We start from the raw sequence: 57,671 nt of genomic DNA, 5'->3' as shown, positions 1-57,671 counted from the left end.
AAGGCGTGGCAAGCGCGCCGCGAAGCGGCCGTGGTTAACGGCGTCGGCACTCTGCTGCCGGTCTTTATCGACCGGGCGCAAAACGCCGAGCTGTGGGATTTGGAGGGCAACCGCTACATCGACTTTGCCTCCGGCATCGCCGTGCTCAACACCGGTCACAACCACCCCAAAGTGGTGGCGGCGGTGCGTGAACAGCTGGAAAAGTTCAGCCACACCTGCTTTCAGGTCACCCCCTACCCCAGCTATATCGAGCTTGCCGAGAAGCTCAATGCCCTGGTGCCTGGCCCGACGCCGAAGCGCACCCTGTTTCTCTCTACCGGCGCCGAGGCGGTCGAGAACGCCATCAAGATTGCCCGCGCCCACACCGGTCGCAGCGGCACCATCGCCTTCAAGGGGGGCTTTCATGGCCGCACCATGATGGGCATGGCGCTCACCGGCAAGGTAGTGCCCTACAAGACCGGCTTTGGCCCCTTCCCGGGCGAGGTCTACCACATCCCCTTCCCCGCCGATTATCTCGGGGTGAGTGAAGAGGATGCCCTGCACGCCCTCGAGCTCTGCTTCAGCGCCGATATCGAGCCGAATCGCGTCGCCGCCATCATCATCGAGCCGGTGCAGGGTGAAGGTGGCTTCTATCCCGCCTCCCCAAGCTTTATGCAGAAGCTGCGCAGCGTCTGCGACCAGCACGGCATTCTGCTGATCTGCGACGAGATCCAGAGCGGCTTCTGTCGCACCGGCAAGACCTTCGCCACCGAGTATGCCGGCATCGAGCCGGACATCATGACCCTGGCCAAGAGTCTGGCGGGGGGCTTCCCTCTCTCGGCGGTGGTGGGCAAGGCGGAGGTCATGAACTCGGCCAAGCCGGGGGGACTCGGTGGCACCTATGCGGGATCCCCCATTGCCTGCGCCGCAGCGCTGGCGGTCTTGCAGGTGATCGACGAGGAGAAACTCAACCAGAAAGCGCTGGATCAGGGGGAGCAGATCAAGGCGGGGCTGGAACGCATAGCCGAGCGTTTTGACTGCATAGGTCAAATTCGCGGCCCCGGTGCCATGGTGGCCATGGAGCTGGTGAAACGCCGTGATGCCAGCCAGCCCGATCCCGACCTCACCAAACGTCTGGTGGCCGAGGCGGGCAAACGGGGTCTGGTCCTGCTCTCATGCGGGGTGCGCGCAAATGTCATCCGTTTTCTCGCCCCCCTGACAGCCCCTGCGGCAGTGATTGACGAGGGGCTGCAACTCCTTGAAAAATCACTGGAGGCCATACTGGCCTGACCAGCAGGAAAGTGACCACTTACCTGTGCAAATAAATGCAATTTTGCCCCCTTTTTTTCTTGTCAAGGGGGCCCTGCAAATGCACAATGCGCCGCCACTGAAAGAACCGATGTAAAACAATGGCATCGGTTCTTTTTTAACCAGTGAACAAACCCATAAACGAGGCCGGATCACCCCCGGAAAAGATAGCGAGATTGGCAGCAGTCTCCCGACACCACATTCTGTGAGGAACAACATGGGGCATCTCAATGCTTTCCAACCGGCCATGGCCGGTGTGCGCCGCCCTGGCGCCCTTGATTCCCGGGCCTCTCTCCCGGTTTCGTTGATGGACCGTGCCACTCTGGCACTGCATGAGGAACATGCATAATGGCGGCCCAACAGGTTGGTCTGAAAAAGACCCTCAAGCTGTGGCAGGTCGTGGTTATGGGACTGGCGTACCTCACCCCCATGGCGGTGTTCGACACCTTCGGCATCGTCACCGAGATCACCGAAGGCCATGTGCCGACCGCCTACCTGTTTGCCCTGATCGGCATGCTGTTCACTGCCCTGAGCTACGGCCATCTGGTGCGCAAGTTCCCGTCAGCCGGCTCCGCCTATACCTATGCCCAGAAGGTGTTTCACCCCTATGTCGGCTTTATGGTGGGCTGGACCTCCCTGCTCGACTACATGTTCATGCCAATGATCAACATGCTGCTGGCCAAGATCTATCTGGGCGCCCTGTTCCCGGAGGTAGAGCCCTGGACCTATATCTTCGGTCTGGCGGTGGTGATGACCGCCCTCAACCTGCGCGGCATCAAGCTGGTGGCCAACTTCAACAGCCTGATCGTGGTGATGCAGTTCAGCATCATCGCCATCTTCATCGGCCTGATCGCCTGGGGCGTTCACAACGGTGAAGGGCTGGGTACCGTGGCCAGCAGCCGTCCCTTCTTCTCCGAGCAGATCCAGGTATCGCCGCTGTTGATGGGGGCCTCCATCCTCTGTCTGTCGTTCCTCGGCTTTGACGCCATCAGTACCCTGTCGGAAGAGACCCCGGACGCGGATCGGGTGATCCCCCGCGCCATCGTGCTGACGGCGCTGATCGGCGGTGTGCTGTTTGTCACCACCTCCTACTTCCTGCAGCTCTACTTCCCGGACATCTCCCGCTTCCAGCATCCGGATGCGGTACTGCCGGAGATCGCCCTCTATGTGGGCGGCAAGCTGTTCCAGGCGGTGGTGCTGGTCTGCACCACAGTAGCGGTGCTGGCCTCGGGGCTCGCCTCCCACGCCGGTGTATCGCGCCTGCTCTACGTGATGGGTCGTGATCGCGCCCTGCCTGCCCGCTTCTTCGGCTACATCCATCCGAAGTGGCAGACCCCGGCGTTCAACGTGCTGCTGGTCGGCCTGCTGGCCCTCTCTGCGGTGTCGCTGGATCTGGAGATGGCGCTGGCGCTGATCAACTTCGGCGCTCTGGTGGCCTTCACCTTCGTCAATCTGGCGGTGATTGCCCACTTCTATGTAAAGCTGGGCCGCAACAAGTGTCTCAAGGATCACCTGATGTACCTGCTGCTGCCGCTCTGTGGCGCCGCCTGCATCGGGGTACTGTGGCTCAACCTCGAACCCTCCTCCTTCGAGCTGGGGCTGATCTGGGCGGCGCTGGGGGCCATCTACCTGTTCCTGCGCCTTACCGTGTTCCGCATCCCGCTGCATACCGCAGACAAGGTGGAGATCGCCCAGTAACCGCGGCTCAACCATACCGTCATACAAAACAAGGAGCCTGCGGGCTCCTTGTTGTTTTTGCGGCGCTCTGGTTGCCAGCAGCACGGGTTGCCAGAAATGCGGTTTCTGCAGGAAGTGTGACTGATTTCAAATAACTACCCAGCCGGATTGCTCGCCGTGCCATGGCTCAAGCCGCATCGCCCCCTATCCCCAGTCATTAATATGAATGGATATGCAATAGATCTTTTTCCACTTCACCCCCTCCCATCCCCCGCCAGCCGATAAGCTCGCTGGACTCGAGCCCGGGGGAGCTCCGCCAAATATGATCAGGATCAATGTTGAGGCGCTATGCGCCCTGCAGCCCCGATTTGCCGATTTTTCATACGCCATGACAGGGTTCTCTTCCCCCCCGAAAAAGGGGGAGTGGCTCGGGGACGGCTGCAGGGGGCGAGTGACCACTTACCTGCCCTGTGCGTATGCAAAAAAATGCGTGAATTCGCCCTTTTTTGCTTGTCAAGGGGGCTGACCGAATGCACAATACGCCACCAATAAAGGACCGATGTTCACTGCGACATCGGTTTTTGTATTTTTGAAGTGCAGTACAAACCCACCACAAGAGGCCGGAACGTTTCCGGAAGTGATATTCGAGATTGCCAAACAATCTCCCGACGTTGAGAGGATAACAATGGGGCGTTTTAATGCTTTCCTGCCGGTACAGCCCGGTATGCGCCTCCCCGGCGCCCTTGATGTACAGGCTTGCGAATCCATCGTATCCCTGCGCTCGTTGCAAGCACGTGCTGCGGCACTGATTGAGGAGAAAGCGTAATGGCATCGCAAAACGCCAAGCTGCTCAAGACCCTTACCCTGACACAAGTGATTGTGATGGGTCTGGCCTATCTGACCCCCATGGCTGTCTTCGACACCTTCGCCATCGTCGGTGACATCACCGATGGCCGGGTCGCCACCGCCTATCTGCTGGCTCTGGGTGGCATCCTGCTCACCGCTTTCAGCTACGGACATCTGGTACGCAAGTTCCCCTCTGCGGGCTCTGCCTATACCTATGCCCAGAAGGTGTTCAACCCCTACGTCGGTTTCATGGTCGGCTGGTCATCCCTGCTCGACTACATGTTCATGCCGATGATCAATATCCTGCTGGCCAAGATCTACCTGACCGCCATGTTCCCGGGCGTCGAGCCCTGGGTGTTCATCTTCGGTCTGGTGACCGTGATGACCTTCCTGAACCTGCGCGGCATCAATCTGGTGGCCAACTTCAACGGTCTGATCGTGGTGATCCAGCTGGCCATCATCACCCTCTTTATCGGCCTGATGGCGTGGGGCATCTACCACGGCGAAGGGGCTGGCACCCTGATGAGCAGCCGTCCGTTCCACTTCGAGTCAGCACAGCTGGTACCGCTCTTTACCGGTGCCACCATCCTCTGCTTCTCGTTCCTGGGCTTTGACGGTCTGAGCTCCCTCTCCGAAGAGACCCCGAACGCCGGCAAGGTGATCCCCAAGGCGATCGTGCTGACTGCCCTTATCGGCGGCATCATCTTCGTGGTGGTCTCCTACTGCCTGCAGCTCTACTTCCCGAGCCTCTCCCGCTTCCAGCATCCGGACGCGGTACTGCCGGAGATCGCCCTCTACGTTGGCGGCACCTTCTTCCAGTCCGTGGTGCTGGTCTGCACCACGGTCGCGGTACTGGCCTCCGGCATGGCGGCACACGCCGGTGTGTCGCGCATCCTCTACGTGATGGGGCGTGACCGCATGATCCCGGAGCGGGTGTTTGGCTACATCCACCCGAAATACCGCACCCCGGCCATCAACGTGCTGATGGTGGGCGGTCTGGCCCTCTCCGCCGTGTCGTTTGATCTGGATACCGCGCTGGCGCTGGTCAACTTCGGCGCACTGGTGGCGTTCAGCTTCGTCAACCTGTCGGTGATCGGTCAGTTCTGGGTGCGCGAGAAGCGCAACAAGACCCTCAAGGATCACGTCATCTACCTGTTGATGCCGCTGCTCGGCGCCGCCACCATCGGTGCTCTGTGGATCAACCTGGAGCAGAGCTCGCTGGAGCTGGGCCTGATCTGGGCGGGCCTCGGCGCAACCTATCTGTTCCTGCGTCTGGCGGTGTTCCGCATCCCGTTCCGTCAGTACGAGGAAGCGGCTGACGCCTGATCCTTTGCGGATAACGGATAGACAGAAGGGGAGCCATGGCTCCCCTTTTTGCTTCCGGTCTCTTGCCGGTCACACGGGCTTGGGCCCGGTCTGCTTACTGCTTATCCAGCACCGCGGTCGCCGCAGCCTTTAGCGGATCGCGAGCGATGGTTTTGGCATCCTGCTCTGCCTTGTGCAGCTGCTGGTTTGCCTTGTCCATCTTCTGCTGCATACCGTTGCCGCTCTCCTTGAGATCGGCGCGCTTCTCACCCAGCAGGTCGGTACGGCCTTTTTGCACCTCGGCTTTCACCTTCTCTTTCTCCTGCTTCACCAGCTTGCTGGTATCACAGTTGCCCTTGACCCCCAGAGTGGCATTCACCGCTTCGTTTTTGAGGGCCTTGTCGAGGTTGCAATCGGTTTTCAACAGGCTGGCCTGTGCCCCTGCCGAGAGCAGCCCCAGCGACAGAGAGAGGATCCATGCACGCATCATCTTGTTTACTCCTGCTTGCCAATAAAGGGGCGCAGTGTAGCGATCACGTCCCGGCTGGCAAGGCGGCAGTGCCTTCGTTTCCCCTTTTGCCACCCCAGAGCCAACCGGCTCGGTCAGCGCTTGTCGCCGCAGTTCGTCGTCATAAAAACATCATCGAAATGTCACGTTGTCATATTTCTGTCATTAACCATTGATTAAATGCGCGGGTCATCAACAACCCAAGACGGAACGACCGTCTCAAGAGGCTTTATGCAACACCATCACTCCTTGTCACAGCCGCCCGCGACCCGCGCCCTGTTCAACTGGATGAGTGTCATCGTACTGGTCTACCTGATCCTGGTTGCCGTGGGCGCCATCTCCCACGGCTTCAAAGATTTCTCCGGCGGCGCCGAGGGCGCAGCCCAGATCTTCGCCTTTGCCAACAACCCCTTTGTCGCCCTGCTGCTGGGTATTCTCGCTACCGCGCTGGTGCAATCCTCCAGCACCGTCACCTCGGTGATCGTCGGTCTGGTGGCTGGCGGCCTGCCCATCAGCATGGCCATCCCCATGGTCATGGGTGCCAACCTCGGCACCACCATCACCAACACCATCGTCTCCATGGGCCATGTGCGGGATCGCGCCGAGTTCCGCCGCGCTTTCGCCGCCGCCACCGTGCACGACTTCTTCAACCTGCTGGCGGTGTTCATCTTCCTGCCGCTGGAGCTGATGTTCGGTCTGCTGCAACACAGCGCCGAGTGGCTGGCCAACCTGCTGGTAGGCTCCGCCAACATGTCGATGAAGGGCATGGATTTCATGAAACCGCTGACCGCCCCGGCCCAGCAGCTGATTGACAGCGCCGTGGCCTTCCTGCCGGGCAAGGGCGCCGCCATCGCCACTATCATCATCGGTATCCTGCTGATCCTCGCTTGCGTCACGTATCTCGGCAAAGTGCTGCAACAGGTACTGGTTGGCCGTGCCAAAGAGCTGCTGCACAAGGCGCTGGGCCGTGGCCCGCTGACCGGCATCACCTCCGGTGCGCTGGTGACCATCATGGTGCAGTCCTCCTCCACCACCACCAGCCTGATGATCCCGCTGGCCGGCGGCGGCGTGTTCAGCACCCGTCAGCTCTACCCCTTCACCTTGGGGGCCAATATCGGTACCACCATCACCGCCCTGCTGGCTGCCACCGCCATCAGCGGAGCCGGTGCCCAACTGGCCCTGACCATCGCGCTGGTCCACGTGCTGTTCAACCTCTTTGCCGTGGTCATCATCTATGGCATCCCCTTCCTGCGCGACCTGCCGGTGCGCGCCGCCGAGGGGCTGGCCCGGGTAGGCAGCGAGAACAAGCTGCTGGCTCTGGGTTATGTGACGGGTCTCTTCTTCGCCCTGCCCGCCCTGATGATGGTGGCCGCCAAGTAAGCGCAGCTGCCATGACAAGGGGCGAGTCACCGACTCGCCCCTTTTTGCGTCCAGTTCGACGGGCTTTGCCTGCCTGCTCACATCCTCCCGCCCTGTGGCTCGCCATCAGGGGCAGTGCGCGATAAGATGGCGTCCTCATTGCACTTTTTACATTTCATGGAACAGGAAAAACCGATGAAATTCATACTGATCGCGCTGCTCATCGCCGGTGTGGCCTACTACTTCTACTCCAGCAGCAACAACAAGAAGCTGGCGGCAGACAACGTGCGGATTGGCGCCGAGTTCCTCGCCAGCAACAAGGAGAAGCCGCTGGTGACCACCACCGCCTCCGGCCTGCAGTACGAAGTGCTGACCCCGGGCACCGGCACCGTTCACCCCACCGCCACCAGCAAGGTGAAGGTGCACTACGAGGGCAAACTGCTGGACGGCACCGTCTTTGACAGCTCGGTCGCCCGTGGCGAGCCCATCGAATTTGGCCTCAATCAGGTGATTGCCGGCTGGACCGAAGGGGTGCAGCTGATGGTGGAAGGTGAGAAGACCCGTTTCTACATCCCCGCCAACCTCGCCTACGGCGACCGCGCCGCTGGCAAAATCCCGCCGGGATCCGTCCTGATCTTTGACGTGGAGCTGTTGGGTATCCAGTAACCGCGCAGGATGTTCCAGTGGCAATATCCCGCTGAGCGCCCGTACTGATCTTTGATGTGAAGCTGCTGGGTATCCAGTAAGCGCACCATCAGCAACAAGGCCAGCATTATGCTGGCCTTGTTGCTATGGAAACCTCACTCCCCCTTGGCGATCCCTTCCCGGCGCGGATCCGCTGCGCCAAACCAGCCACCAGCGTTGCGCTCAACCCCTTGCAGGCCGGAGGTCTGCTCGTTCAGTACCACCTCGTGTCCCCTCGCCTTCAATTCCTCGACCACCGACATGGGGGTGCGTCCCGCTTCCAGCTCGGTGGGGCCGTTGCGGCTGCCAAAGTTGGGCAGGTTGATAGCCTGTTGCAGGTTCAGGCCCCAATCCTGAGTGCCGAGCAGGGTCTTGCCCACGTAGTTGATGATGGCGGAGCCCCCCGGCGAGCCCAGCGTCATGGTCAGCTCGCCGCTTGGCTTGTCAAACACCAGCAGGGGTGACATGGAGGAGCGGGGCCGCTTGCCCGGCTCCACCCGGTTTGCCACCGGCAGACCGGCGGCATCCACCGAGGTGAAGGAGAAATCGGTGAGCTGGTTGTTGAGCAGGTAGCCGTTGACCATCTGACGCGATCCGAAACCATCCTCGATAGAGCTGGTCATGGAGATGGCCATCCCCGCCTTGTCGACAATCGAGACATGGCTGGTAGAGGGGAGTTCCGGAGTCGCATCCTTGCCGCGTGCCAGCGCCAGTGGCGGCGTACCGGGCTTGGCAATCCCCATGGAGTGCTGACCGACAAGCTTGCCCCGCTCGGCCAGATAGCCCTTGTCCAGCAGCCCCTTCACCGGCACGCTGACAAAATCGCTGTCGGCGACGTACTGGTTGCGATCGGCGAAGGCCAGACGCGCCGCTTCGCTGTAGAGGTGGATAGCCTCGCTGGAAGCTGCCAGTCCCCCCTCCGTCGTGGTGATCGGCTTGAGGGCTGCCATATCGCGGCTCTCCAGCATGCCGAAGATCTGGCCGAGCGCCAGGGTGCCGGACGACGGAGTGGGAAAGCCGCAGATCTTGCTTTGTCGATAGTCAAAGCAGAGGCCATCACGCACTTTGGCCTGATAGCTGGCCAGATCGGTGGCCGCCAGTACCCCGGGATTGGTGGGATGCTGGCGTACCTTGGCCACCATGGCATCCGCCAGCGGCCCCTGATAGAAGGCATCCGCCCCCTCTGTGGCCAGAGTGCGCAACACCTTGGCCAGCGCCGGGTTGGTCAGTCGGGTACCCGCCGTTTTGGGGCTGCCATCCGCCTGATAGAAGTAGGCTCGCGCCTGCGGATCCCGTGCCAGATAGGGATCCTTGGCCAGCAATGTGGCCAGCCGTGGACTTATTACAAATCCTTGTTCTGCCAGCGTGATGGCGGGCTCGAAGAGCGCAGCCCAGGGCAGCTTGCCATAACGCTGATGGGCCAGAGCCAGGGCGCGCAAGGTACCGGGAACGCCGACCGAACGGCCCCCGACCACCCCGTCATAAAACGCCAGCGGCTTGCCATCTTGCATAAACAGCTGGTCGGTGGCGGCAGCCGGCGCCGTCTCGCGGCCATCCACCGCACTCACCTTGCGCCCATCCCACACCAGCAGCAGCGTCCCGCCGCCAATCCCGGAGGATTGCGGCTCCACCAGCGTCAGCACCAGCTGCACCGCAATGGCGGCATCAACGGCACTGCCACCGGCCTTGATGATCTGGTAGCCCGCATCCACCGCCAGCGGGTTGGCGGCCGCCACCATGAACTCATGGCCCTGCCAGCCCTGCTTGTCGGTCCAGCCACTGGCCGCCTCCGGCGCAATCAGGGTCTGGGCTGGCGGGGTGTAGTGAAAGCCATTGTCACTGGCACAACCGGCCAGCAGGGCAAGGGCGACAGCCAGCCCCAGAGGTTTGCGCAACATGACACTCTCCTTGTCTGTTTTATGACCATGAAGAAGGACTATGTCACGATTGGCGCTGATAGCTCAAGTTATTGAACAAGATCAATATCTTACTCATCTATCAATAATGGCTATCCGCAATAGGTATAAAAAAACCGCCCGAAGGCGGCTTTTACGATGGGATGGCAGAGGCCAAACAGGCGCATGTCCGGTTAGATGGACTGCTCTTCGCCACCCAGGGCGGCAAACAACGCCGGAATAAACTGGGACAGCTCGGAGGTGACCAGCGCGAAGTCCGCATCCAGACGGGCGGCCGGATCTTCGCTGGTGACGTCGTCATTCTGCTCACGCAGCTCTTCGCTGAACTTCAAGCGCTTGATGGAGAGATCATCCCCCAGCACGAAGCTGACGGTCTCGCCCCAGTTGAGGGCCAGCTTGGTCACCAGCTTGTCGTTGGCCAGATGGTTCTTGATTTCATCCGTCATCAGATCCTGCTGCTTGCAGCGGATGATACCGCCGTGCTCCATGGCACTGCGCAGCTCGGCTTCATCTTCCAGAGTGAAGGAGGCGGGCAGATTGCCCTCGTTCAGCCACTCGGTCATGGTGATCTCCGGCGGGTTCTTGAGGGCCACCGGCACCACCGGCAGGGAGCCGATGGATTTGCGCAACAGTGCCAGCAGATCGTCCGCCTTCTTGGCAGAACCTGCGTCCACCACCATCAAATTGTCGGCCGGATTGATCCAGGCGAAGGTCTGGCTGGTACGACTGAAGGCACGGGGCAGCAGGGTGTGGAGGATCTCCTCTTTCAGCGCTTCCTTCTCTTTCTTCTTGAGGGCGCGTCCCTGTTCAAACTCGATCGCCTCTACCTTCTCGGCCAGCATCTCCTTGACCACGGTACCGGGCAGCATCTTCTCCTCTTTGCGAGCGCAGATGAGGATGTGGCCGGAGGCAGAGTGGGTCAGGGTTGAGCCGAATTTGCCAAGGGGCTTGACCCACCCGAAACGGGAGATGTCCTGACTGCCGCAAGGGGTGAAGGCACAGGCTTCCAGCTGGGTTTCCAGCTGATCCACGGTCAGGTCAAAGGGGCGGGTAAAGCGATAAATCTGCAGGTTTTTAAACCACATGGCGTCCTCGGTCTCTAGATTGTCCGGCGGGCATTGTACTAGAGAGGCGCTTTGTGATCAGCCAATCATTCTCGCTAAATAAAGGGCGATCGACCTCACAGGGTCTCATTTATATCACCTGAGCGGTCACCAAGTTCCCCTAGACTGCGAGTTGTGCAAGTTGTTAACAAGGATGAAATTATGTTACGGCCCAGTCGCCCGGAAGACATGGAAGAGATCGTCGAAATCTGGTTGCTGGCCTCCCTGCAGGCCCACGATTTCGTCGATGCCTCCTGCTGGTGGCAGGCCCAGGAGGATCTGCGTACCCGCTATCTCGATCGCGCCGCCATCTGGGTGTTTGAGGAGCGCGGCGATCTGCTCGGTTTCATGGCACTGGTGGACAACTATCTCGCCGCCCTGTTCGTGCGCCCCGACCGTCAGGGTCGCGGCGTCGGCCACGCTCTGCTGCAGGAAGCCAAGCGTCAGGGGGCGTCGCTCCACGCCAGGGTCTTCGTCGAGAATGATCAGGCGGTGCGTTTCTATCGCCGCCACGGCTTCGTCATTGAGGCCGAGGAGTCCGATCCCCTCACCGGCCACCCCCAATACCGGATGTGCTGCGAACCTGCCTGAATCGATGCCAGCCCCCTGTTTTACTTGAAAAAAGCACGGGGCATCCTCATCTTGTCCTCATCGGGTGCCACATGCACCGTCCCTGCAACCGGGCTGCTTTCCAATGAAAATCCTTCATACCGCCGACTGGCACCTTGGCCATCAACTCCATGGTCATGACCGCCGTTTTGAACACGATGCCTTCCTAGACTGGCTGAGCGACACCCTCAAGGCGCGCGAGATCGACGCCCTGCTGGTAGCGGGCGATCTGTTTGATACCGCCAATCCCCCCGCCAGCGCCTGGCAGCAACTCTATCGTTTTCTGGCGCGGCTGCGCGCCGAGATGCCCCACCTCAACATGGTGCTGATCGGCGGCAACCACGACTCCCCCTCCAAGCTCGATGCCCCCCACGAGCTGCTGCGCGCCTTTGATCTGCATCTGGTGGGCAGCATCAGCCGCGACAGTGAGGGCAAGCTCGAGACCGACCGTCTGCTGGTACCGCTGCAAGACCGGGAGGGCAAGATCGCCGCCTGGTGCGCCGCCGTGCCGTTCCTGCGCAGCAGCGATCTGCGGGTAGAGTCTTTGGAAGAAGGACAAGACAGGCTGATCGAAGGGGTACGGCAGGTCTATGCCGAGGTGCTGGCCGAAGGGCGCGCTCGCTGCGGGGAGGCGCTGCCGCTCATCGCCATGGGCCACGCCTATCTGGCGGCGGGCCAGCTCTCGGAGCTGTCGGAGCGGCGGGTGCTTGGCGGCAACCAGCATGCCCTGCCCGCCGATCTTTTCGCCGCAGCCGACTACACGGCGCTCGGTCACCTCCATCTGGCCCAGAGCCCGACCGAGGGGGTGCACTACAGCGGCTCGCCGCTGCCGCTCTCGCTTGCCGAAGCGAACTACAACCATCAGGTGCTGGAAGTGACCTTTACGGGGGGCAAACTGGCCGGGCTGGAGCGGATCCCTGTACCCCGCGCGGTGGAGATGATCCGCCTGCCCCAGAGCCCCCTCGACAACGCACTCAAAGCCATCGCTTCGCTCGAGCTGGCTGCTTGTCCCCAAGAGGCACAACCCTTCCTCGAAGTGCGGCTGCTGCTGCCCAAGCCCGAGGCCCGCATCCGCGAGCGCATTCTGGCGGCCATCGCCGACAAGCCAGTGCGGTTGGCCCGCATCAGCACCCAATATCAGGGCTCGGGCGAAGGGCTGGCCGATGGTCGCGAGCGGCGCAGGCTCGATGAGCTCTCCCCCACCGAGGTGTTTCGCCTCTGCTATCAGCGCCAGTTCGAGGGGGAACCCGAGGCCAAGTTGGTTGCCTCGTTTGAAGAGATCCTGGAGCAGGTGAAGGAGTCAAACCAATGAAAATCTTGTCTCTGTCAGGTGAGAATCTGGCCAGTCTGACCGGCCCCTTCACCATCGACTTTACCAGGGGGGCGCTCGGCGCCGCCGGTCTGTTTGCCATCACCGGCAACACCGGCGCCGGCAAGAGCACATTGCTCGACGCCATTTGTCTGGCCTTATACGACGAGATGCCGCGCTTTATCGCCAATCGCAAGAATGTGGCCGAAGTGGGCCGCATGGATGATGAGGAGAAGCTCAAGGCCAACGATGTACGCGGTATTCTCAGTCGCGGCCACGCCAGCGGTTTTGCCGAGGTGCAGTTTCGCGGCTGTGATGGCCGCATCTGGCTGGCCCGCTGGGCGGTGCGCCGGGCGCGAAACCGCTCGGAGGGGCGTTTTCAGGCGCAAGAGCGCACCCTGACCGATATGGAGTCGGGGCAGGTCTTCTCCGGCAGCAAGCGGGAGCTGCAGGATCGCATCGACGAGCTGGTGGGTCTCTCCTGGGAGCAGTTCCGCCGCGCGGTGATCCTGCCGCAAGGGGAGTTTGCCGCCTTCCTCAAATCGGACGCCAACGAGCGCTCCGCCCTGCTCGAACGGATGACCGGCACCGAACTCTACTCCGCCATCTCCATCCAGACCTATGAACGGGCGCGGGAAGAGCAGCAGAAGCTGGCCACCATCGCCCAGCGCCTCGGCGACGTGGCGCTGATGGATGAAGCGACCCGCGAACAGTGGGTAAGCCAGCAGGTGAGCCTCTCCACCACCCTCAAGCACGAGCAGCAACAGCAGCTGCTGATGCAGGACTTGCGCGACCTCAACAGCCGCATAGCCACCCAGCAGCAAGGTTGCAGCGAGGGGGAAGCCGCGCTGGAGGCCGCCATGCAGGCCCACGGCACCGCCGCCCCCGAGCGCGAGGAGTTCGCCCGCGCCGAGCAGGCGCAGGTGGCCCGCGCCGATCACGACGAGCTGGCCCGCCTCACTCTTGAGGTGCAGCAGCAGGAGAAGGTGATCGCCGAGCTGGGGCCGGAACTTGCCAAACTTGAGGAGCAGACCCAGCAGAGCGCCCTCACCGAACAGCAGCTGCTGGCAGAGAAGATCGCCGCCGAGCGCGAATGGGGCGCCCTGCAACCCGAACTCAAGCGGGCACAGGAGCTCGATACCCGCATTCGGGAAAAGCAGCAGCAGTTGCAGAAGATCCAGCAGGAGGGGACTCAGGAGCGGGAAGTGCAGCTCACCCTCGAGCAGGGGTGGCGCGAACAGAGTCAGCAGGTGGAACAGCTCAGGCGCCAGCACCAGCAGTGGAGCCTCTGGCTCGAAGAGAACAAGGAGCTGGCACCGGTCGCCCGCCAGTGGCAGCCCCTGCTCACCGCCATGCAGGATTGGGCCGGGGATGCCGACAAGCTGCAGCAATTGCTCACCCTGCGCGACCACAAGCTGCGCGCCCTGCAGCAGCTGCAACGCCAGCTGGAACAGGGCCAGCAGGAGCGCGACTACTGGCAGCGCGAGCAGGAGCGGCTGCAGCAGCAACAGAACGAGCTGCAGGAGCAGCAGTGGGAGAGCCGCCTCGCCAAGGCGCAGGAGCAGTGGCAGCAGCAAACCGAACAGCTGGGTCAGCTGCGCCAGCTGCTGGAGCTGGCCGATTACGGCCGCAACCACGGCGAACAGCATACCCGCCTGCAACAGGAGATTGCCCAGCTGGAGCAGGCGCTGGGCAAGCTCGCCACCCTCGGCGACGAGCTGGCCCCCGCCCGCGAGCGGCTCGCCCTGCAGCGGGATGAGGCGCGCCACGCGCTGGAGCAGTCCCGTGCCATCGCCAGCTTCGAGCAGTATCGCCATATCCTGAGCGATGGCGAACCTTGCCCGCTGTGCGGTTCCGGGGAACACCCCTACAGCCAGAGCCAGCCGCAGGTAGCGGGGATCCTGGGTCAGCTGGCGGAGCGGGTCAGAAGCCTCGAACTCGAATGGGATCGGCTCAATCATCAATACATCCAGTGCGAGAGCGAGCGTCAGGAGCTGGCCCGCCAGCTGGCGGTGCGCCAGCAACATCTGCCGGAGCTGGAGGTACGCGCCGAGCAGCTGACCCAGCGCTGGCAACAGCTGGGAGGCGATACCCTGCTCGGCCATCAGCTGCCGCTGCGCCAAAGCCCCATTGAGTGGAACGAGCTGATGAGCACCCTGCTTGGCCGTGGCCAGGCGCTGGAGCAGGGGTTGGCCCAGAGCCAGCAGCAGCTGCGTCAGGCCCAGCTTGGCCAACAACAGCTGCAAGGGGTGCGTCAACAACTGAGCCAACTGGCTGCCCAGCACCAGCAGTTTGACCAGCAGTGGCAAGAGGCCGACCGCCAGCGCATCGCACTGGAAGGGGAAGTGAAGGGGATGGGCGAGCAGGAGGCGACCCTGCGCCAGCGTCTGGAACAAGGCGCCCACCGCCTCGACGAGCAGATGGGCGGCCAACCGTGGCGCCAGTGGCTCGGCAGCCAGCAGTGGCACGAGTGGCAGCGAGCCTGCGAAGCCTGGCTGCACGGCCAGAGCGAGTGGGAGCGGCTGGCCAGCGAGATCGCCAGCCTCACCCCGGCCCTGAGCGCACAGGAGGCGCGCCTGCAGACCCAGCGCGAGCTGCTGCACAAGCTGGAGCGGGACTACAAGGAGCACGAGCAGCAGCGGCAGGGGCTGCTCACCAGCCGCAGCGGTTGTCTCGGTGGCGAGGAGATACCGTTGGTCGAGAGCCGCTGGCAACAGCGGCTGCAACAACTCGCCAGCGAACTGGAGGCGATGCAACAGAGCGCCCGTGCTCTGCGGGAGCGGCAGACCGAACTCAAGACCCGCCTCACTCATGTGGAGCAGGAAAAGCAGACCAGCAGCCGCCGCAAGCGGGAGGTGCTGGGCCGCTGGGCCGCCCACGCCAGCACCCTTGGCATTGCCGAGTACGACCTTCGCCGCCTGCTCGCCATCACCCCCGATGAACTCAAGGCTCGCCGCACGGCCCTGCAAGGGTTGGAAGATGCCCTTGGTGAGGCGCGTACCCGCCTCGCCGAGCGGCAACGGGCGCTGGCGCTGGAGGAGAGCAAGCGGGATCGCTATCGCGAGCACCACCCCGAGCTGGCCGCCCTGCCGGATGCAGAGCTGAGCGATCAACTGGCGGCACTCGATGCCCGTTGTCGCTCCCTTGAAGAGCAGCTGTTCGAGTGCAAGAGCAAGCTGGCACAGGCCGAAGCCGCCGCTCTCAAGGCGGGTAGCCTGCAACAGGAGCTGGCCGCCCAGCAGGCGGTGGCCGACCACTGGCAGCAGCTGTGCGATCTGATCGGGCAGGCCAACGGCGCCAAGTTCCGCACCTTCGCCCAGAGCCTCACCCTCGAACGCCTGCTGCTGGAGGCCAACGCCCAGCTCGCCGAGCTGTCGCCGCGCTACCGGCTGGAGCGGGTACCCGGCACCGATCTGGCGCTGCAAGTGGTGGATCTCGACATGGGGGACGAGGTGCGCTCGGTGGACTCCCTATCCGGTGGCGAGAGTTTTCTGGTGTCGCTGGCGCTGGCGCTGGCCCTCTCCAGCCTCTCGTCACGGCAGACCCAGGTCGAGTCGCTGTTTATCGACGAGGGGTTTGGCACCCTGGATCCGGACAGTCTGGATCTGGCGCTCGCCAGCCTCGACTCCCTGCAGGCCGCCGGTCGCCAGATCGGGGTTATCTCCCACGTCCAGACCCTGGTGGAGCGGATCGGCGTGCAGATCAGGGTCGAAGCCCTCGGCGGCGGCGAGAGCCGGGTAGTCGTTCCCTGAGAGCCTTCGGCTCAATCACCAGAACCATCGGCTCAACCCCCACGCGATAAATAACAAGACCCCGCCAATTGGCGGGGTCTTGTTGAGAGGCTATCAGCCGAAGCGGTAGGCGCCCATATAGAGGCTGCCACCATCCCAGCTCTCGTGCAGCTGAGTCGGCGCCACACCATCGGCCGCCCCCAACGCCACAAAGAGCGGGCGCAGGTGGTCGTCGTGGGGATGGGACTCCACCGCACCGGGAGCCTGCCGGCGATAGTCGAGCAGCGCCACCCTATCCTCGTCGGCCATCTTCTGCTCCAGCCAGTCGACAAACTGGCTGGCCCACTCCGGCACTGGCGAGCCTTCCGGTGCCAGCGCCCGCAGGTTGTGGGTGATGGCGCCGGAGGCGAGGATGCCAATCCCCTGACTGCGCAGCGCCCCCAATACCTCTCCCAACTGCCACAACTGGGCCGAGGTGAAGCTCGCGGGAATGGAGATCTGCACCAGCGGGATCTCGCTGTTTGGGTCGATCAGAGATAGGGGCGACCAGACTCCGTGATCCAGCTCGCGCCGCACCGGGGTGGCGGTCAGTCCGGCCAGTGCCAGCTGGTCGCTCACCCCCTGCTGCAACCACTCGGGGCTGCTGGCAGGCCAGCGCATCCGATAGAGGAGCTCGGGGAAGCCGTAAAAGTCGTACATCAAGGCCGGTTTGGGCTCGACGTTGATCTGCAGCTCGCGGCTGAACCAGTGGGCGGAGATGACCACCAGCCCCTTGAGCTCACCCAGACGCAGGGTTCGCAGAAAGCGGGTGGCGGGTTGCTCACGCAGCACCAGATCCGGTGCGCCGTGAGAGATAAACCAGACGGGGGCGAGGGACATAAAGCGGACTCCAACAAAGTATCAGGGGGCGATACCGGAGGGGATATCGCTGTTGGAATCGATTATCACTCTGCCATGAAAAGTGGACAATCCAGCAAGATAGATAATAACTATCAACTAATGGTTGATAATTTCACGCTTTCACGACCGGTAAGCAGCAATAGATATCAAGGCTGCGGTGCATCCGGTAGCGGTCGGGCTGCACGAAGCGCCATCCGGGTCGCTGCACTGTGATCCTGCCACTCTCGCCACGCCAATCCCTCGGCGGCCGCCTCCCCTTTCACTGGGAGGGAGAAGATCGCCAGCAGTCGCGCATTATCAGGCCAGTAGCGGGCTGGCAGCGTCTGAACCAGCAGCAGGGCTGCGCCCAGCAAGAGCAGAGCCCATCCGGTTTCATGGCTGTTTTTCATCCCGACCTCCTTCACCCGTGCGCCAATGAACTAACATTTTTGCGCAAGCCGGTGACAAGACGGTGACAGCGGACGGGTGGTCATTTTACAACATCTGAACCTCAACCCGGCCAAACAACCACAGATGGCAACATTTGTATCCCTTCAGCCCGAACCTGTGGCCGTATGCTCTAAAATGTGACTCACAGGAAAACGTTATCCCTGAAAAGAAAACGTTATCTGGTCAAAACGTTGTTTCTGGATCATAAAAAGATTCCAAAAACTGGTGTATATTGCTCGGCGGAAATTCCTTAACCATGAAGATTGACATGAAAAAGACCAAAATTGTCTGCACCATCGGTCCGAAGACCGAATCCAAAGAAATGCTGGCCAAAATGCTGGACGCCGGCATGAACGTCATGCGCCTGAACTTCTCCCACGGTGACTACGCCGAGCACGGCAGCCGCATCAGCAACCTGCGCGCTGTGATGGCCGAGACCGGCAAGCACGCAGCTATCCTGCTGGACACCAAGGGTCCGGAAATCCGTACCATGAAGCTGGAAGGCGGCAACGACGTCGCGCTGGTCGCTGGCCAGACTTTCACCTTCACCACCGACCAGACCGTGGTTGGCAACAAAGACAAAGTGGCTGTGACCTATGCTGGTTTCGCCAACGATCTGCGCGTCGGCAACCGCATCCTGGTTGATGACGGCCTGATCGGTCTGGACGTTATCGAAATCACCGAGCGCGAAGTTATCTGTAAAGTGCTGAACAACGGTGACCTGGGCGAGAACAAAGGCGTTAACCTGCCGGGCGTCTCCATCAAGCTGCCGGCCCTGGCCGAGAAAGACAAGCGCGACCTGATCTTCGGTTGCGAGCAAGGCGTTGATTTCGTTGCTGCTTCTTTCATCCGTAAGAAAGAAGACGTTCTGGAAATCCGTGAGCACCTGAAAGCCCACGGCGGCGAGAACATCCAGATCATCTCCAAGATCGAAAACCAGGAAGGTCTGGACAACTTCGACGAGATCCTGGCTGTTTCCGACGGCATCATGGTTGCTCGTGGCGACATGGGTGTAGAGATCCCGGTTGAAGAAGTTATCTTCGCCCAGAAGATGATCATCGCCAAGTGCAACAAAGCCCGCAAAGTGGTTATCACTGCCACCCAGATGCTGGACTCCATGATCAAGAACCCGCGTCCGACCCGCGCCGAAGCTGGTGACGTGGCCAACGCCATCCTGGACGGTACCGACGCAGTGATGCTGTCCGGTGAATCCGCCAAGGGTAAGTACCCGCTGGAAGCCGTGACCATCATGGCCACCATCTGCGAGCGTACCGATGCCGTGATGCCGTCCAACCTGTCTGCTGCCAACGACAGCAACAAGCTGCGCATCACCGAAGCTGTATGTAAAGGCGCCGTAGAGACCTCCGAGAAGCTGGACGCCCCGCTGATCGTGGTTGCTACCGAAGGCGGCAAATCTGCCAAGGCCATTCGCAAGTACTTCCCGAAAGCCTGGATCCTGGCTATCACCACCAACAAGAAAACTGCTGCCCAGCTGGTTCTGACCAAGGGTGTGGTTGCTCACGTGGTTGACAGCATCGCCTCTACCGACGATTTCTATCGCATCGGTAAAGAAGCCGCGCTGGAAATCGGCATGGGTCTGAAAGGTGACGTGGTTGTGATGGTCTCCGGTGCTCTGGTACCGAGCGGCACCACCAACACCGCTTCTGTTCACGTTCTTTAATCAGAGCTGAACGAGTTGAAAACGGCGCCTGCAGGCGCCGTTTTTTTTGTCCCTCCCCCCTGCTTACCTGACAAGCCCGGTGTTAGAATCCACGCGAATTTAATCTATGCGGGAAATCTCCCGAATATCGCGTAATAACCCGGAAGTTATATGCCCTCAATACGTTTTAAAAGAGTCTCGGCCACCCTGTTGCCGCTGCTCTGTCTCCTCGCCAGCCTCTGCGTCCCGCAAGCCATGGCGCAAGATGTCCCCTCTCGCAACGCAGTTCAGCGAGCGCTGGATGGTCTGGGTAAATCAGAGACCCTGACCGTCAGTCAGCAAGCGGATCAGAAGTTGCTGACCGAAACCCTCGGACTGCTCGACAGCATCGACAAGGAAGAGGCGAAGGCCAAGACCCAGGCCCAGCGGATCCGCAACCTGCCCACCGAGCTCAGAGAGATCAGTGCCAAGCTCGATGCCCTGACCAAGGGCAAGAGTGCGGAGCAGATCAAGAGCGAATACGCCAGCATGAGTCTGGCAGAGCTCGACAGCCGTCAGCCGGAAGTGCTGGCCAACATGCAGGCGGCCCAGGAGGCCCTCGGCGCCATCGGCAGCCAGCTCACCAGCTTGCAGACCCTGCCGGAGCGGGCCCAGGCCAGCATGAGCCGTGCCTACCAGCGCAGTCAGGAGATCCGTACCCGCCTCAACGCCGGTGAAAGCGTCTCCAGCGCCGAGAAGATGAAGCTCGGTGCCGAGCTGGCCCTGCTCGACCTGCAACTGGCCCACCTGCAAAAGGAGCTGGATAACCGTACCAGCATGCAAGATCTGGCGATCAAGCAGCGCGACTACCAGAGTGCCCGTCTCGCCAGCGAAGAGCAGAAACTGCAGCTGTTGCAGGATCAGAGCAGCGCCAAGCGCCTCGGCGACACCGAAAAAACCGCCGAGCAGACCGGTGAACTGGTGGCGACCGAAGACAGCCCGCTGGTGCAAAAAGAGCAGGAGCTCAACCACCAGCTCAGCCAGCAGCTGATCGGTGCCACCACCAGCCTCAACTCGCTGGTCCAGAAAAACCTGCAAGCCAAGAGCTGGCTGGAGCGCGGCATCCAGACCGAGCGCAACCTCAATGAACAGGTGCAGATGCTCAAGGGCAATCTGCTGCTGTCACGCATCCTCTATCAGCTCTACCAGCAGCTGGAAGCGGCGCCCACCATCGCCGTCAAAAACCTGGAAGAGCAGATCGCCGATCTGCATCTGGCCCAGTTTGAACTGAGCCAGCAGCGTGACCAGCTGTTCCAGAAGAACCTCTATCTGGACAATCTGATCGCCGGCAGCAAGGATCCGGTCAGCGAGGAGGACAAGGAGAACCTTGCCAAGCTGCTCGATACCCGCATCAATCTGCTCGATCAGCTCAACCGCCAACTCGACAGCCAGCTTACCAACGCCATCAGCCTGCAGCTGACCCAGCAGCAGCTGGCGCGGGTCTATGCCTCTATCGAATTTACCCTGCAGCAACACATCTTCTGGGTAAGCAGCAACAAGCCCATCGACAGCAAGTGGTTTATCAGCTGGCCCGCCCAGGCCTACAAACAGGCCTCCGACTGGGTATTGAAACCGGACTGGAAACGCTGGCGCGAAGAGCTGCTGGGGATCTCCCTGCTTGCCTTCCCGCTGCTGCTGATCGGCGGCCTGCTGGTCTGGAAACGTCCGGCGCTGGTTGAGCGCGAGAAGAAGATCACCAAGGACCTTGGCCGTTTCCGTCAGGACAGCCAGTGGCACACCCCGCGCGCCCTGCTCTATACCGTGCTGCAACGCCTGCCGGGCAGCATGTTCATTCTGGCTGTCGGTCTGCTGCTCACCTACTGCGGTCTGCTCAGTCCCAAGCTGATGTTCCAGATCACCCTGAACCTTGCCCTCGGCTATCTGGTATTCAGCGTCTATCTGGCGGTGATGCGCCCGGGCGGCATCGCCGAAACCCACTTCCGGATCCCGAAAGCGGAGCTGCAGGCCAAGCGCAACAGTATGCGCTACATCTGGTTGCCACTGCTGCCGCTCATCATGCTCGCGACCAAGGCGGTGGTTGAACCCTCCACCCTGGGCAACGACGTGATCGGCCAGGCCATGACCCTGACCCTGCTGGGGCTGGCCGCCTATCTGGTGTTCCCCATCTCCCGCGCCCGCATCAAGGGCGAGGCGAGCATGCAGAAGTCGCTGATCGCCATTGCCCTGGCGCTGGCACCGGTGGCGCTGATCGTGCTGGCGGTGCTCGGTTACTACTACACCGCGCTGAAGCTGACCGGTCGCCTGATCGAATCCTTCTACCTCATCATCATCTGGAGCCTGGTCTACCGCACCGCTCTGCGTGGTCTGGAGCTGGCTGCCCGTCGTCTGGCCTACCGCCGTGCGGTGGCCAAGCGTGAGCACAAATCTTCGGAAGATGCGGAAGGTGGTGAATCCATTGAAGAGCAGCCCATGGATCTGGAGGATGTCAGCCAGCAGTCCCTGCGTCTGACCCGTACCGTGCTGATGCTGATCTTCGGCGTCGCCTTCTACTGGCTCTGGTCCGATTTGGTGGCGGTATTCTCTTACCTCGACAGCATGGTGCTGTGGCACCGCAGTGAAGGCACCGGCGCCAACGCCGTGCTGTTCCCCATCAGCCTGAGTGACGTGCTGATCGGCTTCCTGCTGCTCGGCGGTGCCTGGTCACTGGCGCGCAACCTGCCGGGCTTGCTGGAGGTGCTGGTGCTCTCCAAGCTCAACCTGGCTCAGGGGACCGCCTACGCCATCACCACCATGCTCAACTACGTGCTGATCGGCTTTGGCTCCCTCACCGCTCTCTCCATGATGGGCGTGCAATGGGACAAGCTGCAGTGGGTAGCGGGTGGTCTGTCAGTCGGTATCGGTTTCGGCATGAAGGAGATCCTCTCCAACTTCGTCTCCGGCATCATCATCCTGTTCGAGCGTCCGGTGCGGATCGGTGACACCGTCACCATCGGCTCCTTCTCCGGTACCGTCTCGCGGATCCGCATTCGCGCCACCACCCTGACCGACTTCGATCGCAAAGAGGTGATCATCCCCAACCAGCAACTGATGACAGAACGGCTCATCAACTGGTCGCTGAGTGACACCGTCACCCGGGTGATCGTGCGAGTGGGCGTAGCGTACGGCTCGGATCTGGAGCTGACCCGCACCCTGCTCAAACAGGCCGCCGACGAAAACAGTCGGGTACTGAAAGACCCGGCTCCCATCGTCTACTTCCTCACCTTTGGCGCCAGCACTCTGGATCACGAGCTGCGCTTCTTCGTGAGCGAACTGGGTGATCGCAACCCAGCGGTAGACGAGTTGAACCGCAAGATCGACCAGCTGTTCCGCGAGAACGGCATCGAGATCGCCTTCAACCAGATGGATGTCTACATCAAGAACATGCAGGGCGAAGAGCAGAAGGTGGAGTCCAACTCCGCCGCTCTGCCGCCGCCCGCGGAAGATGGCAAGCAGCCAGCCTGATAGCGAACTGCATTAATCTGATAGCAACAGCCGCTCACCCAGGTGAGCGGCTTTTTTATGCCAGTTTATGGCGATAGAGACAGTTCCCCATTGCCAGCATGGCTGGCCGCCGCACAACAGGCAGCCATCACCCTTGATAAAATATAAAGAGAAATAAAACCATAAAAACAATGACTTAAGTCACCAGACAACTGACTACTTGGATCAAACCCATGCTCTTCTCCCCTCACCACTTACCCCATACCGCGCTCGCTCCGGCTCCCGGACTTTTATAACTTTTTTTAATTTTATTTGAGTGTCCTCTTCATCCTGACCATTGCAAAGTGGCGCCATTCCAGCGCCGGGCCCTGTGACCACCGCCCGGCTGACACCGACTTGCTCATTTGATAATTGAAAGGATCCGAGAGATGAAACACTCCTTGATGGTAATGGGGTTGGCCGCCTGTCTGGCATTGAGCGGCTGCCAGAATATGGACACCAAGAAAGTCCTGATAGGTGCAGCTGCGCTGGGTGCCATCGGCGCCGCTGGCTATTACGCCGGGAAAAAGCACAGCGATAACAAACACGAGCATGATGGCCAGCATGACGATAGCGATGACCAGCATATGGCCACCAGCAAGATGCCCCGTTACTGCTCGGGGGAAGCAGCCAGCAAATTCCATGTCTCCCCGCGCGATATCACCACCGAGTCGGCAGAAGATAGCGGCCACAGATACAAGGTCTATGGCCAGTACGAGACCGACGATGATGCAGTCGACTTTACCTGCACCTTCAATCACGACGGTCGCTTCCTCTCGGTCGTTCGCAGCTGATTGACCATCGGGTACAGCCAATTCACCCCATACAGGACACACACGATGAAACAGCAACGCAGCATGATCGCCAGCCTCATTGCGCTGGCCCAGACACGGATACCGGATGACATGCCGGCGTTCTGCCACGCCTTTGCCATCAAACCGGGAGATACGCTTTATCTGCCACCTTCCGAGCGCGTGAAGATTTGGTGACCACCAGCAGGGGCCCTGGCCCGAAAAGCTCCAGCAGATGGACCACCTCCACCTGAGCTGAAGATGACCGACACAGGGAGTGTCTGTTTTACCCTGTCTGGTTTTTCCCGACCCACATGTGCCTGACCATGTGGGTTTTTTTGACCCTTTTGCCCCGCTGCTTCTCCTCAGCCTGCCCTGCTTTCACCCGATACGGTCACGGCACACAACTCTGCCATTTTCTCGCCTTTGCCATTGGCTGAAAAACCGGCGGCGTACCCGCCATAAATCGGTTTACGACCACACTGGTCTGACCTATGGTAAAGCATATAAAAGATGCATCGTGGAGCTGCTTTTCCTATGAATGACCGAGAACTGCAACAGATCCTGTTTCGCTCCTTCGATGTGATCCCGCTGCCTATTCTGGTGTCAGAATCCATTGCCCGTCACGATGGCTGCTCACCCGACATGATCCCGCAGCGGCGCCACCGCTTCCTGAATAAAGCCTTCATTGAGCAGCTGGGCTACAACCTTGACGATCTGCCGGACATGGCCTCCTGGTTTCAGGTCGCCTACCCGGATGAAGGGTATCGCCGCACCATCATCGACTCCTGGCACTCCCAGGTGGAACAGAGCTTGTCGCAAGGGCTGGAGGTCGCCGAAATGCCTGCGCTGATCCGCTGCAAGAGCGGTCAGTCGCGCTGGTTTATCGTCACTGCCCAGCTGGGAGCCGATGCAATCCCGGATGGCCATATCGTCACCTTTCGCGATATCCACGACCTGCAGTGCATGGTGGAAGAGGTGAGCCGCCTCTCCTGCACCGATCCGCTCACCGAACTGACCAACCGGCGTGGCGCCCAGCAACAGTTGCAGGCCTTTTGGTTGCAGGGTGAGCCCCTCTCGGTGGTACTGGGAGATATCGACCATTTCAAACAGGTCAATGACCGCTACGGCCACCCTGCGGGCGATGCCGCGCTCTGCGCCGTCGCCCACGCCATGGCTGGCCAGCTGTTGCCGGGAGAGAGCCTGGCCCGTTGGGGCGGAGAGGAGTTTCTGCTGATCCTGCCTGGTTGCGATATTGAACAGGCGGCACGGCGCGCCGAACAGCTGCGCCAGCATGTCAGTATCACCCGCTTGCCATGGCAGGGGACGCAACTATCTCTCACCATCAGTCTGGGGTGTGCCAGCATGAAGGGGCAGGAGAGCATCGACTATCTGCTGATGATGGCCGACCGGGCCCTTTATCAGGCCAAGGATCTGGGCCGTAACCGGGTTGTCATTTCGACGGAATAGAGTGATCACCAGAAAGGGAAGCCGACTCGCGGCCATAAAAAAACCGAAGCACAAGGCTTCGGTTTTTTACTGCGCAACTGGCGTGAGCCAGCCGGGCATTACTTCTTGATACGGATAACCGGGGTCTCGCCCACAGTCACGGCACCAGTCATTTTGATCAGCTCTTTGATCTCGTCCATGTTGGAGATGACAACCGGAGTCAGGGTAGACTTGGCTTTCGCTTCCAGAACAGCCAGATCGAACTCGATGATGGTGTCGCCGCGTTTGACCTGCTGACCTTCCTGAGCGATACGCTTGAAGCCTTCGCCTTTCAGTTCAACGGTGTCGATACCGAAGTGAACGAACAGCTCGATACCGGAGTCGGATTCCAGAGAGAACGCGTGGTTGGTCTCGAAAATCTTGCCGATGGTACCATCGCACGGAGCAACCATCTTGTTGCCAGCCGGCTTGATGGCGATACCGTCACCAACGATCTTCTCGGCGAAGACAACGTCAGGCACATCTTCGATCGGCACGATTTCGCCAGACAGCGGAGCAAAGATTTCGATGCCGCCGGTGTCAGAGCTATCGTCGGAAACCAGTTTCTTCAGTTTATCAAACAGACCCATATAAAGCTCCTAGAGATGATTTGTCGCTGTTTGCAGCCGATCTTAGCAGACTGCTTTCTGCTTAATAAAGTTATCTACGCATGCTTCGATTTCAGCGGCGGTGGCAAAGCTCAGTGCTTGATCAGCCATTGCCTTCACATCTTCGAAGTTGGTATTGCGGATAAGCTTCTTGATACGCGGTACAGAGATGGCGCTCATGGAGAACTCATCCAGACCCATACCCAGCAGCAGCAGGGTAGCGCGCTCGTCACCAGCCAGTTCACCACACATACCGGTCCACTTGCCTTCGGCGTGGGACGCATCGATAACCATCTTGATCAGGGTCAGGACGGAGGGTGACAGCGGGTTGTACATGGCGGAGATCATCTCGTTACCACGATCGACAGCCAGGGTGTACTGGGTCAGGTCATTGGTACCGATACTGAAGAAATCCACTTCCTTGGCCAGATGATGAGCCATCACGGCAGCGGCCGGGGTCTCGATCATGATACCCACTTCGATGGATTCATCAAAGGCTTTGCCTTCGGCACGCAGTTCAGCTTTCAGCGTCTCTACGGTAGCTTTCAGGCTACGGAACTCTTCGACAGAGATGATCATCGGGAACATGATGCGCAGTTTGCCGAAGGCAGAGGCGCGCAGAATGGCCCGCAGCTGAGCGTGCATGATGTCTTCGCGGTCGAAGAAAATACGCACGGCACGCCAGCCCAGGAAGGGGTTCATCTCTTTCGGGAAATTCATGTACGGCAGCTCTTTGTCGCCGCCAATGTCCATGGTACGCACGATGATCGGCTGATCCGGCATCGCTTCGGCCACTTCTTTGTAGGCTTTGAACTGCTCGTCTTCGGTCGGCAGCGCGTCACGGTCCATGAACAGGAACTCGGTACGGTACAGACCCACGCCTTCGGCGCCATTGCGGATAGCACCTTCGGTATCCTTGACGGTACCGATGTTGGCGCACACTTCGACCTGATGACCATCCAGCGTGATGGCAGGCAGATCTTTCAGCTTGGCCAGCTCATCTTTCTCGGCCTGGAACTGAGCCTGGAACTTCTTGGCTTCGGTCAGCTGTTCAGCGGTCGGATTGATGATGATCTGGTTGTTGATCGCATCCAGCACCAGCATGTCACCGTTCTTGACGCGCTCGGTGATGTCGTTGGTGCCTACCACGGCCGGCAGCTCCAGGGAGCGGGCCATGATGGAGGTGTGAGAGGTACGGCCACCGATGTCGGTGACGAAACCCAGCACATATTTCAGGTTGATCTGAGCGGTTTCAGACGGGGTCAGGTCTTTGGCGACCAGGATAACCTCTTCGTCGATGGTGCTCAGGTTGACAACGGCGATGCCCAGTACGTTCTTGACCAGACGGGTACCGATGTCACGGAAGTCGGTAGCGCGTTCGCGCAGATAAGGGTCATCCAGCTCGGCCATCATCTTGGCGTACTGTTCGATCACCTCATAGATGGCTTTGTCAGCGGAAGCCTTGTTCTCTTTGATGAAGGATTTGATATCCCCTTCCAGCTCCTCATCTTCGAGCAGCATGATGTGGCCTTCGAAGATGGCCTCTTTTTCCTCACCGAAGGTGCGACCGGCCATCTCTTTGATGGCTTCCAGCTGGGTAGCTGACTTGGTACGAGCTTCGAGGAAACGGTTGATCTCGGCATCAATCTGGTCAGCAGAGATTTTGCCCTGATTGATAACGATTTCATCTTCTTTCAGAAGAAGCGCCTTACCGAATGCGATACCGGGGGACGCAAGAATGCCAGATATCATAATCCTTCCTATTAAAACGACTGTGGGGGAGGAATCTAAAGCTGGATTACTCCAGCTCGTCCATCAGGGCAACCAGCTTCTCAACAGCTTGCTGAGCATCCGGGCCATCAGCCTGGATAGTTACGTTGGTACCCTTGGTCAGGCCCAGGGTCTGCAGCTTGAACAGGCTCTTGGCGCTGGCGGACTTGCCACCGGAGACCACAGTGATCTCGCTTTGGAATTCTTTGGCTTCTTTCACGAACTGAGCTGCCGGACGGGTGTGCAGGCCGTTTTCAGCAGTAATAACAACAGACTTCTCGTACATGGTTTCACCCCATATTATTGATATTTTTTGGTGGATTGGTCGTTTTTGAAGCAACCTGACCCACCGTGTCAGTATGGATATGTTGTAAAGTAACGAAAGCAGACCCGCAATGGTTTAATCCAGGTCAAGTTTCTGTGCAGTAATCGGCGCGCTGGTTGGCAATTTTCAGTTATTGGGCTACAAGCCGCATCAGAACTGGCCTGAAATTATTTTATAACGAAAAATAACACTTTGTTACTTTGTGATACCCAGCCAGCAAACACCGCGTGACGCCGCACAGGATATGAGATTTAGAGCGGAATGTCTGCTTTTTTTCTCACTCCGGAACTTGTTATTTTACCCCAAAAAATAAGGATCAAGTGACACTAACAGGGGTTGAGTCTAGCCCATAAAGAAGCGGCGCTCCTGGGAGCGCCGCTGTTTTGAAAGATTCCGATCAGTTACTGCTGCAGTTCCTGCTCGCTGAACACCCCGGCAAACAGGGCGCTGGAGAGGTAACGCTCCGCCGCGCTCGGCAGGATGACCACTATGGTTTTGCCCGCAAATTCCGGCAGCTCGGCCAGACGGCTGGCAGCCACCACCGCAGCACCGGAGCTGATACCGGCCAGGATCCCCTCCTCCTCCATCAGGCGACGGGCCATCTCGATGGCTTCGTCACTGGTCACCTTCTCCACCCGATCGATGAGGGAGAGGTCCAGGTTACCCGGGATAAAGCCGGCGCCGATCCCCTGGATCTTGTGGGGGCCCGGTTTGATCTCTTCCCCGGCCAGCTTCTGGCTGATGACCGGCGACTCGGCCGGTTCGACCGCGACAGAGACCACCGCCTTGCCCTGGGTCTTCTTCAGGTAGCGGGAGACACCGGTAATGGTGCCACCGGTACCGACCCCGGCCACGAACACATCCACTTCGCCGTCAGTGGCATCCCAAATCTCGGGGCCGGTGGTCTTTTCGTGGATCTCCGGGTTGGCCGGGTTTTCAAACTGTTGCAGCAACACATACTTGCCCGGCTCGGATTCGAGGATCTCGTTGGCCTTGGCAATGGCCCCCTTCATGCCGAGCGGCCCTTCGGTCAGCACCAGATTGGCACCGAGCGCCTTGAGCAGCTTGCGGCGCTCCAGGCTCATGGTGGCCGGCATGGTCAGGGTGATGGGATAGCCGCGAGCCGCCGCGACAAAGGCCAGAGCAATACCCGTGTTGCCGCTGGTGGGCTCGATGATCTCCTTACCCTTGGTCAGGATGCCGCGCTTCTCGGCATCCCAGATCAGGTTGGCACCGATACGGCACTTGACGCTGAAGCTGGGGTTGCGGCTCTCGATCTTGGCCAGCACGCGGCCTTTGGTAACACGGTTGAGACGAACCAGCGGGGTGTGACCGATAGTCTGGCTGTTGTCCTCAAAAATTTTGCTCATGGCGCTATCCCTGTGTTTGTTACGACGATGAAACAAGATTACCCTGTGGTTTCTGAATGAGAAGTGACTATTCGTTATAACCATATGGTATTACAACATATAGAGCTTATTCTCTCTGGCCCCTGACTCCGGGCGCCAATCGTCAAAGGAACCGACGTTATGGGATTTTCAGGAAGCAACCAGTATCTCGCCTCCGATGCATTGAAGATGGCGGTCAATGCCGCCGTCACCCTCGAAAAACCGCTGCTGATCAAAGGGGAGCCGGGCACCGGCAAGACGGTGCTGGCAGAAGCGGTCGCCGACCATCTCGGCACCGATCTCATTGCCTGGCATATCAAGTCCACCACCAAAGCCCAGCAGGGACTCTACGAATATGATGCGGTGGCCCGGCTGCGCGACTCCCAGCTCGGCGACCCCAGAGTGGCCGATATCAGTCACTACATTCGTAAAGGCAAGTTGTGGCAGGCCTTCAGCGCCGAGCAGCGACCTGTGCTGCTGATCGACGAGATCGACAAAGCCGACATCGAATTCCCCAACGATCTGCTGCTGGAGCTGGATCGGATGGAGTTCGACGTCTACGAGACCGGCGAGCGAGTCAAGGCGCGCCAGCGGCCGGTGGTTATCATCACCTCCAACAACGAAAAAGAGCTGCCGGACGCCTTCCTGCGCCGCTGTTTCTTCCACTACATCCGCTTCCCCGACAAGGCCGAGATGCAGGCCATCGTCAAACTCCACTACCCCGACCTCAAGGAGAGCCTGCTTGGCGAAGCGATGGAGCTATTCTTCGAGCTGCGCGAGGTAGAGGGGCTGCGCAAGAAGCCCTCCACCTCGGAGCTGCTGGACTGGATCCGCCTGCTCTTGGCCGACGATATCGCCCCCGAGGCAATGCGTGCCCGCGAGCCGGGCAAGCTGGTGCCCGCGCTATATGGCGCCCTGCTCAAGACCGAGCAGGATCTGCATCTCTTCGAGAAGCTCGCCTTTCTGGCCCGGCGCGGCAGCTGATCCATGCTGATCGACTTTTTTACCCACCTGCGCCGCCACAAGCTCCCCTGCAGCCTGCGTGAGCTGCTGGACTTGCACGCCGCACTGGCAGCCCGGCTGGTCGCTATCGATATGGACGAGTTCTACCAACTCTCCCGCTGCCTGCTGGTAAAAGACGAGGCCCACTACGATCGCTTCGATCGCGCCTTCGCCGAATACTATGAGGGGCTGGACGCCATCCCTCTGCTGCCGGAAAGCCTGCCCGAGGAGTGGCTGCGCAAGGAGTTCGAACGACTGTTGAGCCCAGAGGAGAAGGCGCTGCTCAAATCCCTCGGCGGACTCGACAAGCTGCTAGAGACCCTTAACCAGCGATTACGCGAGCAGAAAGAGCGCCACGCCGGTGGCAACAAGTGGGTGGGAACCGGTGGCAGCAGCCCGTTTGGCCACGGCGGTTTTCACCCCGAGGGGGTGCGCATGGGTGGAGAGGGGCAGCACGGTAAGGCGGCCAAGGTGTGGGAGGCCCGTCACTATCGCAACTTCAGCGACGACTCACCGCTCGGCCAGCGTGCCATTCAGCTCGCGCTGCGCAAACTCAGACGCTGGGTGCGCAAAGGCAATCCCGACGAGCTGGATCTCGACGACACCATAAAAAGCTCTGCCCGCCAGGGCTGGCTTGATGTGAAGCTACGGCCCGAGCGCCACAACGGTGTGAAGTTGCTGGTCTTTTTCGATGTCGGAGGCTCCATGGATGCCCACGTGGCCGAGGTGCAGCGCCTCTTCTCCGCCCTGCGCCACGAGTTCAAGCATCTGGAGTACTTCTATTTTCACAACTGCCTCTACGACTTCGTCTGGAAGGATAACAAGCGCCGCTTTGAGGAGCGGTTCGATACCCTGCGGCTGCTGCGCACCTATGGCAGCGACTACAAGGTTATCCTGGTGGGGGATGCCACCATGGGCCCCTACGAGATCACCTGGCCGGGCGGCAGTGTCGAGCAGTGGAACGAGGAGTCGGGTCAGGTGTGGCTCACCCGCTTGCAGCAACACTTTCCCAAACTGGTGTGGATCAATCCCACCCCGCGGCGGGAGTGGCTCTGGCATCCCTCCATCAAGCTGATGAATGACGTGGTTGGCGGACGGATGCATCCGCTGACCCTGGCGGGTCTCGCTGCGGCGATCGACCAGCTGTAACCCTCTCTACCCTATAAACCGACAAGCCGGGAACGCACCCGGCGAGGAGCAAAGATGACCTCTATCGTGATCAGTGGCTCAGGCCTCTATACCCCACCCTTTGCCGTCAGCAATGAAGAGCTGGTGGCCGCCTTCAACCAGTACGTAGATCTCTACAACGAGGAGAACGCCTCCGCCATCGACGCCGGCCAGCTCCCCGCCAAGCAGCACTCCAGCTGCGAGTTCATCGAGAAGGCCTCCGGCATCAAGAGTCGTTATCTGGTGAGCCGAGAGGGAGTGCTCAACCCCGACATCATGCAGCCGCTGCTGGCGGAGCGGCCCGATGAGATGCCCTCCATCATGGTGGAGATGGCGGTAGCCGCCGCCGAGCAGGCACTGATCGCCGCCGGTCGCGAGCCGGGAGAGATCGATCTGGTCATCGTCGCCGCCTCCAACATGCCGCGCCCCTATCCGGCGCTGGCCATCGAGCTGCAGCACTATCTGGGGGCGAGCGGCATGGCCTTTGACATGAACGTGGCCTGTTCCTCCGCCACTTTCGGTATCAAGACAGCCGCCGACATGCTGGCGGCAGGCACCGCCAACGTGGCGTTGGTGGTCAATCCGGAGATCTGCTCGGGGCACCTCAATTTTCGCGATCGTGATAGTCACTTTATCTTCGGCGATGCCTGCACCGCGGTGCTGCTGGAGCGAGCGGAAGATTGCAAGGTGGCCAACCCGTGGCAACTGGTAGCCAGCAAGCTGGTGACCGAGTACTCCAACAACATCCGCAACAACTTCGGCTTTCTGAACCGGCTGAGCCCGCGCACCCGCTACGGCGACGACAAGCTGTTTCGCCAGCAGGGGCGCAAGGTGTTCAAGGAGGTGTTGCCGCTGGTGTGCGACCAGATAGCCAACCAGCTCGACGAGCAGGGCTGGCCTGCCGAGAGTCTGAGCCGGCTCTGGCTCCATCAGGCCAACCTCACCATGAACCAGTTCATCGGCCGCAAACTGCTCGGCCACGATGCCAGCCAGCAGGAGGCGCCGGTCATTCTTGATAGCTATGGTAATACCAGCTCGGCGGGTTCCATCATCGCGTTTCATCTGTACAATCGCGACCTTCCTGCGGGGGCTCGCGGCGTACTGTGCTCGTTTGGCGCCGGCTACTCTATCGGTAGCCTGCTGCTGCAACGATGCTGAGCATGAAATACGTGCCGCGGCGGCCATAACAACAAAAACGCTGTTCAGGTGAAATCATGATGAGAATCTCGGGGCGCTGCGCCCTGCACTACGGGGTAACCCTGTCACTATTTTGTCTCTATGGCTGGCAGGTTTGCCCGTTTCTCGAGAGTCTCACCCTGCCCCAGTTGCTGGGGCCGACCCTGGTGACGTTTGCCATCATGTTCGCCGTGCGCAATTGGCTGCTCTCAAGTCGGCCCTTGGCGCGCAACGGGCTGGACGGGTTTGGACTGGAGGTGGGTTTCTACCTGCTGGGAGCACTGCTGCTGTCGGGCTACAACGCCCTGGCCCACGACTTTCCGCTGGAGAGTCACCTCAAGGTGCTGCTAGGGATGACCACCCTCGGCTTTCTGGTAGCGGCCGACCTGACTCTGGAGCGAGACTGGCATCGGGCCAGAACACGGCAAGCCGAGCAGAGCCTGGCACTGAGCCACCCGCTGGCCATGCCGCTGCCACGCAAGTTCACCCTCTTTACCCTGGCGACCCTCACCCTGCTGGGGGGCGTATTCTTCTTGCTGTTCAACAAGGATCTGGAGTGGCTGGTGACGGTGGAGCGCAGTCTGCCGAGGGTCGATGCCCAGCACTACATCCTGTGGGAGATCGCCTTCGTAATGACGGTGACCTTCTGTTATCTCGCCCTCATCATCCACGGTTATGGTCGCAATCTCGGCCTCTCCCTGCGCCAGCAGACCAGCACCATGGCCAGAGTACAGTGTGGTGACTTCGACGCCCGGGTGCCGGTCACCCGGGATGACGAGTTTGGCCTTATCGCAGCCAGCACCAATCAGATGATCGGCGAGCTGAAATCCCGCAGCGACGAGCTCAACCTGACCCGCGACGTGGCTATCCTCGGCCTTGCCTCGCTGGCGGAGACCCGGGACAACGAGACCGGCGCCCATATCATTCGCACCCAGCACTACGTCAAGGCGCTGGCGCAATACCTCAGTCGCAGCGATTGGGATCGCTATCCGCTCGATGATGCCACCATCGACCTGCTGTTCAAGTCGGCCCCTCTGCACGATGTGGGCAAGGTGGGCATTCCCGATGCCATCCTGCTCAAACCGGGCAAGCTGACCGACGAGGAGTTCGCCATCATGAAGCGCCACCCGCAGATCGGCGCCGATGCGCTGGCGAGTGCCGAGGCGCAGCTGGGCTCCAACTCCTTCTTGCGGCTGGCCCGGGAGATCTCCCTCACCCATCACGAAAAGTGGGATGGCAGCGGCTATCCGGCAAGGCTGGCGGGTAAGGAGATTCCCCTCTCCGGGCGATTGATGGCGGTAGCGGATGTCTACGATGCCCTCATCTCGAAACGGGTCTACAAACCTGCTTTCAGCCATGAAGAAGCGAAGGAGATCATCGTGAAGGGGAGCGGCAGCCATTTTGATCCCGGCATCGTCGCGGCTTTTCTCGCCTGCGAGACGCAGTTCAGGGAGATTGCCGCGCAGTTTCAGGATCACCAATGAGCAGGCGCATCCCGGCCCTTTGCCGTGATCGCTGACAGGGCAACCGGCGTCATAAATTGTACACAAACAGGTCTGGCCATCGCCGATTCAGCGCCATGCTGACGGCATTTACCACACCGCGCCTATATTGATATTTCCCTTTGTTTACAGCTATTTTTTGTCATTTTGTGATCCGGATTCGTGCCAATGACGCAACCGGGATCACAAGATGGCAGGAAAAGGCCGGAATTTGCCCTCCGGCGCCAATGATGGCTTCCAATGAAAGCGAGGTTTGTTATCATCCGGAGACATTTTTCATCTGTCGCCGGCTACAAAAGAATACCCTCATGTACACACAGTTCTTCGGCCTCTCGGAACACCCGTTTTCCATCTCGCCCAATCCCAAGTACCTCTATATGAGCGAGCGCCACGGCGAAGCCCTTGCTCATCTCAACTATGGATTGCAGGATGGCGGCGGCTTTGTGCTGCTGACCGGCGAAGTGGGCACCGGCAAAACCACCGTCTCCCGCTGCCTGCTGCAACAGCTCCCCGCCGAGACCGAGATCGCCTACATCCTCAACCCCTCTCTGACCGAACGGGATCTGCTGGCCGCCATCTGCGACGAGTTTCAACTCCCCTATCCCGAAGATGCCGGGATCAAGCGGCTGTTCGACCTTATTCGCGATCACCTGCTGGCCAACCTGGCGGCAGGCAAGCGCAGCGTGGTACTGGTGGATGAGGCGCAGCACCTGCTGCCCGGCGTACTGGAGCAGCTGCGCCTGCTCACCAACCTCGAAACCGACGAACGAAAACTGCTGCAAGTGGTGCTGATCGGTCAGCCCGAGCTGCAACAGATGCTGCGCCAACCCCTGCTGCGTCAGCTGGCCCAGCGCATTACCGCCCGCTATCACTTGCTGCCGCTCTCTCACAGCGATGTGGATGCCTACGTCCGCTTCCGGCTGCAAGTTGCAGGCTGCGTACAACCCATCTTCACCCCGCGCGCCATCAAGACGCTTCATCGCCTGAGTGGCGGCATCCCCCGTTTCATCAACCTCATCTGCGACCGCGCCCTGATCGCCGCCTTCGCCCGTGGCAGCTACAAGATTGTCCACAGCGATATCAGCCAGGCAGCCTTCGAGGTCAATGGCGTTCGGGACGAAGGGAGCTGGGCCTCCGGTCTGATGGTGACGCTGGCGGGCGCCCTGCTGGTGGCCGCAGGCTGGTGGGGCTGGCAATTTTTCGGCGTGTTCCCCACCCGGCCGGTAGTCAAGGTCGAGGTGCCGGTCACCATCGACGAGACCGCCGAGCAGCAGGAGCAGCTGACCGAGGCGATCAATCAGGCCATCGACCCCGACAGCGCCATGCAGAACCTCTATCGGGTCTGGGGTTATGAACCGGAACCGTTCGAGGCAACCTGTGACAATGCCCCCCGTGCCGGTCTGCGCTGTCAGGAGGGAGAGGCAAGCCTCGACGAGCTGCGCGCCCTGCAGTATCCCGCCATGATCACGCTCACTGACCAGACTGGCGGCCTCTACTATGCGACCCTGGTCAATCTGGGGCCGAACAATGCCAGTCTGATGATCGGTGACCAGAGCTGGCAGGTGGATCGCCAGTGGCTCAGCGACAACTGGGGCGGCAGCTACACCCTGCTCTGGCGCATGCCGAAAGGGGGGGTGAGCCTGATCGCCAGCAATGCCGGTCAGACCCAGATCCAGTGGCTCGACAACGCCCTCAGCCGTGCGTTGCAACAACCCGAGCGCAAGGTGCGCCGTTTCGATGGCGAGCTCAAGAACAAGCTGCAGCAGTTCCAGCGGGATCAGGGGCTCACCCCTGATGGCATCGCGGGCAGCAACACCCTGCTGCGTCTCAACGCCCTCTCCGGTGAACCCATGCCCAGACTGGAGGAGGCCTCCTGATGTCTACCCTGCTCAAGGCGCTGCGCCGTGCGCAGCAACCGCAACTCTCTGCCCATATACCGGCCATGGGCTTGCCCATGCCCCGGGAAGAGGAGCGCAGCCCACACCGCATCGGCTGGTTGCTGGCTCCCCTGGCCCTGCTGCTGGGGGCGGGCGCCAACTATGGCTGGCATCTGATCCACCTGCGCCCCATCGAGGAGAAGGTGGAGGTGAAAGAGGTGATCACCCCACCCTTCGTGCGGGTCGAACCCAAGGCAATGGTGACCCGACCGCTGCCCCCGCCCCTGCCGGAGCCGGTGGTCCAACCCAGAGCAGTGGCCAAAAACGAAGGAACCAGTCAGGGGAATACCCCCGCGCTGAGTCTGGCCGAGCAGCTGATGAAAGCCCTCAATGAAACCCCATTGCAGGAGACGCCACACGCCGCCAGCCAGAACGTGCAACCAGCCCAGTTGATGGCGCTGGGCTCGGCGCCCCAGTCGGTGCGCCAGCAGGTACCGCAATTGAGCTATGGCTCTCACGTGTTCTCCTCCAACCCCGCCAAGCGGGCCGTGGTGCTCAATGGCCGGGAATACCGGGAGGGAAGCGAAATCGCCCCGGGGGTCGTGCTCGCCACCATCGACCAGCAATACATAGTGCTGCAGGTCGCCGGACAGAGCGTGACCCTCAAGGCGCTGCAGGATTGGCGAGGATGAGTACACACCGTACCCTGATGTTCGCTGGCAAGCAGGATGCACCTCACCTGAGTGCCACTTTTGTGAGCATTCAAAGGTTTACGGTGTGATGAAATATCCATTTTTACGGTTTGGCGCGCCCCGACCCGTTGTGTCACAGCCACCGGCCGTACACAATACGCAGCCGCCCCAGAGCCTGGAATTTGTTGATTAATATGACGCTACGATTCAGGGATGACATCTTGCCCATGCTGCTGGCCCAGTGCCGGCGGCTTCCCATGACCAGAGTCACCCAGGTGGCCTTTCTGGCGCTGCTGATCATGCTGGCCCAGCAGAGCGCCGCCCTCACCTGGCGTCTGCTCACCCTGGCAAGCCCGCAAACCAGCCAACCGTGGCAACCCTCCGCCGTGGCGATCAGCGGCCAGAGCAACCCGCGCCTTGAACTGGGCGAGGTAAGCCGACTGGCGCTGTTTGGCAAGGCGATCCCCAAGGCGCAAGCCAAAGCCGCCGTGGCCGCCAATGCGCCGCGTACCCAGCTCAATGCCCAGCTCAACGGGGTGCTGGCCAGCTCGGATCCCGCCAAATCCATCGCCATCATCGCCATGTCCGGCATCCAGAACTCCTACGGGGTCGGTGACATGATTGACGGCACCCAGGCGCGGATCCGGCAGGTCTATCCGGATCGGGTGATCATCGAGCGGGATGGCCGCGACGAGACCCTGATGCTGGATGGCGAGGAGTATGGCAAGCCGCTGCCGCAGACCAACGCCGCCCCCCTTGGCTCCCTGCGCAGCGAGCTGATGGCCGATCCGGGCAAGATCACCGATTACCTCAATATTTCACCGGTTCAGGTGGATGGCCGCATGACCGGCTATCGCCTCAATCCGGGCAGCAATCCTGAGTTTTTCAACCAGAGCGGGCTGCAGGCCAATGACCTGGCCATCAGCATCAACGGGCTGGATTTACGGGACAACATGCAAGCCATGCAGGCGATGCAGCAGATGGCTGGCGCAACGGAAATGACAGTGACCGTCGAGCGACAGGGCGAACAGTTCGACATCTATGTGCGCTTGTCAGAATAATGATTTGGAGTCGTACCAATAATGACCACTAAAGGGAAAAGCTGGCGTCTGGCCACTATCGCAGCGGCACTGATGATGGCGGGCTCAGCCTGGGCCACCGAATACTCTGCCAGTTTCAAGAACGCCGACATTGAAGAGTTCATCAATACGGTGGGCAAGAACCTCAATAAAACCATCATCATAGAGCCCTCGGTGCGCGGCAAGATCAACGTGCGCAGCTACGACCTGCTCAATGAGGAGCAGTACTACCAGTTCTTCCTGAGCGTGCTCGACGTCTACGGCTTTGCCGTGGTTCCGATGGACAACGGGGTGCTCAAGGTACTGCGCTCGCGGGATGCCAAGACCTCCGCCATTCCGGTGGTTGATGGCAGCAACCCGGGCATGGGCGACGAGATGGTGACCCGGGTCGTGCCGGTACGCAACGTCTCGGTCCGTGAACTGGCGCCACTGCTGCGCCAGCTCAACGACAACGCCGGTGGCGGCAACGTGGTGCACTACGAGCCCTCCAATGTGCTGCTGATCACCGGCCGCGCCGCCGTGGTCAACCGCTTGGTGGAGGTGGTGAACCGGGTCGACCGCGCAGGCGATCAGGATGTGGACATCATCAAGCTCAAATTCGCCTCGGCGGGGGAAATGGTGCGGCTGGTGACCAACCTCAACAAGGATGGCAACCCCCAGGGGGGCACCGCCTCCCTACTGCTATCCCCCAAGGTGGTGGCCGACGAGCGCACCAACTCTGTGGTGGTGAGTGGTGAGCCGAAAGCGCGCGCCCGCATCATCCAGATGGTGCGCCAGCTCGACCGCGACCTGCAGAGCCAGGGCAACACCCGGGTCTTCTACCTCAAATATGGCAAGGCCAAAGACATGGTCGAGGTGCTCAAGGGGGTCAGCTCCAGCATCGAGGCCGACAAGAAGGGCGGCGGCGCAACCACAGGTGGCGCCAGCATCGGCGGTGGCAAGCTGGCCATCTCAGCCGACGAGACCACCAATGCGTTGGTCATCACCGCCCAGCCGGACGTGATGTCCGAACTGGAGCAGGTGGTGGCCAAGCTCGATATCCGCCGCGCCCAGGTGCTGGTGGAGGCGATCATCGTCGAGATGCAGGATGGCGACGGCCTCAGCCTTGGCGTCCAGTGGGGCAATGCCAACGGCGGTGGCACCCAGTTCACCAACTCAGGCCTGCCCCTCGGCAGCGCCATTGCGGCGGGCAAGGATTACCAGAATGGCAAGACCGACACCGCTGCCGGTCTGCTGAAAGAGTTCAACGGCATGGCCGCCGGTTTCTATCACGGCGACTGGGCCATGCTGGCCACGGCGCTGGCCTCCAATACCAAGAACGATATTCTCTCCACCCCGAGTATCGTCACCATGGATAACAAGGAGGCCTCCTTCAACGTCGGTCAGGAGGTCCCGGTCCAGAGCGGTTCGCAAAGCTCCACCACCAGCGATCAGGTGTTCAACACCATCGAGCGCAAGACGGTGGGCACCAAGCTGGTGGTGACCCCGCAGATCAACGAAGGGGATTCGGTGCTGCTCAATATCGAGCAGGAGGTCTCCAGCGTCGCCCAGACCCAGGCGACCGGTACTGCCAACCTTGGCCCCACTTTCGATACCCGTACCGTCAAGAACGCGGTGCTGGTCAAAAGCGGCGAAACCGTGGTGCTGGGCGGTTTGATGGACGAACAGACCAAGGAGCAGGTCTCCAAGGTGCCCTTGCTGGGCGATATCCCGGTGCTGGGCTATCTGTTCCGCTCCACCTCCAACACCACCTCCAAGCGCAACCTGATGGTCTTTATCCGGCCAACCATCTTGCGTGATGCGGACGTCTATACCGGTGTCTCCAGCAACAAGTACTCCCTGTTCCGCGCCGAGCAGCTCAATGCCGCCTCGCAGGAGGGGTATCTCACCTCCCCCGCCCGTCAGGTATTGCCTGCCTATGGCCAGGATGTGATGGTGTCGCCCGAGCTGCAAAAAGAGATCCAGAAGCAGATCAACGAGATGCGGAGCAGACAGCAAAGCACTGTCGAGACCACCACCCCGTTTGTGCAGAGTAAGCCCTGATGAGTGCCTACCATCTGGATGGAAGCGTCGGGCCTGCGCCACTGCCCGAGCTCCCCTTTGTCTTTGCCCGCAACTTCGGGGTGATCCTGATTGAGCGGGAGGGCGCCCCCGTGCTGCAGTGCCGTCCTGGCGTCACCCCGCAAGCCCTGCTGGAAGTGCGGCGGGTCGCGGGTTGCAGCTTCGCGGTGGAGCAACTCGACAACGAGGCCTTCGAAGAGCTGCTGATGGCTCACTACCAGCGCGACTCCTCCGAGGCGCGCCAACTGATGGAAGATCTCGGCAACGAGATGGACTTCTTCGCCCTGGCCGAAGAGCTGCCCCAGAGCGAAGATCTGCTGGATGCCGATGACGACGCCCCCATCATTCGCCTCATCAACGCCATGTTGAGCGAGGCGATCAAGGAGGAGGCCTCCGATATCCATATCGAGACCTTCGAGCGGGCACTGGTCATTCGTTTTCGCATCGATGGGGTGCTGCGGGAGATCCTGCGCCCCCATCGCAAGCTGGCCTCACTGCTGGTCTCGCGGATCAAGGTGATGTCGCGGATGGATATCGCCGAGAAGCGGGTACCGCAGGATGGCCGTATCTCGTTGCGTATCGGCGGCCGCGCCGTCGACGTGCGGGTCTCCACCATGCCGTCCAGCTACGGCGAGCGGGTGGTATTGCGTCTCTTGGACAAGAACAACGTGCGCCTCGAGCTCAAGCAGCTGGGGATGACCGCGGCCAACCGCACCATCATCAGCGAGCTTATTCGCAAGCCCCACGGCATTATTCTGGTCACCGGCCCGACCGGTTCCGGTAAATCCACCACCCTCTATGCGGCGCTGTCTGAAATCAACTCGCGGGATCGCAACATCCTGACGGTGGAAGACCCTATCGAATATGACCTCGAAGGGGTGGGCCAGACCCAGGTCAACACCAAGGTGGACATGACCTTCGCCCGCGGCCTGCGCGCCATCTTGCGTCAGGATCCGGATGTGGTGATGGTGGGGGAAATTCGAGATCTGGAAACCGCCCAAATCGCGGTGCAGGCCTCGCTGACCGGTCACCTGGTGATGTCGACCCTGCACACCAACACCGCCATCGGCGCCATCACCCGGATGCGGGACATGGGGATCGAGCCCTTCCTGCTCTCCTCGTCGCTATTGGCGGTGCTGGCCCAGCGGCTGGTGCGCACCCTCTGCCCCGATTGCCGCGCCCCGCGCCCCATCACCGAGCAGGAGCGCCTCGCCATGGGCATCGAGCTGGCCCCCGACCAGCAGGTGTGGCGTCCGGTCGGCTGCGAGCTGTGCAACCACACCGGCTACCGTGGCCGGACCGGCATCCACGAGCTGGTGGTGATCGACGAAGCAGTGCGTGAAGCCATTCACAGTGCCAGCGGCGAGCTCGCCATCGAGCGGCTGATCCGCGGCCACACCCCCAGCATCCGTCGTGACGGCATCGACAAGGTCCTCAAGGGGCAGACCAGCCTCGAAGAGGTACTGCGCGTGACCCGGGAAGATTGAGATGGCGGCATTCGAATACAAGGCCCTCGACAACAAGGGACGCAGCAAGAGCGGCGTAATGGAGGGCGACTCGGCCCGTCAAGTGCGCCAGCTGCTGCGCGAACAGGGGCTCACTCCCCTCGAGGTGAACGAGACCACCGAGAAGGCGAAACGGGAAGCGACCCGCTTCGCCCTGTTTCGGCGCGGTGCCAGCACCGCCGAGCTTGCCCTGATCACTCGCCAGCTGGCGACCCTGGTGGGGGCTGGTCTCACCATCGAAGAGGCGCTCAAGGCGGTTGCCGAGCAGTGTGAAAAAGCCCACTTGCGCTCTCTGGTAGCGACCGTGCGCAGCAAGGTGGTGGAAGGCTATTCGCTGGCCGACTCGCTGGGGGCTTTTCCCCATGTGTTCGATCAGCTGTTCCGCTCCATGGTGGCGGCCGGTGAAAAATCGGGCCATCTAGAGAAGGTGCTCAACCGTCTCGCCGACTACACCGAGCAGCGCCAGCATATGCGCACCAAGCTGCTGCAGGCGATGATCTACCCCATCGTGCTCACCTGCGTCGCCATCGGGGTTATCTCGATCCTGCTTACCGCCGTGGTACCCAAGGTAGTGGCCCAGTTTGAACACATGGGCCAGCAGCTGCCGGGCACCACCCGCTTTCTCATCGGCACCAGCGAGCTGATGCAGGCCTACGGCCTCTGGTTCCTGCTGCTGATCTTCCTTGGCAGCTTTGTCTGGCGCTGGTGGCTCACCGATGAAAAGCGTCGCCGACGCTGGCATCAGGTGCTGCTCGGTCTGCCGGTGATTGGCCGGGTCAGCCGCGGTCTCAACACCGCCCGCTTTGCTCGCACGTTAAGCATCCTCAACGCCAGTGCGGTACCGCTGCTGGAGGGGATGAAGATCTCCGGCGAAGTGCTCTCCAACGACTTTGCCAGAATGCGCATTCTCGAGGCTGCCGAACGGGTGCGCGAGGGGACCAGTCTGCGCAAGTCACTGACCGAGACCAAGATTTTCCCGCCCATGATGCTGCACATGATCGCCTCCGGCGAGCAGAGCGGCGAGCTCGACAGCATGCTGGAGCGGGCGGCAGACAACCAGGATCGGGAGTTTGAATCCCAGGTCAATATCGCCCTCGGGGTGTTCGAACCCATGCTGGTGGTCTCCATGGCCGGGGTGGTGCTGTTTATCGTGATGTCGATCCTGCAGCCGATCCTCGAGCTCAACAATATGGTGAATATGTAAGTTTCCGGTGTTCGGTGGCGCCGCTGGCGGCCCGTCGAACCCACCCAGTGATCACTCTCTGATGGGCTATCCCATCTCATTCGTTACGGAGCAACTCATGAACAAACGTCGTCAATCCGGTTTTACCCTGCTGGAAGTCATGGTGGTCATCGTGATCCTCGGCATTCTGGCCAGTCTGGTGGTGCCCAACCTGATGGGCAACAAGGAGAAAGCTGACCAGCAGAAAGCGGTCTCCGATATCGTGGCGCTGGAAAATGCCCTCGACATGTACAAGCTGGACAACAACCGCTACCCGACCACCGAACAGGGTCTGGACGCGCTGGTGACCAAGCCTTCTATCGATCCGGCGCCGCGCAGCTACCGCGATGGCGGCTACATCAAGCGCCTGCCGCAAGATCCCTGGGGCAACCCGTACCAGCTGCTGAGCCCGGGCCAGTTCGGCAAGATCGACATCTTCTCCATGGGTCTGGATGGTGAAGCCGGTACCGATGACGACATCGGCAACTGGAACCTGAAGGATTTCCAATAAGTGATATGTCGCCACCGCACTCCTTGTGAGCTGACTGCATGAAGCGCTCTCTCTCCTTTCATCGCCAATCCGGCTTTACTCTGCTGGAAGTGTTGCTGGTCGCCATGCTGATGGGGCTGGTGGCCACCGCCGTCACCCTCAGCATGGGAGGCGCCAGAGGGGATCGGGAGCTGGACAAGCAGGCGCGTCGCCTGATGGCGACGCTGCAGCTGGCGCAGGAGTATGCGGTGATGGATGGTCGGCTGGTAGGTATTCGCATCGAGGATAACGGCTGGCAGTTTATGCAGCGTCAGGCCAAGGATCGCAAGTGGCTGGCCCTGACAGGCGACAAGCAGCTGGGGCCGGTGCAACTGGCCGAGAACATGACGCTGGCGCTGGAGCTGGAAGGCTTTGGCTGGCAGCCGGACTCCGACGAGAAAACCGAACAGAAGCGCGACGAGAAGGAGCGCACGCCGCAGTTGCTTATCTTCCCGGGCGGCGAGCTGAGCCCGTTCGTGCTCACCTTCACCCAGCAGGATGAGGATGCCCGCTACACCCGCATCGTCAAGGGGGACGAGTTCGGCCGCCTCACCCTGCTCACCGGCGATGAAGATGAAGAGGTGAGCGAATGAACGCCCGCGGCATGACGTTGTTTGAGAAAGGTGTGATGGTGGCGCTACTGCTGTGCCAACCACACCCTCAACAGGTGGCACGATGAACGCCCGAGGCATGACCTTACTCGAAGTGATGGTGGCGCTGGCAGTCTTTGCCATCGCGGGTCTGGCGGTAATGAAAACCGCCAGCGAACACCTCTCGGCCCTCAACTATCTGGAGCAGAAGACACTCGCCACCTGGGTGGTAGAGAACCAGCTGGTGCAACAGAAGCTCGAGAACAAGTGGCCCGGCGACAGCTGGGTGGAAGGGGATGAGCAGATGGCGGGCAGCACCTGGTACTGGCGCTATCGCGGCGTCGCCACCGCCGACAACAACTTCCGGGCGCTCGATATGGAAGTGCGTACCGAGGCCAAAGCCGAGAACCCGGTCGCCATGATGCGGACCTATATCAGCCGATGACCCAGCACGTTGCCCGCACGCCTCGCCCCGTCCGCCATGCCGGTTTCACCCTGCTCGAAATGCTGGTGGCGATCGCCATCTTCGCCACTCTCAGCATGGGTGCCTATCAGGTACTGCAGGGGGTGCTCACCAGCGACGAGGTAGCCAAGCGCAAGGAGGCTCGCCTCAACGAATTGCAGCTCGCCTTCACCCTGCTGGAGCGAGACATCACCCAGATGGTGCCTCGCAGCGGTCGCATCGAGGGGGAGAACAACAAGGTGCTGCTGGCGGCCTCCCGGTTCGGCCAGCAGAGCGATGACTGGGGCATGGCCTTTATGCGCAGCGGCTGGCTCAACCCGGACGGCATGCTGCCCCGCTCCCATCTGCAGCGGGTCGGCTGGCGTCTCAAGGATCAGAAGCTGGAGCGCCTGAGCTACCTCTATCCGGATCCGGTGATCGGCACCGAGCCGCGCATCCAGCCGGTGCTGGCGGGAGTCACGGCGTTTCGCCTCTACTTCTTCGACAAGGGCAACTGGAAAGAGGAGTGGACCCAGCGCAGCGTGCTGCCCCACGGGCTGGCAGTGGAGCTGGATCTGGAGGATTACGGCACCATTCGCCGCCAGTTCCTGATTGGTGCCGGTGGCCAGCGCGCCGAAGAGAACAGCCAGAGCAGCAACCCCGACCAGGGGGGCGGCAACAACAGCAATAACGGGAACAACGGCGGCAACGGCAATACCAATGGCGGTAATGGTGACAGCCAGAACGGAGGGGGCGCCAATGCGGGCTAATCTCGCCGCTCCCGGTCGCCAGCGCGGCATGGCGCTGCTGGTGGTGCTGCTGATCCTCTCGGTGATGGTGATCATCGCCAGCAATATGAGCGGCCGCCTGCAGCTTGAGCTGCGCCGCACCGCCAACATCACCACAGGCAAACAGGCGTGGTGGTATGCCCTCTCGGCAGAAGCGCTGGTGAGCAAGGTGCTGACGCAGGATTTCAAGGACAACCCCGAGGTGGTCAACCTCAGCCAGAACTGGGCCCGCAAGAACACTGTGTTTCCGGTGGATGATGGCCAGCTCAAGGGCGAGGTGACCGACCTGCAATCCTGCTTCAACCTCAACAGCCTGAGCGTGGCCTCCAAGGCGGGGAGCGGCGAGGAGCTGGCTCAGCAGCCCTATCCGGTGCAAGTGTTTCGCGAACTGCTCAAACAGCTGGCGATGGATGATTACGAGGCGGCCCAGCTCACCGATGCCATCCGTGACTGGACTGACAAGGATACGGTGCTGGTCTCCAGCCTTGGCGCCGAGGACGCCTATTACGAGGGTCTCAAGCCACCCTATCTGACCGCCAACCAGTGGATGCTGGGCAAGGACGAGCTGAGGGCGGTGCGCGGGGTGACGGCCAGGGTCTATGCCAAACTGGCCCCCTATGTCTGCACCCTGCCCAACGACAAGTTGAAGATCAATATCAATACCCTTGCCCCCCAGCGCCCCGAGCTGCTGGTCGCCCTCTATCTGGGTACTATCGGGCTGGATGACGCCAAGCGGGTGCTGAACGAGCGGCCTCAGAAGGGGTGGAAAGAGAGCAAGCTGATGACAGACATGCTCGCTCCGGTCGATGCGGTGAAAGGACTGAAAGAGGCGCTGGTGGTCAAGAGCGACTTCTTCGAAGCCCGAGTCGTGGCCGAGGTCGGCGACAACCGGGCCTGGCTCGAAACCCTGTTCCAGCGGGGCAAGGACAATAAACTGGTGATGCTGCGCCGCCTCAGTAGCGGCGCCGAATAAACAGCGCACCTGCAGGCCATCGCCTGCGGGTACGAGAGATGTTGGATGCAGCCTGCGGGCTGCGCACCGGTTGCAAGGGCGCACAACGCCCTTTGCAAACCGGTATCGCAGGAGAGAGATGCGTGAGCGAAAGTCTGGTCATCCGACTGGGGACCAATAAACAACAACCCGTGGCCTGGCTGGTCTGGTCCGGTCAGGAGCAGGAGATCATCGCCTCCGGCACCCTACCTTCGGCCGATGCCCTGAGCGAGCTGCAGGAGCGGGCCGGTGGCCGCCCCGTGGTCACGCTAGTGCCGGGCAGCGATCTGATCTTCCGGCGCGTCACCCTGCCGGGTCGCTACAACCGCCAGTCGGCAGCGGCCCTCCCCTACCTGCTGGAGGAGCAGATCGCCTCCGACGTGGACGAGCTCCATCTGGTGGTGCTGGCCCACGAAGGGCAACAGGTCGACCTGATGGCGGTGGATCGGCAGAAGATGACCGAGTGGCTCGGCTGGCTCGATGCCGCTGGCCTCAAGAGCCTGCAACTGCTGCCCGATGTGCTGGCGCTGCCACAGGCCGCGGATGGCTGGTCTGCGCTGCAACTCGGCAGCGAGTGGCTGGTACGCCAGGGCCCCTGTCAGGGGATCGTCGCTGACGAGCCGCTGCTGGCTATCTTGCTGGCAACCGAAGTCGAGCCGGTCACCATCCACAGCCACACCCCGGTGCCCGCCATTGCCGCCGCCAACTGGCAGGCGGCGGAGCCTGAACTCCCCATGCTGCTGCTGGCCAAGGGGGCCCTCACCTGCCGCGCCAACCTGCTGACCGGCCCCTACCGGCCGCAGACCGAATATGCCCGCTACTGGTTGCAGTGGCGCAAGGTAGCCATCACCGCTGGCCTGTTGCTGCTGGTGGCCCTCGGCCAGCGCGGCGTGCAACTCTATCAGCTCACCGAGCAGGACAAGGCGCTGAAAGCGGAGATCCGCGCCGTCTATACCCGCATCTTCCCGGGTGAGAGCCGCATCGTGAACGTGCGCAGCCAGATGAACCAGCATCTGCAACAGCTGGGACAAGCCCCGCAAAACGGCGTGCTGCTGATGCTCACCGAGCTGGCCCCCACCTTTGCCGAAATACCCGGTCTGAAACCGCAGGTGATGCGCTTTGATGCCAGTCGCCGCGAGCTGAGGCTGCAGGTGACCGCTCCCGGCTTTGCCGAGATCGAGCGGTTCCGCGAGCTGGCTGGCAAGCAATTCGAGGTACAGCAAGGCGAGGTGCGCAGCACCGAGGGCAAGGTAGAGGGCGCACTGGTGCTCAAGGGTAAATCATCATGATGGAAAAATTGCAGAGCTGGTGGCACGGCATCACCGCACGGGAACAGCGGCTGGTGGTCGCAGGCGGCGTTCTGCTGCTGGTCGGTCTCTTCTACTGGAGCGTCTGGCAGCCCATCGCCAACCGCATCGCAGAGCGGGAGCGGCAGGTGCAGAACCAGCAGCAGACCCTCGCCTGGCTCAAGGAGAAGGGGGAAGAGGTGCTGGCCATGCAAGGGGGCTCGGGTCGCCAGATCGATACCAGCGGCACCCTGGAAGGGGTGGTCAACCGCACCGCCTTCAACCACAAGATCAAGATTGCCCGGCTGCAACCCCAGGCGCAGGAGCTGCAAGTGTGGATCGACACTGTCCAGTTCGATGACTTGCTGCTCTGGCTCTCCACTCTGGTGGAGCAGCACGGCATTCAGGTTCAAATCATCGAGATCGCCCGCGAGGATCTGGCCCCGGGTCTGGTCAAGGTCAGACGTTTGCAGTTGAGTCGTCCACAATGAAAAAACGCATCCTGATTGCCAGCCTGTTTCTGGCCGCCTATCTGCTCTTCCTGCTGGCCACCCTGCCCGCGGCACTGGTGGCTCGCCATCTGCCGCTGCCTGCCAACGTCGCCAGTCTGCTGAAACTGGAAGGGGTGAGCGGCACCCTCTGGAGTGGCCAGATTGCCCGACTGCAATATGCCAGCGAATCGGTGAACCAGCTGCGCTGGGATCTCAACGGCTGGTCGCTGCTGCGCTTCGCCCCCGAAGTGGCCATTCGCTTTGGCGATCGCAACGGCCTCAATGGTCAGGGCGTTGTCGGCTGGAATGGCGCCGCCTTCGGCCGCGATCTGACCCTCAACGCCCCCGCCCCCTGGTTGCTGAGCCGGGTGCCGATGCGCCTGCCGATCCCGATCACCGTCACCGGTCAGCTGCAGCTCAAAGTGGAGCAGTTTGCCCAGGGCAACCCCTGGTGTGACAACCTCTACGGCAACCTCGACTGGTACAACGCCAGCGCCGATACCCCGGCGGGAAAGCTGGATCTGGCCGACCCCGAGGTGAAACTCACCTGCCTCGACTCCAAACTGGTGGCCGAACTCAAGCAGGGCTCCGATGCGGTGCAGACCATGGGTCGCCTCGAGCTGCAACCCAATGGCCAATACCTGTTCCAGGGCACCCTGAAACCGGGCCCAGAACTGCCGCCTCAGATGCAACAAGGGCTCCCCTTCCTCGGCCAGCCAGACAGTCAGGGCCGCTTCCCCCTACGCTATCAGGGGCGGATCTAACCCCTGCTGCGACAAGGCCCCGGAGTATTTCCGGGGCCTTTATCCGCTAATAACCTGCTCCTGTTACCAATATTTGCTTATCTCTCGGCGCAACGCTTCGGCGGTTGCCTGACCGCTTTCCGATGCCAATGCCCGCCCGGCGATAAAGGTCTTGGCCCGGATCCCTTCAAACTGATGGATATCTTCCGGCACGATACCGCCGGTGATCGACAGCTCCAGCCCCAGTTCGGAGAGTGCCCGCATCTTGCTCAAATCGGCCTGGGTCCAGCTGACCCCGGCCAGCTCGGCATCCCGCGAGCGGTGATAGATAGCCTGGGTGATCCCCATATCGGCCCACTGTTTGGCATCATCCAGCGTCCAGTTGCCATAGATCTCGATCTGGATCTCCCCGCCAAACTCGTCCGCAACTTTCTTGCAGGCAGCAATGGTAGCGACATGTGCGGCGGCCGATACTGTGATCCAGTCAGCTCCGGCCGAGAAGGCCATGCGAGCCAGAATGGCACCACCATCGGTAGTCTTCATATCACACACGATAATGTGATCGGGGTGACGCTCGCGCATGGTGCGTACCGCAGACATCCCTTCTGCAAAAGCCAGAATAGTGCCGACCTCGATCACTTCGACATAGCTGGCGACGCGATCGGCAATATCCACGGCGGTAGCAAGATCGGTAGAATCCAGAGCAATCTGTAACATGGGTTTGGTCATACTATATTTCCTCAATTTAAAACCTTGGCAGAATGAATTGGCCCATTGATTTAAAGTCAATAAAGGGCCGTAACCTGACGTCACTAAATAAATAGATGGGCAATTTAAATAACGGGTCGACTAATTAGCGCTGGCCGTAATAGGCATTCTCACCATGCTTTCTGAAATAATGTTTGTCAGACAACTCTTGCGCAATATGGATGGCCGGATTCAACGCTCTGGTTGCCAGCGCCATGGTGGCGACCTCCTCCAGCACCAGCGCATTGTGCACCGCATCCACCGCACTCTTGCCCCAGCAAAACGGGGCATGGCCAGTAATGACAACGCCTGGCAAGGCCTGTGGATCCAGATCCCGTCGCTGAAATTCTTCGACAATGACCTTGCCGGTATTTTTTTCATAATCAACGCGAATTTCATCTTCGGTCAGCGGACGGGTGCAGGGAATATCGCCATAGAAATAATCGGCATGGGTGGTACCCAAGGCGGGAATATCCATTCCCGCTTGCGCCCAAATAGTGCCATGACGGGAGTGGGTGTGCACAATACCGGAAATGCCTTTAAACGCTTTATATAAAACCAGATGGGTTGCTGTATCACTGGACGGGGATAAATGCCCATCGACGATCTGGCCAGCCAAATCAACCACCACGATATCGTCAACGGTCATATTGTCGTAAGAAACCCCCGACGGCTTGATGGCCACCACGCCCAAGCTGCGATCTATCTGGGATACGTTGCCCCATGTCAGGGTAACCAGACCGTATCGGGGCAACAGCAGGTTGGCCTCCAGTACCGCCTCTTTCAATGAGTTGTACATTTCGTTCTCCTGGGCCCCTTGCGGGGCCGCGTTGGGTGCCTCAGACCACTTGCGCCAGCGCCTGATCAATGACGTTGAATACATCTGCGGTGCTCTGGCACGCTCGCAGCTTCTCGAGGTTGATCCCGCTCTCGCTGTTTTCATCCTCCAGCACCTGAGTCACCTCCATCAGCCCCTCCATGTGTTCATCGGAGGTGCTGCCCGCCAGCGTCACCAGCACGTCCACCGGCTCCTCTTCCCCCTCAAACTTCACCGGCGTGGTCAGGGTGACCAGTGCAAACGCCGTGCGATTGACTCCATCCTCTGGCCTCGCATGGGGCATCGCGAATTGGGGGGCAATCACGATATAGGGCCCCATCTTTTCAATGCTGCCGATGATTGCGTCATGGTAACGCGGCTCCACGGCACCGGAGCGGATCAGCATGTCGGTGCCCAGCTTGATGGCGCTGCGCCAGTCGCTGGCAGCCGCATTGAGCAATACAGAGTTGTTTTCCATCAGAGATTGTTTGAATTTCATCTTGTTCTCCTTGCCCGCAGCCACATGCAGCGAGGCTCATCGGCTTAATTTGCAAAGTTGTTCTTGATGATGCCCAGCAGTTCATCACCAAACGAATTGGGGTTGAGCATGTTCTGTACGCCCAGCACGAATTTGCCCTCACCGGGGCTCATCTCGCCGGCCAGATGCTTGGAAGAGACGATGATGTCGGTGGTCTGCAGCTTGGTTTTGTAATCGGCCACGGCGCAGGAGTCCATGATATGGGGCACGCCACGCTGTTCGAGAAACTTGCCGATCTTCATCTTCATCATCATGGAGGAACCCTGACCGTTGCCGCATACCGCCAGGATCCGCACTGCATGCCCCCCTTTGGCACTCTCGACTGGCGAGGCTGGCAGATCGGCCGCGTCTTCTGCCACGGCAGCACTCGGGACAGCCATATCCTCTTCCATCCGCAGGGTGCGGGAAGCGAAGTACATATAGAGCCCGGCGCCAGCCAGTAACACCACGAAGAACAGGGAAGATAACGAGAGGCCCTGCATGATCACCGGGAATACCAGCGCCCAGTCAGCCATCCCCATCCAGCCATTGAAGCTGGTGCCATTGACCGCGAACAAGTGGATAGCCCAAGCAGAACCAAACACCTCGATGATCCCCATAACGAAGCAGATCTTCATCACCGCTCGCCAGCCGCCAAAGTGGTTGGCGAACACCCCTATGGTGGCGTTGGAGAAGAACATGGGAATGAAGCCCGGGATAATCATGATGGGCGCCTGGAATGCCAGCAGGGCAAGCACAGCAAGGAACTGACCGATAGCCCCCCACATGAAGCCAAAGACCATGGCATTCGGCGAGTAGGCATAGATAGCGGCGCAATCGATTGCCAGGACGGCGTTGGGAATGACCCGTTCGGAGATCCCCTTGAAGGCCTCGGAGAGTTCGGCAACGAACATCCGCACCCCCACCACGATGACCTGAATGGCGACCGCAAACTTGAGACCGGTCTCGAGAATGTAGATGGACCAGTGAGTCTGACCCGCCATCTGTTGCAGATTATCGAGGCCAAACGAGAGCAGGATGATACCGAAGAAGATGGTCATCACGATGGCGGTCGCCGTGATGCTGTCGTGGAAGATGTGCAGCCACTTTGGCAACTTCAGGTGATCGACGCTCTCTTCCTTGTTGCCCAGTTTCGGCGCCACCTTGGTGGCAATCCAGGAGGCGACCTGTTGCTGGTGGCCGATGGAGAACCCCGCCCCGCCAGTCACTTCCTGAGTCGGCTTGAACATGATGTTGGAGGAGATCCCCCAATAGAGCGCCATGATGACGGCGGAATAGAGGATGGTTTCCCACATCGAGGCACCCATCACCATATAGAAGACCGCGATCAGACCCACCTGCTGAAACATGATGTGGCCGGTCAGCATGATGGTGCGGATCCCGGTATAGCGCCGCAACAACACCAGCAGAATATTGAGGGCAAGGGCCAGCAATACCGCATAGCCGACCCAGGAGTAGTTCTCCCCCATGGTCTCCATGGTCGCCATCATGGTGGTGTAGGGATCAATCACTGAACCGGTGAGGTGATGATATTCCGCAATCTTGTCCACCACCGGCTTGAAGCCGGCCACCAGCGTACTGGCACCCACCTGCACCAGCATGAAACCGACGATGGTCTTCACGGTGCCCTTGACGACCGTCGTGCCATCCTGCTTGAGCAACAGGTAGCCAATACAGGTCACCAGCCCCAACAGCAGGGGTGCCTTGGTCATCACCTGACTGTAAAAGATGTAAAAAGCGTTGTAGAGGGTTTCCATATTTATGCTCCGTCCAGATGAGGACAACTCATGGCTATTGGATTGGTGCGGACATCTCACCATTCATATGGGCATTGCTTTACCTGACGCCCCGCGAGCAGATTCAACTGTCACCACTCACCGTGAAATCTAAAATAATCATACATAGTCACCAAGTGATTTATTGTGATGAAGATCTAGGTCGGGAGAATCTCTTTTTTCCACCGCTCGGATGTAAAATTTCGGTTAAAAGGGTAATCAGAACCGCATAAAAGGATTCAAAGAATCCCTAAAAATATGTAAAAAAATAAAAAACACAATAAATACAATAACTTAAAAACATTCTCATCTCTTGATTGTGATATGCCGCAATTAATCTCACAAAACAATCACCAGAATCATTGATAATCACAAAAGCGAGTAATATAGTCACAACCAATCAAGACGAATCACTGACTCGCAACCATGCAAGTCATGTCATCACCCGATGAATCACCACTGTGTGAACCATCCAAATCAGAAAGGTATGTGAGATGAGCAAGATTGAAGAAATCACCCGTGAATCGTGGATCCTCAGCACCTTCCCCGAGTGGGGCACCTGGCTGAATGAAGAGATTGAGCAGGAAGAGGTCAAACCGAATACCTTTGCCATGTGGTGGCTGGGTTGCACCGGTATCTGGCTGAAGTCTGCCGGCAATACCAACATCTCCATCGACTTCTGGTGCGGCACGGGCAAGCGAACCCATGGCAATCCCTACATGAACAAGCAGCACCAGATGATGCGGATGGGGGGCGTGCGCAAGCTGCAACCCAACCTGAGAACCTCACCTTTCGTGCTCGATCCGTTCGGGATTAAAGATATCGATGCAGTGCTCGCTACCCACGATCATGCCGACCATATCGACGTCAATGTGGCGGCTGCCGTGCTGCAAAACTGTGGTGAGCATGTGAAGTTCATCGGCCCGAAAGCCTGTGTCGACCTCTGGTTGCGCTGGGGGGTGCCTGCCGAGCGTTGTGTTGTGGCGCGAGTGGGTGACGAGATCCCGGTGGGCGATATCGTGATCAAGGTGCTCGATGCCTTTGACCGTACCGCGCTGGTCACCCTGTCGGCGGGAGTATCCTCCACCGACAAGAGCATTCTGGATGGCATGGATGATCGGGCGGTGAACTATCTGGTCAAGACATCCGGGGGCAACCTCTACCACTCGGGTGACTCCCACTACTCCAACTACTACGCCAAGCACGGCAATGACTACCAGATCGATGTGGCGCTGCTCTCTTATGGCGAGAACCCCCGCGGCGTCACCGACAAGATGACCTCATCAGACATCTTGCGGGCCGGGGAGTCCCTCAACACCAAGGTGGTGATCCCGTTCCACCACGATATCTGGGCCAACTTCCAAAGCGATCCCCGCGAGATCGAAGTGCTCTGGAACATGAAAAAAGATCGCCTCGGCTATCGCTTCAGCCCCTTCTTCTGGCAAGTCGGTGGCAAGTACACCTTCCCGACCGACCAGAGCAAGCTGCACTACCAGCACCCGCGCGGGTTCGATGACATCTTCATCGACGAACCTGAGCTGCCTTACAAATCCTTCCTGTAAGCACGCCCTGTCAGACGTCGGGTAATACGAGGGAGGGTGATGGAGATGGGCCAGCAAGGCCTCATCTCAATCCCCCCCTCTATTGCCCCCCCATCACCGGATAACAAGAAGATCAGACGATGCGCTATCACGCCCTGGCCCTCGATCTCGATGGCACCACCCTGACCAGTGCTCACACCATCATGCCGGCCGTCAAAGAGGCCATCATGAGGATCAAGGAGCAGGCCACCGTCATGCTGGTCACCGGCAGACACCACACAGCCGCCCACCCCTATCACCACGAACTGGGGCTGACCACGCCCATCATCTGCTGCAACGGCACCTACGTTTACGACTACGACCGGCGCGCCGTGCTGGCAGAGAACGCCATTCCCCATCTGCTGGCACAGCGATTTATCGCGCTGGCAAGGGAGCACCGGCTCAACCTCGTCATGTATGTCACTGACCGCATGGTCTACTCCGCTCATCAGCCGGTACGCTACGTGGCGGCCCTGCAGCAGTGGGCCAGCAGCTTTGCGCCGCCTATCCAGCCGCAGGTAGCCAGTGTTGACTCGTTTGAAGATGAGCTGGCCAACAGCAGCCATGTCTGGAAGTTCGTGGCCGAGGGAGAGATCACCGCCATTCAGGCCTTCTCACATCACCCCTGGGTACGCGAACACTTCAGTGGCGAGCAGTCATGGGCCAATCGGGTCGATTTTGCCCGCCGCGGCAACAGCAAGGGAGCGCGACTGCAGGATTATCTTGACCAGCAAGGGATCAGCCCGGCGCGACTGGTCGCCATCGGCGACAACCACAACGACGCCTCCATGCTCTGCCTCGCAGGGATGGGCATCGCCATGGCCAATGCCGAGCCGGAGATTAAGCAGATGGCCAACCGGGTCACCTGCGAGAGCAACGACGAGGGCGGGATCCTCGAGGTATTGAACCGCTATTTCCCTATCTGAATGCAGGAGCTTGTATGCACCACTTTGACCATGCCTTACGCCTCGGCCTTTATGAAAAAGCGATGCCCTCTGCACTGGAGTGGCAAGAGAAAATTTTGTCGGCCAAGGAGCTTGGCTTTGATTTCATCGAGATATCCATTGATGAATCAGATGAAAAACTGCAACGGCTCGACTGGTCAGATAGCGAAATCTATCGGCTCAGACGCCTGTGCGAGCAGCACAGCTTGCCGCTGCACTCCATGTGCCTGAGCGCCCATCGCCGCTTTCCGTTTGGTTCGCAGGATCCGGTCATCCGCGCACAGGCGGCCATCATCATGGAAAAAGCGATCAATCTGGCGTACAAGCTCGGCATTCGCTGCATCCAGCTGGCGGGCTACGACGTCTATTACGAACCGCAAAGCGACGAGACCCACCGCCACTTCATCGACGGGATGAAGGCGGCAGCCAAAATGGCAGAACGGGCAGGCATCATGTTGGGTGTGGAGATCATGGATACCCCCTATCTCAACTCCCTCAGCAAATTCGAGGTGCTGAAAAAGCAGATCCCCTCCCCCTACTTCATGGCCTACCCGGATGTCGGCAATATCACCGGCTGGAACTATGACACCTGCACCGAGCTGCAAATGAGTGCAGACCATATCGTGCAGATCCACCTCAAAGATACCCGCAAGGTAACGGCCAGTTACAGCGGGCAGTTCCGTGATCTGGTCATTGGCGAGGGAGAGGTCGACTTTGCCGCCATTTTCCACACTCTGGCAAAAATCGGTTACAACGGCCCCCTGGTGCTGGAGATGTGGGCCAAGGATGAAGAGTGGGCCAGCAACCTGAAAACGGCCAAGGGGCAACTGGTTGAACTCGCTCGGCAAGCCGGTCTGGCGCTCGCCTGAACGCCCGTCACCAGAAGAGTGGACAAGAGAGCTGTCATTCACACTTATGCGCGATATAATCACCACCCAATCAGATTCAATCATCATCAGGCATGATATGACAGAAGCACATCGCCATAACGCCATTTTGGAACTGCTCAATCAGAAACGTCATCTGTCGGTCAACAGCATAATGCAAGCCTTTGATATTTCTCCGGCCACTGCGCGCCGCGATATCAACAAGCTCAATGACTCCGGCAAGCTGCGCAAGGTGCGCAACGGTGCCGAAGCCCTGATGCAGGCAAGAAAGGCACACTGGTCTCCTCTCGACAGCAATGAAAGCCTCAATCACAGCGAAAAGGTGCGCATCGCCCAGGCGGCCGCCGCCCTGATCAAACCGGGGGAAAGCGCGGTCATCAACTGTGGCTCCACCGCCTTCGTGCTGGGTCAGGAGATCTGCGGACAAGATGTTCAGGTCATCACCAACTACTTCCCGCTCGCCAACTACCTGATCGAGAATGACCATGACGGCGTGGTGATCATCGGCGGTCAATACAACAAGTCGCAATCCATCACCCTGGCACCGCAGGACGAGATCTCCTCCCTCTATGCCGGGCACTGGATGTTTACCAGCGGCAAGGGTGTCACCGCAGATGGTCTCTACAAGATGGATATGCTGACCGCGATGGCGGAGCAGAAGATGCTCAACCACGTCGGCCGACTGGTAGTGCTGGCCGACAGCAGCAAGGTGGGACAACGGGCAGGCATGCTGTTTTGCGCCGCCAGCAAGATCGACATTTTGATCACCGGCAAGGATGCGGACAAAGAGGTCATCGAGCAGATCAAAGCCAAAAATGTGCAGGTCATTCTGGTCTAGGACATAAAGTGCCGGGGCGCTTTGTCGGCGCCTTCATTCAAGGCCATTTTCGGCCAGAAACCGCAGATACGAAAAAGCCCAAGCGGGTGACCGCTTGGGCTTTCTCTTTGAATATGGCGGAGGAGGTGGGATTTGAACCCACGGATGGTCGCCCATCGCCGGTTTTCAAGACCGGTGCATTCAGCCGCTCTGCCACCCCTCCGAACGGCGTGCATACTACGCTAAGCCCTTGTTCATATGCAATACATATTTCCTGTGGGATAGTGTGCGGGAGCAAAATGGCAGGTGGCTTGAAATTGTTCCTCGTCATCCCTATTTGTTCTACATACAATGCGTAAACATGCAGTAACAAACAGCGATCACGAGGCGGCTGATCGCCGTCTCACCCGGACATCAAGAGGACACCCAAGATGGATACCCGTTCTATCTACACTGGCACCCAAAGTGCCGTACGCGATACCAACAAGGTGCTGCGTAACACCTATATGCTGCTCTCCCTCACTCTGGGCTTCTCTGCCGTGGTGGCGGGGGTCGCTACCGTGATGAACATGCCGCCGCTGCACTGGGCCGTGTTCCTGATCGGCGTCTACGGTCTGATGTTCCTGACCGAGAAGAATCGCAACAACGGCATGGGGCTGGTCTTCACCTTCGCCCTGACCGGTCTGCTGGGCTATAGCCTGGGCCCCATCATCAACATGTATATGAACAATGGTGGTGGCGAGATCGTGATGACCGCCCTTGGCGGCACCGCGCTCACCTTCTTCGGTCTGTCGGCCTATGCCCTGACCACCAAGCGTGACCTCTCTTTCATTGGCGGCATGCTGTTCGTCGGTTTCTGGGTACTGCTGGTGGCCATGATTGCCAACATCTTCCTGCAGATGAGCGCCCTGAGCCTGGCACTGTCCGCCATGTTCATGCTCTTCTCCTCCGGCGCCATCCTGCTGACTACCCAGCAGATCGTGCGCGGCGGCGAGACCAACTACATCTCTGCCACCGTCACCCTGTATGTCTCCATCTACAACATCTTCCTGAGCTTGCTGAGTCTGCTTGGCGGCAACCGCAACTAATCAGAAACCCCGCTTCGGCGGGGTTTTTATTGGCGCCGATTTTTGTCAGGATAAGTTGTAAATCAAGGATATGAAGCGAAGTGGGCCCGCTTTTGTTGAGGGGCCCTTGGCCCTTTGGGGGGT

49 protein-coding genes, 1 tRNA gene and 1 pseudogene (1 of these 51 running past the window's edge) are annotated in these 57,671 nt (G+C 60.1%); 37 read left to right on the top strand and 14 right to left on the bottom strand.

Annotated elements, in window-relative coordinates; all coding sequences use genetic code 11:
- The 4 genes from gabT to NOM06_RS09885 all read left to right on the top strand — a co-directional run.
- Positions 1-1,269, top strand: partial view of a 4-aminobutyrate--2-oxoglutarate transaminase gene (gene gabT / locus NOM06_RS09900; RefSeq protein WP_255911372.1) — the 3' portion only. 21 nt of this gene lie to the left of the window's left edge; the window shows 1,269 of its 1,290 coding nt (coding positions 22-1,290); its start codon lies beyond the left edge, outside the window; it ends in the stop codon at positions 1,267-1,269.
- A 366-nt stretch (positions 1,270-1,635) separates the two neighbouring features.
- The gene (locus NOM06_RS09895) at positions 1,636-2,985 is read left to right on the top strand and encodes an APC family permease (protein WP_042657529.1); all 1,350 of its coding nucleotides are present in this window, start codon (positions 1,636-1,638) and stop codon (positions 2,983-2,985) included.
- 664 nt (positions 2,986-3,649) lie between these two features.
- A complete protein-coding gene (locus tag NOM06_RS09890; RefSeq protein WP_005338239.1) occupies positions 3,650-3,790 on the top strand; it encodes a hypothetical protein in 141 nt (46 codons plus the stop codon).
- A complete protein-coding gene (locus NOM06_RS09885; RefSeq protein ID WP_005350109.1) occupies positions 3,790-5,136 on the top strand; it encodes an APC family permease in 1,347 nt (448 codons plus the stop codon). Before NOM06_RS09890 ends, NOM06_RS09885 begins: the two co-directional genes overlap by 1 nt.
- A 94-nt stretch (positions 5,137-5,230) precedes the next feature.
- Here the strand turns inward: NOM06_RS09885 and NOM06_RS09880 are convergent, their stop codons facing one another.
- A complete protein-coding gene (locus NOM06_RS09880) occupies positions 5,231-5,605 on the bottom strand; it encodes a hypothetical protein (protein ID WP_225315422.1) in 375 nt (124 codons plus the stop codon).
- 249 nt (positions 5,606-5,854) lie between these two features.
- Here NOM06_RS09880 and NOM06_RS09875 point away from each other — a divergent pair, with 249 nt between their 5' ends.
- Positions 5,855-7,003, top strand: coding sequence for a sodium:phosphate symporter (locus NOM06_RS09875; protein ID WP_064338447.1), 1,149 nt, complete (start codon positions 5,855-5,857; stop codon positions 7,001-7,003).
- A 174-nt stretch (positions 7,004-7,177) separates the two neighbouring features.
- A complete protein-coding gene (locus tag NOM06_RS09870) occupies positions 7,178-7,648 on the top strand; it encodes an FKBP-type peptidyl-prolyl cis-trans isomerase (RefSeq protein WP_005347462.1) in 471 nt (156 codons plus the stop codon).
- 134 nt (positions 7,649-7,782) lie between these two features.
- Here the strand turns inward: NOM06_RS09870 and ggt are convergent, their stop codons facing one another.
- On the bottom strand, positions 7,783-9,564 hold the full coding sequence (gene ggt / locus NOM06_RS09865) for a gamma-glutamyltransferase (protein ID WP_255911370.1): 1,782 nt from the start codon (positions 9,562-9,564) through the stop codon (positions 7,783-7,785).
- Between the two features lie 191 nt (positions 9,565-9,755).
- On the bottom strand, positions 9,756-10,667 hold the full coding sequence (gene rdgC, locus NOM06_RS09860; RefSeq protein WP_005350107.1) for a recombination-associated protein RdgC: 912 nt from the start codon (positions 10,665-10,667) through the stop codon (positions 9,756-9,758).
- Positions 10,668-10,847: 180 nt separating this feature from the next.
- On the opposite strand from rdgC, the gene NOM06_RS09855 reads away from it, so the two are divergent.
- From NOM06_RS09855 to NOM06_RS09845, 3 genes are all read left to right on the top strand, one after another.
- On the top strand, positions 10,848-11,276 hold the full coding sequence (locus NOM06_RS09855) for a GNAT family N-acetyltransferase (RefSeq protein WP_005338252.1): 429 nt from the start codon (positions 10,848-10,850) through the stop codon (positions 11,274-11,276).
- Between the two features lie 103 nt (positions 11,277-11,379).
- The gene (locus tag NOM06_RS09850) at positions 11,380-12,606 is read left to right on the top strand and encodes an exonuclease SbcCD subunit D C-terminal domain-containing protein (protein WP_255911368.1); all 1,227 of its coding nucleotides are present in this window, start codon (positions 11,380-11,382) and stop codon (positions 12,604-12,606) included.
- Positions 12,603-16,355, top strand: coding sequence for an AAA family ATPase (locus NOM06_RS09845; protein WP_255911366.1), 3,753 nt, complete (start codon positions 12,603-12,605; stop codon positions 16,353-16,355). Before NOM06_RS09850 ends, NOM06_RS09845 begins: the two co-directional genes overlap by 4 nt.
- 93 nt (positions 16,356-16,448) lie before the next feature.
- Here NOM06_RS09845 and NOM06_RS09840 read toward each other — a convergent pair whose 3' ends face one another.
- Together NOM06_RS09840 and NOM06_RS09835 are read right to left on the bottom strand one after the other, a co-directional pair.
- Entirely contained in the window at positions 16,449-17,213 is a 765-nt protein-coding gene (locus NOM06_RS09840; RefSeq protein ID WP_255911364.1) for a class III extradiol ring-cleavage dioxygenase, read from the bottom strand.
- Between the two features lie 167 nt (positions 17,214-17,380).
- On the bottom strand, positions 17,381-17,623 hold the full coding sequence (locus NOM06_RS09835) for a hypothetical protein (protein WP_100646456.1): 243 nt from the start codon (positions 17,621-17,623) through the stop codon (positions 17,381-17,383).
- A 308-nt stretch (positions 17,624-17,931) separates the two neighbouring features.
- Between NOM06_RS09835 and pykF the strand changes: the two genes are divergently transcribed.
- The 5 genes from pykF (at position 17,932) to NOM06_RS09810 (ending at position 25,103) form a co-directional block, all read left to right on the top strand.
- Complete coding sequence (gene pykF / locus NOM06_RS09830) at positions 17,932-19,344, top strand: pyruvate kinase PykF (protein WP_031227651.1); 1,413 nt, start codon at positions 17,932-17,934, stop codon at positions 19,342-19,344.
- 150 nt (positions 19,345-19,494) lie between these two features.
- Positions 19,495-22,824 (top strand): mechanosensitive channel MscK, encoded by a 3,330-nt coding sequence (gene mscK / locus NOM06_RS09825; RefSeq protein WP_255911362.1) that lies wholly within the window; start codon positions 19,495-19,497, stop codon positions 22,822-22,824.
- A gap of 407 nt (positions 22,825-23,231) precedes the next feature.
- On the top strand, positions 23,232-23,636 hold the full coding sequence (locus tag NOM06_RS09820) for a hypothetical protein (RefSeq protein ID WP_255911360.1): 405 nt from the start codon (positions 23,232-23,234) through the stop codon (positions 23,634-23,636).
- Positions 23,637-23,681: 45 nt separating this feature from the next.
- Complete coding sequence (locus NOM06_RS09815) at positions 23,682-23,831, top strand: hypothetical protein (protein ID WP_255911358.1); 150 nt, start codon at positions 23,682-23,684, stop codon at positions 23,829-23,831.
- 339 nt (positions 23,832-24,170) lie between these two features.
- The gene (locus tag NOM06_RS09810) at positions 24,171-25,103 is read left to right on the top strand and encodes a sensor domain-containing diguanylate cyclase (protein WP_255911356.1); all 933 of its coding nucleotides are present in this window, start codon (positions 24,171-24,173) and stop codon (positions 25,101-25,103) included.
- 98 nt (positions 25,104-25,201) lie between these two features.
- On the opposite strand, the gene crr is transcribed toward NOM06_RS09810, so the two are convergent.
- The 4 genes from crr to cysK all read right to left on the bottom strand — a co-directional run bounded on the left by crr (position 25,202) and on the right by cysK (position 29,194).
- Positions 25,202-25,711 (bottom strand): PTS glucose transporter subunit IIA, encoded by a 510-nt coding sequence (gene crr / locus NOM06_RS09805; protein WP_005338264.1) that lies wholly within the window; start codon positions 25,709-25,711, stop codon positions 25,202-25,204.
- 42 nt (positions 25,712-25,753) lie between these two features.
- Positions 25,754-27,481: a phosphoenolpyruvate-protein phosphotransferase PtsI gene (gene ptsI, locus NOM06_RS09800; RefSeq protein ID WP_021229076.1), complete on the bottom strand. Its 1,728-nt coding sequence runs from the start codon at positions 27,479-27,481 to the stop codon at positions 25,754-25,756.
- Between the two features lie 46 nt (positions 27,482-27,527).
- Positions 27,528-27,785, bottom strand: a complete 258-nt coding sequence (locus NOM06_RS09795; RefSeq protein WP_005338266.1) for an HPr family phosphocarrier protein — start codon at positions 27,783-27,785, stop codon at positions 27,528-27,530.
- A gap of 440 nt (positions 27,786-28,225) precedes the next feature.
- Positions 28,226-29,194: a cysteine synthase A gene (gene cysK / locus NOM06_RS09790; RefSeq protein WP_047440293.1), complete on the bottom strand. Its 969-nt coding sequence runs from the start codon at positions 29,192-29,194 to the stop codon at positions 28,226-28,228.
- A gap of 159 nt (positions 29,195-29,353) precedes the next feature.
- Here cysK and NOM06_RS09785 point away from each other — a divergent pair, with 159 nt between their 5' ends.
- The 18 genes and pseudogenes from NOM06_RS09785 to exeN all read left to right on the top strand — a co-directional run bounded on the left by NOM06_RS09785 (position 29,354) and on the right by exeN (position 48,376).
- Positions 29,354-30,196, top strand: coding sequence for a MoxR family ATPase (locus NOM06_RS09785; protein ID WP_255911354.1), 843 nt, complete (start codon positions 29,354-29,356; stop codon positions 30,194-30,196).
- Between the two features lie 3 nt (positions 30,197-30,199).
- Complete coding sequence (locus NOM06_RS09780; protein WP_255911352.1) at positions 30,200-31,363, top strand: VWA domain-containing protein; 1,164 nt, start codon at positions 30,200-30,202, stop codon at positions 31,361-31,363.
- Positions 31,364-31,417: 54 nt separating this feature from the next.
- Positions 31,418-32,539 carry a beta-ketoacyl-ACP synthase III gene (locus NOM06_RS09775; protein WP_255911350.1) on the top strand — a complete coding sequence of 374 codons (1,122 nt, stop codon included), beginning with the start codon at positions 31,418-31,420 and terminating at the stop codon, positions 32,537-32,539.
- Positions 32,540-32,595: 56 nt separating this feature from the next.
- Complete coding sequence (locus NOM06_RS09770) at positions 32,596-34,041, top strand: HD domain-containing phosphohydrolase (RefSeq protein ID WP_255911348.1); 1,446 nt, start codon at positions 32,596-32,598, stop codon at positions 34,039-34,041.
- A 326-nt stretch (positions 34,042-34,367) separates the two neighbouring features.
- Positions 34,368-35,936, top strand: coding sequence for an ExeA family protein (locus tag NOM06_RS09765; protein ID WP_255911346.1), 1,569 nt, complete (start codon positions 34,368-34,370; stop codon positions 35,934-35,936).
- A complete protein-coding gene (gene exeB / locus NOM06_RS09760) occupies positions 35,936-36,628 on the top strand; it encodes a GspB family T2SS assembly factor variant ExeB (protein WP_139742638.1) in 693 nt (230 codons plus the stop codon). The genes NOM06_RS09765 and exeB overlap by 1 nt, the downstream gene beginning before the upstream one ends.
- Before the next feature lie 227 nt (positions 36,629-36,855).
- Positions 36,856-37,689, top strand: coding sequence for a GspC family type II secretion system variant ExeC (exeC, locus tag NOM06_RS09755; protein ID WP_139742655.1), 834 nt, complete (start codon positions 36,856-36,858; stop codon positions 37,687-37,689).
- Between the two features lie 21 nt (positions 37,690-37,710).
- Entirely contained in the window at positions 37,711-39,750 is a 2,040-nt protein-coding gene (exeD, locus tag NOM06_RS09750) for a GspD family T2SS secretin variant ExeD (protein WP_021229084.1), read from the top strand.
- On the top strand, positions 39,750-41,255 hold the full coding sequence (exeE, locus tag NOM06_RS09745; RefSeq protein ID WP_058057784.1) for a GspE family T2SS ATPase variant ExeE: 1,506 nt from the start codon (positions 39,750-39,752) through the stop codon (positions 41,253-41,255). Before exeD ends, exeE begins: the two co-directional genes overlap by 1 nt.
- Position 41,256: 1 nt before the next feature.
- Complete coding sequence (exeF, locus tag NOM06_RS09740; protein WP_005338296.1) at positions 41,257-42,477, top strand: GspF family T2SS innner membrane protein variant ExeF; 1,221 nt, start codon at positions 41,257-41,259, stop codon at positions 42,475-42,477.
- 97 nt (positions 42,478-42,574) lie between these two features.
- Positions 42,575-43,006: a GspG family T2SS major pseudopilin variant ExeG gene (gene exeG / locus NOM06_RS09735; RefSeq protein ID WP_005338297.1), complete on the top strand. Its 432-nt coding sequence runs from the start codon at positions 42,575-42,577 to the stop codon at positions 43,004-43,006.
- 38 nt (positions 43,007-43,044) lie between these two features.
- The gene (gene exeH / locus NOM06_RS09730; RefSeq protein ID WP_182939152.1) at positions 43,045-43,617 is read left to right on the top strand and encodes a GspH family T2SS minor pseudopilin variant ExeH; all 573 of its coding nucleotides are present in this window, start codon (positions 43,045-43,047) and stop codon (positions 43,615-43,617) included.
- A gap of 82 nt (positions 43,618-43,699) precedes the next feature.
- Positions 43,700-44,059 carry a GspI family T2SS minor pseudopilin variant ExeI gene (exeI, locus tag NOM06_RS09725; RefSeq protein WP_005338301.1) on the top strand — a complete coding sequence of 120 codons (360 nt, stop codon included), beginning with the start codon at positions 43,700-43,702 and terminating at the stop codon, positions 44,057-44,059.
- Positions 44,056-44,703: pseudogene (gspJ, locus tag NOM06_RS09720) on the top strand (type II secretion system minor pseudopilin GspJ); the annotation flags it as partial. The gene exeI and the pseudogene gspJ, both read left to right, overlap by 4 nt.
- Positions 44,704-44,815: 112 nt before the next feature.
- On the top strand, positions 44,816-45,817 hold the full coding sequence (gene exeK / locus NOM06_RS09715; RefSeq protein WP_005359007.1) for a GspK family T2SS minor pseudopilin variant ExeK: 1,002 nt from the start codon (positions 44,816-44,818) through the stop codon (positions 45,815-45,817).
- Positions 45,818-45,939: 122 nt separating this feature from the next.
- Positions 45,940-47,124 (top strand): GspL family type II secretion system protein ExeL, encoded by a 1,185-nt coding sequence (exeL, locus tag NOM06_RS09710; protein ID WP_255911344.1) that lies wholly within the window; start codon positions 45,940-45,942, stop codon positions 47,122-47,124.
- Positions 47,121-47,612, top strand: coding sequence for a GspM family type II secretion system protein ExeM (gene exeM / locus NOM06_RS09705; protein WP_005338305.1), 492 nt, complete (start codon positions 47,121-47,123; stop codon positions 47,610-47,612). Before exeL ends, exeM begins: the two co-directional genes overlap by 4 nt.
- Positions 47,609-48,376 carry a GspN family type II secretion system protein ExeN gene (exeN, locus tag NOM06_RS09700; protein ID WP_255911342.1) on the top strand — a complete coding sequence of 256 codons (768 nt, stop codon included), beginning with the start codon at positions 47,609-47,611 and terminating at the stop codon, positions 48,374-48,376. Before exeM ends, exeN begins: the two co-directional genes overlap by 4 nt.
- Positions 48,377-48,439: 63 nt before the next feature.
- Here the strand turns inward: exeN and NOM06_RS09695 are convergent, their stop codons facing one another.
- The 4 genes from NOM06_RS09695 to NOM06_RS09680 all read right to left on the bottom strand — a co-directional run bounded on the left by NOM06_RS09695 (position 48,440) and on the right by NOM06_RS09680 (position 52,214).
- Positions 48,440-49,084, bottom strand: coding sequence for a 3-keto-L-gulonate-6-phosphate decarboxylase UlaD (locus NOM06_RS09695; RefSeq protein WP_255911340.1), 645 nt, complete (start codon positions 49,082-49,084; stop codon positions 48,440-48,442).
- A 124-nt stretch (positions 49,085-49,208) separates the two neighbouring features.
- Entirely contained in the window at positions 49,209-49,901 is a 693-nt protein-coding gene (locus tag NOM06_RS09690) for an L-ribulose-5-phosphate 4-epimerase (protein WP_139406016.1), read from the bottom strand.
- A gap of 40 nt (positions 49,902-49,941) precedes the next feature.
- Positions 49,942-50,418, bottom strand: coding sequence for a PTS sugar transporter subunit IIA (locus NOM06_RS09685; protein WP_215803355.1), 477 nt, complete (start codon positions 50,416-50,418; stop codon positions 49,942-49,944).
- 44 nt (positions 50,419-50,462) lie between these two features.
- Complete coding sequence (locus tag NOM06_RS09680; protein ID WP_255911338.1) at positions 50,463-52,214, bottom strand: PTS ascorbate-specific subunit IIBC; 1,752 nt, start codon at positions 52,212-52,214, stop codon at positions 50,463-50,465.
- Between the two features lie 512 nt (positions 52,215-52,726).
- Between NOM06_RS09680 and ulaG the strand changes: the two genes are divergently transcribed.
- The 4 genes from ulaG to ulaR all read left to right on the top strand — a co-directional run bounded on the left by ulaG (position 52,727) and on the right by ulaR (position 56,481).
- Entirely contained in the window at positions 52,727-53,794 is a 1,068-nt protein-coding gene (ulaG, locus tag NOM06_RS09675) for an L-ascorbate 6-phosphate lactonase (RefSeq protein WP_255911336.1), read from the top strand.
- A 119-nt stretch (positions 53,795-53,913) separates the two neighbouring features.
- Positions 53,914-54,738 carry a Cof-type HAD-IIB family hydrolase gene (locus NOM06_RS09670; RefSeq protein WP_255911334.1) on the top strand — a complete coding sequence of 275 codons (825 nt, stop codon included), beginning with the start codon at positions 53,914-53,916 and terminating at the stop codon, positions 54,736-54,738.
- Positions 54,739-54,752: 14 nt separating this feature from the next.
- On the top strand, positions 54,753-55,625 hold the full coding sequence (locus tag NOM06_RS09665; RefSeq protein WP_255911332.1) for an L-ribulose-5-phosphate 3-epimerase: 873 nt from the start codon (positions 54,753-54,755) through the stop codon (positions 55,623-55,625).
- Positions 55,626-55,722: 97 nt separating this feature from the next.
- Positions 55,723-56,481 carry an HTH-type transcriptional regulator UlaR gene (gene ulaR, locus NOM06_RS09660; RefSeq protein WP_021229102.1) on the top strand — a complete coding sequence of 253 codons (759 nt, stop codon included), beginning with the start codon at positions 55,723-55,725 and terminating at the stop codon, positions 56,479-56,481.
- A 114-nt stretch (positions 56,482-56,595) separates the two neighbouring features.
- Here the strand turns inward: ulaR and NOM06_RS09655 are convergent.
- A tRNA-Ser gene (locus NOM06_RS09655) sits at positions 56,596-56,683 on the bottom strand.
- Between the two features lie 208 nt (positions 56,684-56,891).
- On the opposite strand from NOM06_RS09655, the gene NOM06_RS09650 reads away from it, so the two are divergent.
- Positions 56,892-57,548: a Bax inhibitor-1/YccA family protein gene (locus NOM06_RS09650; RefSeq protein WP_005338308.1), complete on the top strand. Its 657-nt coding sequence runs from the start codon at positions 56,892-56,894 to the stop codon at positions 57,546-57,548.
- Positions 57,549-57,671 lie beyond the last annotated feature (123 nt).

Source organism: Aeromonas sp. JL9, assembly GCF_024436075.1.
Lineage (GTDB): Bacteria > Pseudomonadota > Gammaproteobacteria > Enterobacterales > Aeromonadaceae > Aeromonas > Aeromonas veronii.
The sequence above is the reverse complement of the archived record's forward strand: the minus strand, read 5'-3'. Positions and strand labels throughout refer to the sequence as shown.

Bases quoted from the DNA above. Each gene is read 5' to 3' on its own strand.
- NOM06_RS09835 (WP_100646456.1), bottom strand. From the start codon at position 17,623: ATGAAAAACAGCCATGAAACCGGATGGGCTCTGCTCTTGCTGGGCGCA.
- NOM06_RS09685 (WP_215803355.1), bottom strand. From the start codon at position 50,418: ATGAAATTCAAACAATCTCTGATGGAAAACAACTCTGTATTGCTCAAT.
- exeD (WP_021229084.1), top strand. From the start codon at position 37,711: ATGACCACTAAAGGGAAAAGCTGGCGTCTGGCCACTATCGCAGCGGCA.
- mscK (WP_255911362.1), top strand. From the start codon at position 19,495: ATGCCCTCAATACGTTTTAAAAGAGTCTCGGCCACCCTGTTGCCGCTG.
- NOM06_RS09775 (WP_255911350.1), top strand. From the start codon at position 31,418: ATGACCTCTATCGTGATCAGTGGCTCAGGCCTCTATACCCCACCCTTT.
- NOM06_RS09880 (WP_225315422.1), bottom strand. From the start codon at position 5,605: ATGATGCGTGCATGGATCCTCTCTCTGTCGCTGGGGCTGCTCTCGGCA.
- NOM06_RS09810 (WP_255911356.1), top strand. From the start codon at position 24,171: ATGAATGACCGAGAACTGCAACAGATCCTGTTTCGCTCCTTCGATGTG.
- NOM06_RS09695 (WP_255911340.1), bottom strand. From the start codon at position 49,084: ATGACCAAACCCATGTTACAGATTGCTCTGGATTCTACCGATCTTGCT.
- exeE (WP_058057784.1), top strand. From the start codon at position 39,750: ATGAGTGCCTACCATCTGGATGGAAGCGTCGGGCCTGCGCCACTGCCC.
- ulaG (WP_255911336.1), top strand. From the start codon at position 52,727: ATGAGCAAGATTGAAGAAATCACCCGTGAATCGTGGATCCTCAGCACC.
- NOM06_RS09680 (WP_255911338.1), bottom strand. From the start codon at position 52,214: ATGGAAACCCTCTACAACGCTTTTTACATCTTTTACAGTCAGGTGATG.
- exeC (WP_139742655.1), top strand. From the start codon at position 36,856: ATGCTGCTGGCCCAGTGCCGGCGGCTTCCCATGACCAGAGTCACCCAG.
- NOM06_RS09815 (WP_255911358.1), top strand. From the start codon at position 23,682: ATGAAACAGCAACGCAGCATGATCGCCAGCCTCATTGCGCTGGCCCAG.
- NOM06_RS09795 (WP_005338266.1), bottom strand. From the start codon at position 27,785: ATGTACGAGAAGTCTGTTGTTATTACTGCTGAAAACGGCCTGCACACC.
- NOM06_RS09690 (WP_139406016.1), bottom strand. From the start codon at position 49,901: ATGTACAACTCATTGAAAGAGGCGGTACTGGAGGCCAACCTGCTGTTG.
- pykF (WP_031227651.1), top strand. From the start codon at position 17,932: ATGAAAAAGACCAAAATTGTCTGCACCATCGGTCCGAAGACCGAATCC.
- NOM06_RS09840 (WP_255911364.1), bottom strand. From the start codon at position 17,213: ATGTCCCTCGCCCCCGTCTGGTTTATCTCTCACGGCGCACCGGATCTG.
- NOM06_RS09670 (WP_255911334.1), top strand. From the start codon at position 53,914: ATGCGCTATCACGCCCTGGCCCTCGATCTCGATGGCACCACCCTGACC.
- NOM06_RS09785 (WP_255911354.1), top strand. From the start codon at position 29,354: ATGGGATTTTCAGGAAGCAACCAGTATCTCGCCTCCGATGCATTGAAG.
- exeG (WP_005338297.1), top strand. From the start codon at position 42,575: ATGAACAAACGTCGTCAATCCGGTTTTACCCTGCTGGAAGTCATGGTG.
- NOM06_RS09765 (WP_255911346.1), top strand. From the start codon at position 34,368: ATGTACACACAGTTCTTCGGCCTCTCGGAACACCCGTTTTCCATCTCG.
- ulaR (WP_021229102.1), top strand. From the start codon at position 55,723: ATGACAGAAGCACATCGCCATAACGCCATTTTGGAACTGCTCAATCAG.
- NOM06_RS09780 (WP_255911352.1), top strand. From the start codon at position 30,200: ATGCTGATCGACTTTTTTACCCACCTGCGCCGCCACAAGCTCCCCTGC.
- exeI (WP_005338301.1), top strand. From the start codon at position 43,700: ATGAACGCCCGAGGCATGACCTTACTCGAAGTGATGGTGGCGCTGGCA.
- ggt (WP_255911370.1), bottom strand. From the start codon at position 9,564: ATGTTGCGCAAACCTCTGGGGCTGGCTGTCGCCCTTGCCCTGCTGGCC.
- NOM06_RS09890 (WP_005338239.1), top strand. From the start codon at position 3,650: ATGGGGCGTTTTAATGCTTTCCTGCCGGTACAGCCCGGTATGCGCCTC.
- NOM06_RS09665 (WP_255911332.1), top strand. From the start codon at position 54,753: ATGCACCACTTTGACCATGCCTTACGCCTCGGCCTTTATGAAAAAGCG.
- exeM (WP_005338305.1), top strand. From the start codon at position 47,121: ATGATGGAAAAATTGCAGAGCTGGTGGCACGGCATCACCGCACGGGAA.
- crr (WP_005338264.1), bottom strand. From the start codon at position 25,711: ATGGGTCTGTTTGATAAACTGAAGAAACTGGTTTCCGACGATAGCTCT.
- cysK (WP_047440293.1), bottom strand. From the start codon at position 29,194: ATGAGCAAAATTTTTGAGGACAACAGCCAGACTATCGGTCACACCCCG.
- ptsI (WP_021229076.1), bottom strand. From the start codon at position 27,481: ATGATATCTGGCATTCTTGCGTCCCCCGGTATCGCATTCGGTAAGGCG.
- exeF (WP_005338296.1), top strand. From the start codon at position 41,257: ATGGCGGCATTCGAATACAAGGCCCTCGACAACAAGGGACGCAGCAAG.
- NOM06_RS09820 (WP_255911360.1), top strand. From the start codon at position 23,232: ATGAAACACTCCTTGATGGTAATGGGGTTGGCCGCCTGTCTGGCATTG.
- NOM06_RS09875 (WP_064338447.1), top strand. From the start codon at position 5,855: ATGCAACACCATCACTCCTTGTCACAGCCGCCCGCGACCCGCGCCCTG.
- NOM06_RS09850 (WP_255911368.1), top strand. From the start codon at position 11,380: ATGAAAATCCTTCATACCGCCGACTGGCACCTTGGCCATCAACTCCAT.
- exeB (WP_139742638.1), top strand. From the start codon at position 35,936: ATGTCTACCCTGCTCAAGGCGCTGCGCCGTGCGCAGCAACCGCAACTC.
- rdgC (WP_005350107.1), bottom strand. From the start codon at position 10,667: ATGTGGTTTAAAAACCTGCAGATTTATCGCTTTACCCGCCCCTTTGAC.
- exeK (WP_005359007.1), top strand. From the start codon at position 44,816: ATGCGGGCTAATCTCGCCGCTCCCGGTCGCCAGCGCGGCATGGCGCTG.
- NOM06_RS09895 (WP_042657529.1), top strand. From the start codon at position 1,636: ATGGCGGCCCAACAGGTTGGTCTGAAAAAGACCCTCAAGCTGTGGCAG.
- NOM06_RS09885 (WP_005350109.1), top strand. From the start codon at position 3,790: ATGGCATCGCAAAACGCCAAGCTGCTCAAGACCCTTACCCTGACACAA.
- NOM06_RS09650 (WP_005338308.1), top strand. From the start codon at position 56,892: ATGGATACCCGTTCTATCTACACTGGCACCCAAAGTGCCGTACGCGAT.
- NOM06_RS09770 (WP_255911348.1), top strand. From the start codon at position 32,596: ATGATGAGAATCTCGGGGCGCTGCGCCCTGCACTACGGGGTAACCCTG.
- NOM06_RS09870 (WP_005347462.1), top strand. From the start codon at position 7,178: ATGAAATTCATACTGATCGCGCTGCTCATCGCCGGTGTGGCCTACTAC.
- NOM06_RS09855 (WP_005338252.1), top strand. From the start codon at position 10,848: ATGTTACGGCCCAGTCGCCCGGAAGACATGGAAGAGATCGTCGAAATC.
- exeN (WP_255911342.1), top strand. From the start codon at position 47,609: ATGAAAAAACGCATCCTGATTGCCAGCCTGTTTCTGGCCGCCTATCTG.
- exeH (WP_182939152.1), top strand. From the start codon at position 43,045: ATGAAGCGCTCTCTCTCCTTTCATCGCCAATCCGGCTTTACTCTGCTG.
- NOM06_RS09845 (WP_255911366.1), top strand. From the start codon at position 12,603: ATGAAAATCTTGTCTCTGTCAGGTGAGAATCTGGCCAGTCTGACCGGC.